Source organism: Halorubrum laminariae (assembly GCF_024494655.1).
Classification (GTDB): Archaea; Halobacteriota; Halobacteria; order Halobacteriales; family Haloferacaceae; genus Halorubrum; species Halorubrum laminariae.
Map to the genome: position 1 here is coordinate 395531 of NZ_JANHDL010000001.1, position 56605 is coordinate 452135.

Sequence of the window (56605 nt, forward strand, 5' to 3'; positions counted from 1 at the left end):
CGCTGCGCGAGAGACGGCGCACGCCGTGGCCGCAGAGCCCGTGACCGCGCCACCGGACGCCGGCGCTGCGAGAACGGCGGTACGCGACGGATCAGCGTTCGAGGACGCGTTTCGGGTCCGGCTCGCGCTCGCCGGGACAGCCGCGCTCTCGGAGGTCACGGCAGAGGTCGGCCCCGTCACCGCGAACGCGTCGCTCCCGGCGGTCGACGAGGCGAGCGAACTCGCCAACGCTCGCGACCGCGTGCGGATCGCTCCGGCGGCGAACGGGACGGCAGTGCGCGTGACGTTCGAGGCGGTGACGACGACAGCGACGCGAAACGGGCGCACGGTCGTCAAGGAGACCGTAGATCGGACCGTGGTCGTAGCGGTTCCGACCCTCTCGGCGCACGAGCGGACTGAGCAGTTCGAAGCGCGACTCGACCGGGGACCGGTCGAGGGGCCGGGGCTCGGACGACAGGTCACAGCGAGCCTCTACGCGATGACGTGGGCCCGCGGATACGGCCAGTACGCCGGGGCTCCAGTCGAGAACATCCTCGCGAACAGACACGTCGAACTGTCGACGAACGCCGGGATCGTCCGGATACAACGGGACGTCTTCGGCGCGAGTGATCCGGCGGCGCGCGGCGGCGTCACTCGCGCAACCGCGCGGACGGGGATCACGGACCTGCTCGAACCGACGGGCGTGCACGAGGCGTCGTGGACCGATACCGTGCTCTCGGCACCCACGCCGGAGACCGGACGCGCGTCCGACGGCGAGCGGACGGTGTACGAACCGGGTCGCGACTCCGAAGCCGAGAAGACCTCCGTTTCCGTGGGGCACGCCGCCGACGTCGCAGCGGTCGCGGTCCACGACGACGCCGCGGCGATCGCCGACCGATCCTACCGCGTGACGGCGTCCGTCCGCACGTCGACGACCAAGACCGTCGACGGCGGGCGACTCGACCCGCCCCGTCCGGACCACGGCGACGACTGGGTCCTCGACGATATCGACCGCGACGAGCGGACGCCGGTCGTCCACGGGAGCGGCGTTCCTCGGGAGACGCCGACCGGAACGGTCGAGCCGGGAGAGCCACGCTCGTTCGGAAGTTCGACGCGGGCCGTGTCGGTCGACCGGACGGCGAAGGCCCGATGGGAGCGGACCGTCGTCCACGAGGGAGCTGACGGCACGATAACGGGCGTCAGCACCCGCAAGACGACGACGTACGATCGGACGACTGACCGGTATCGCGTCCGCGTCGACGTCACGGGACGGCACGCGCCGACCGACATCGCCCCCTACCGACCCGCGGCGACGTTCGGAGCGGGGGAGCGGACCGACGGACCGGACCTGCGTGACACGCCGGACGCCGCCCGCTCTGAACTGGACATCGACACCGACGACAGCGTCGATCGGATAGCGCGTGAGGCGATCGAAGACGGAGGAGTCAGGCGCTCGGCCACCGTCCACGGCGAGCGGTCGAACGCCGACCGCGCGCTGATCGCGAACGACGTATCCGCGCTGTCGGCGACCGTGCGGGACATCGAGACATCGGCCTCGATGGAAGCGGCCGCGGTGGGTGAGGCCGAACCGTACGCCGACCTCGCAGACGCGGTCCGCGACCGCCGCGGCGATCTGATCGACGCACCTCGCCGGTACGACGGCGCGGCCGATCGGGCTCGGACGGCCGCGCGGGCCGCGTTCGTCGACGCTGTCGTCGAGGAACTGGAGGCGGCCGCCGCCGATCGGGAGGCGGCGACGACGGGGTTCCTCGACCGCGTGAACGGCGCGTTTGACGGCCCGCCGGTCGGCGACGTGATCGCGAGCCGCGAGGCCGCGCGAGATCCGGGGAACTACGTCGTCGCCGAGGGCGGCCCGGGCGGTGCGGTGACGTTTGCGCCGACCGGCAGTCCGGGGTACCTTCCCCGCACCGCGGTGGACGGGGCAGATGTCGCGGGGTTGAACGGCACGACGATGCGGCCGCTCGCCGTCCGGAACGTCAACTACGTTACCGTCCCGTACGGCGACGTGTCGAGCGGCATCGTCGACCGACTGCTCGGAACCGAGGACACAGTTCGGATCGGGACTGCAGGCCGGGCTCTGCGCATGGCCGACGACGTGCTCGACGAGGGAGACGATCCGGATCTGCGAGCGGACCGAGACGCGCTCGCCGGACAGGTCTCCGGGTCGCTGCGAGCCGTCGATCGAGACCTCTCGGGAGCGCTCCGCTCGCAGACATCGCTGACGGCGACTCAGCGGCGCGACGTACTCGCTCGCGTGACAAGTCGATACGAGTCGGTCGGAGACCGGGCTGTTGCGGTGGGCGACGGGACGTACCCGGATCGGGTCGCCGCCGAGGCCGCGGCGGTCGGATCGCTGTCGGAAGCGGCGGAAGCGGGGCTCGCGGCGCGGCTCCGAGTCGAGACGCGAACCGCCGCCGGCCGCGACGCGGTTCGGATTCCGGTGCGGTTCGTCGAGGGCCCGACGGACGGCGCTCGACTGCTGATCCGGGACCGGATGGAGAAGTCCATCGAGTCCGAGATGGCGGCAGCCGGCGACCGCGCCGCGGAGGCGGCGAGAGAGAAGGCGGTCGAGGAGTACGGCGAGGAGGCGGTCGAAAAGTGGGATCCGAAGCCGGTCCGGCGCGTCGGCGCGGGACTGCCGGTCGCGCCGGTGCCGGGGTACTGGGTGGCGACGGTGAATGCGTGGCGGGTCCAGATCCGCGGCGAGTACCCACGGTTCGCGTTACGAGCCGACGTGGGAACGCCGGACGACCGGTTCGAATACGTCCGTGAGGCGGGGACCGTCACGGTGGACGTGGGCGGCACACCGGTCACATTGGGGGAGACGGAGCCGGTGCGCTTCGAGACGTCGACCGTCGTCGTGGTGGCCGTCCCGGCCGGGCCGCCGGGCGTCGGCGACGTGGACGGGGTCCGCGACGAAACGTCGAGCGGGTGGCCGTGTCCCGGTCCGATGGACACCGCGGCGACGGCAGACGACTGCGCGGCGTCGTGATCGCGGGGCGTCCACCTCGCCAGCCGCGCGTCGGTGGTCGGTCGCCGCTCCGATCCGGACGACCGCAGACGTTTTGCGATCCGGCCGCCGAGGGTAATTATGTTTCACGAGGTCGTCGACGATGCGGTGGGAGACGGTGGAGGAACGACGACGGCGGACGAGGAGCACTCAGACGTGACAGCGACCGAGCTTCGATCGGCCTTCGCTCGGGCCCTGAGTGAGACGGCGACCGACATTGGGCGGTCGAGGATCCGAGACGAGATCGGCTTGGACGCTGGGAGCGCGGATGCGGCGCTCAACGGCGATGTCGACGGGCTGACCGTGGCCGACGGGGCGGCGGTGCTGGCGCTGTCCGCCGACCGCGACGCCGACGCCGTGGTGGCCGAACTCAGAGACCACCTGCTGATGGGTATGACGACCGCGGTGCTCGATGTCGACACGATCGCCGCCGGAATCGACGCGGATCTGACCGGACAGGAGGTCCAGCAGGCACTGGAGGGACGCGCTGCGATGACAGTCGGCGAGCTGGCGGAGATCGCGTCGCTCATCGAACGGCGGAAGCGATGAGAGTCGTCATCGTCGGCTGCGGGTACGTCGGTATCGAACTCGCGCGACAGCTCGCCGAGCGCGGAGACAACGTGTCGGGCGTGCGGCGGTCCGACGACGGGCTCGCCGCGATTCGGGAGCTCGACGACCGCATCGACGGATCGGACGGGAGGATCGCGGCAGTCCGGGCGGACGCGACGGACCCGTCGTCGCTCGAAGCGCTTCCCGACGCCGACGCGATCGTGTTCGCGGCGAGTTCCGGTGGCCGCGACGCCGACGCCGCCCGGTCGGTGTACGTCGACGGCCTGCGGAACGTGATCGACGAGTACGGGTCGCGATCGACGACGCCAGACCGGCTGGTGTACACCTCATCGACCGGCGTGTACGGCGACCACGACGGCGCGTGGGTCGACGAGGCGACGCCGATCGACCCCACGACGGAGAAGACTCGCGTCCTCGCGGAGGCAGAACACGTCGCGGTCGAAGGGACCGCCGAGGCCGGCATCGACGGGACCGTCGCGCGCTTTGCGGGGCTATACGGTCCGGAGCGGTACCGGATCGATCGCTACCTCGACGGTCCGGTCACGGCGGGATATCTGAACATGGTGCATCGTGACGACGCCGCCGGGGCGGTCCGGTTCGTCCTCGACGCCGACGCGGCCCGGGGCGAGTCCGTGCTGGTCGTCGACGACGAGCCGGTGGACAAGCACGCGTTCGCCGACTGGCTCGCTGACGCGTGCGGCGTTCCCCGTCCGACCAAGCGATCGAAGGCGGAGCGGATCATCGACGGCGACCTCTCGACGGCCGCCGAGCGACGGATCCGAACGAGCAAGCGATGCTCAAACGCGCGGCTCCGGGATCTCGGGTACGCGTTCGCGTATCCGACGTTCCGCGAGGGGTACCGCGACGCAATCCGAGACGTTCGCCGTCAAAGCGGGTGAGGTCCGTGATCGGGTTCGACCGCCCCGATCGCGTCGAGCCGGAACGGTGACCAAACTTCATGTAGCGGGAGTGAGTCGCGGAGAGACATGTGGGCTCAGAGCGTGACCGACGGGCAGGTCTCACGGGTGGCCACGCTCGCGCGTGAGAACCCGGAGCTGACCATGGCAGCACTTCTCGCCGTCGGCGTGGGTGTCGTCGTCGCGTATACGCTGTTCCGTGCCCATCGATCGACCGGCGTCACGTTCCGTCGGCTGCTCGCCGAACAGGACGAGATCGCCGTGTTGATGCATCCGAACCCCGATCCCGACGCGATGTCCGCCGCGCTCGGTGTCGCGTCCCTTGCGAGCCAAGTCGGCGTCGGTGCTACCGTTCAATACCCGGGACAGATCCGACATCAAGAGAACCGAGCGTTTCGGACCGTCCTTGACCTAGATCTGGATCCCATCGAACACGTGAGCGATCTCGCCGCCGAGTCCGTGGTGCTCGTCGATCACAACGAACCGCGAGGGTTCGCGGGAGCCGACGGGGTGCTCCCGATGGCGGTGGTCGATCACCATCCGGGTGACGGTTCCGGAGAGCGGTTCACCGACGTGCGGACCGACTACGGAGCGACCGCGTCGGTCGTCGCCGAGTATTTCGAGGAGAACGGCGCGACCCCAGTCCCGCCGGACAAGCACGCGAGCGAGACAAAAAGCGATCTCACGCTGCCCACGGACACGGCAACCGGACTGTTGTACGGGATCTTAGCCGACACGAAACACCTCACAGTCGGAGCGAGCGAGCCGGACTTCGCGGCGGCCGCCTACCTGTATCCGGGCGTCGATCAGGACCGTCTCGATCGGATCGCCAACCCGGCCGTCGACGCGGAGGTGCTCGAAGTGAAGGCGCGGGCGATCGCGGGCCGCCGGATCGAGGGCTCGTTCGCGGTCGCGGACGTCGGTGGCGTGAACAACGTCGACGCGATCCCGCAAGCCGCGGACGAACTGATCCAACTGGAGGGCGTGAGCGCCGTCGTCATCATCGGCGAGCGCGACGGGACCGTCCACCTCTCGGGCCGATCCCGTGATGACCGTGTCCACATGGGCAACGCGATCGATGCAGTGCTCGCGGACGTCGACAACGGCGATGGCGGCGGTCACTCGCGGATGGGCGGCGGGACGATCACGCCGACGATCGACCCCACCGGTGACGAGGAAGGGTCGACGGTGGACCGCGACGAGTTGACTGACGCGCTGTTCCGCGCGATGGCCGGGGACGTGTGACTGTGGACGCCGATCGATCGATCAACGATGGATGGCTTGCGCTCGCGGGCGTCGGAGTCGGGTACGTGATCGCAGTCGGGGTAGTCTTCGTGCTCGTGTTCGCGGTTCCGTACCTCGTCCTCGTCGCGTGAACGATCGTTCGGGAAGTCGGTGAAAAATTCGGGCGGTCGGAGATCGTGACGATTCGATACGATTCGGGAGCGGCCGGTGCATCCGGCGCAATCAGGCGAACGCCAGCGAGTCGTCGGCCCCGCCGTCGTCGTCCTGTCGGAGCTTCTCGTGTGCGTCGAGGAAGTCGTCGAGCGTGACCTCCGTGCGGTCGTCGCGGATCGCGAACATCCCGGCTTCGGTACAGATCGCCTTGATGTCGGCACCGGAGGCGTCGGGCGTCATCTTGGCGAGTTCCGTGAAGTCAATGTCGCTCGCGAGGTTCATCTTTCTGGTGTGGATCTTGAAGATGATCTCTCGGCCCTCGGTCTCCGGCTTGGGGACCTCGATGAGCCGGTCGAAGCGGCCCGGCCGGAGGATGGCGGGATCGAGCATGTCGAAGCGGTTGGTCGCGGCGATGATCCGCACCTCGCCGCGCTCGTCGAAGCCGTCCATCTCACTGAGCAGTTGCATCATCGTCCGTTGGACCTCGGCGTCGCCGGAGGTCTTCGAGTCCGTCCGCTTCGAGGCGATCGCGTCGATTTCGTCGATGAAGAGGACGGCCGGCTGGTTCTCGCGGGCGACCTCAAACAGGTCCCGGACGAGCTTCGCACCCTCGCCGATGAACTTGTGGACGAGCTCGGAGCCGGCCATCTTGATGAACGTCGCGTCCGTCTCGTTGGCGACGGCCTTCGCCAGCATCGTCTTCCCGGTGCCCGGCGGGCCGTACAGCAGCACGCCGCTCGGAGGGGTGATTCCGACATCCTCGAACATGTCGGGATGTTCGAGTGGCATCTCGACGGTTTCGCGGACCTCCTGCATCTGGTCGTCGAGCCCACCGATGTCGGCGTAGGTGACATCCGGCGAGTGCTCGACCTGCATCACGCGAGCCCTGACATCGGTCTCTTTCTCAAGTTTCTTCACGACCGACAGCGAGTTGTTGACGGCGACGCGGTCGTCCGGATCGAGCGTCTCGCGCATCTCGTCCGTGATCTCGGTGAGCGCCTCTTGATTGTTGCCGTGCTGTTTGATCACCGCGCCGTCCGGCGTGATCTCTTGGACCGTCGCGACGAACAGCGGAGACTGTTTCAGCTTCTTGTTCTCGTGGGTGAGCCGTTCGAGCTTCTGCTGGTACTTGTTGTTCTCGGCGTTCGCGTCGAGAAGCTTGTCGCGCATCTCCTCGTTTTGCGACTCGAGCACGTCGAGCTCCTCTTGGAGCGACTCGATCTTCTCCTGTCTCGACGCCGACCCATCGTAGGGCATCTCGACGTCGTCGACGGTGTCTGTCATTGGGTGTAATAAAGCGTCTCGCGCGTAAGAGGTTTCGGGTGGAAGAGGATCTACCGGGTACATCCCGCGTATAATGCCCTACAGTAATTAAATAAGATAGTAAATATTATTATGCGGTATGAATAAGGAGACAGTACGCATGAGTACCACCGATACCGTCATCGCCGAGGAGAGCGCCACAGACCGCTGGAGCGACGTCCGAGATCTTCCGCCGAGCGCGAAGCTCGTCGCGAAAGTGCTCGATTACAACGACACCCTGACTCAGAGCGAACTCGCGGAGGAGACGCTCCTCCCGTCACGGACCGTCAGATACGCGCTCTCGCGGCTGGAAGACGAGGGGGTCGTGGACGCCCGGTTCTCGTTCACCGACGCTCGCAAGCGGTTGTACACGCTCGCCGTGTGAAGTGTGCGCTCCCCCGAATCCTTACCAGTGATAGCGACGCAGAGGGTGTTGTGGTCTCCACTACCGCTGTCAAACGCGCGCTCGCCGCGCTCGCGACACGCACCAACACCGCGACGCGTCCAGCCGTCGCCGTGATAGACGAGGCGGACGCGGCGCGCGCCGACCTCCGGCGGGCCGCCGGGTTCGTCGATATCGGCGGACTCGATCGGCTGCGCGACGCGATCGCGTCCGCAGAACGCGACGGCGACGACGCGGTCGCCGAGCGGGGCCGCGAGGCGCTCGACGCGTACCGCCGGTTTCGGGCAGCGGCCGCCGGGTGATTACGGCCGGCGGGTGACGACGGACGCGGTCGTGTCGCGCGATCGATGCCACGCCCCCGGAACCCCTAAACCCGATACCGGCCAAGACGCGGACAGATGACACGGGTGATACACACCGGCGACACCCACATCGGGTACGCGCAGTACCACTCGCCGGTCCGACGACAGGACTTCCTCGACGCGTTCGCCGCCGTGATCGACGACGCGGTCGACGGCGATGTCGACGCCGTCGTCCACGCGGGCGACCTCTTTCACGACCGACGGCCGGAGCTCTCCGACCTGATGGGGACGATATCCATCCTCCGGCGGCTCGACGACGCCGATATCCCCTTCCTCGCGGTCGTCGGCAACCACGAGTCGACGCGGGACGGCCAGTGGCTCGACCTGTTCGAGCGGCTCGGGCTCGCGACCCGGCTCGGCGACGAACCGACGACCGTCGGCGACACCGCATTCTACGGGCTCGATCACGTTCCCGTTTCTCGGCGTGACGACCTCGACTACGCGTTCGCCGTCCACGACGCCGACTACGCCGCCCTCGTCGCTCACGGCCTCTTCGAGCCGTTCGGCTACGCCGACTGGGACACGGAGGAAGTGCTCGACGAAAGCACGGTCGCGTTCGACGCGATGCTCCTCGGCGACAACCACACGCCCGATGTCGCTGAGGTCGACGGCACGTGGGTCACCTATCCGGGGTCGACAGAGCGCGCGAGCGCGAGCGAGCGCGAGGGGCGCGGGTACAATCTCGTGACCTTCGACGCTGACGCCACCGGGGGCGACGACCGCGCCGAGATTCGGCGGCGCGCGCTCGATACGCGCCGGTTTGTCTTCGTCGAGGTCGAACTCCGCGAGGGCGAAGGCGAGGCGAGCGTGCGCGAGCAGGTGCGCCAGCACGACCTTGACGACGCGGTCGTCATCGTCGACGTGACGGGCGACGGCGACCCGGTCACGCCGGCCGCAGTCGAGGAGTTCGCGAACGACGAGGGGGCGCTCATCGCCCGCGTGACCGACCGACGGGAGATCGAGACGGACGACGAGGTGGACGTGAGCTTCGCCGACCCCGAGGACGCGGTCCGCGAGCGGCTCGACGAAATGTCGCTTTCTGCGGCCGCGGACGATGTCGAAGAAGCGATCCGAGCCGACACGGTTCCCGACAGCAACGTCAGGGAGACCGTGAAACGTCGCGTCGAGGAACGGCTGGAAGACCCCGACGCGTTCGATCGGAAATCAGGGGACATCGAGACCTCGACCGACGGTGACGACGCAGACGGGGCTGGGCCTGACGAGACAGACCTGAGCAACACCGACGAGGCCGACCCTGATGACGCAGACCTGAGCGACACCGACGAGGCCGACCCTGATGACACAGACCTGAGCGACACCGAAGACGCGGATTCGGACGACACCGACGACGCGGATACCGATGGCTCGTCTGCGATCGACGGACAGGTCTCCATGGAGGACTATCTGTGAACTTCGACCGCGTTCGCCTCTCCAACTTCAAACCGTATGGCGACGCCGACCTCCGGCTGACGGAGGGCGTCACCGTCATCCACGGGCTCAACGGCAGCGGCAAGTCGTCGCTGCTGGAGGCGTGTTTCTTCGCGCTGTACGGCTCGACGGCGCTCGACGGGACGCTCGACGACGTGATCACGAACGGCGAGGAAGAAACCGAAGTCGAGTTGTGGTTCACGCACGACGGCGCGTCCTATCACGTCGAGCGGCGGCTCAAGACGTACGACGGCCGGATCGACCACCAGTGTGCCCTCGAATCGATAGACAGGAGCGACGTGACCCGCGACGGCGCGCACGCGGTTCGTGAGTACATCACCGAATTGCTCCGGATGGACGCCGAGGCGTTCGTTAACTGCGCGTACGTCCGGCAGGGCGAGGTGAACAAGCTGATCAACGCCACGCCCCGAGAGCGACAGGATACGATCGACGACCTGCTCCAGCTCGGAAAGTTGGAAGAGTACCGCGATCGCGCCGGCGACGCCCGGCTCGGCGTCGAGGACGTGCTGGAGAACCGCCGCGGGCGACTCGATCAGATCGGCGATCAGATCGCACAGAAAGAAGCGAAGGGACTCCACGACCGTCTCAACGAACTCGAAAGTGACCTCGCGGCGGTCACAGACGAGATCGACCGGTACGAGACCCAGCGTGAACAGGCCGAAGAGACGCGAGAGACGGCGGCAGAGACGCTGTCGACGCACGCGGAGAAGCGCGAGAAGTTGGAGTCGGTCGCGGAGACGATCGGCGAGATCGAAGAAGCGATCCGCGAGGCGGAGCGCGAACGAGACGCGCACCGCGACGCGATCGCCGAGGCCCGCGAGCGGATCGCGGAGATCGAGACCGCGATCGACGACCGGATCGGCGACGACAGACTCGACGCGGCGACCGACGAGGCAATCGCCGAGCGCCGCGAAGAACTCGACGATCGGGAGACCGAGCTTCGCGAGGATCTCGACGACGAGCGAGTGAGCGCCGAGGCGTTTCGCAATCAGGCGGCGAACCTCGCCGAGAAGGCCGACGACCGCGCCGAGCGCGCAGCCGAGGCCGAATCGACGGCAACCGACCTCGACGACGAGGCCGAGGCGGCGGCCGACGAGGCCGACGAACGCGAGTCGTCGATCGCGGAGCTCCGCGAGGAGGCGGAGACGCTCCGCGATCGGTTCGCGACCGCCGACGCCGACGTTTCCCCCGACGAGACGGCCGACGAACGCGAGGCGCTTCGAGAGCGGCGCGGCGAGGTTCGCGAGCGGATCGCGGAGCTGTCGGCGGAGCTGAAGAACGCCCGCGAGCGCGTCGAGGAGGCCGAGGAGCTGCTCGCGGCGGGGAAGTGTCCGGAGTGCGGGCAGCCGGTCGACGAGTCGCCGCACGCGAGCGGAATCGAGGAGGACCGCGAGCGCGTCGACGAGCTTGAGGCGAAGCTTGAGGCGGCCCGCGAGCGCGAGGACGACCTCGACGACCGGATCGCGGAGCTGAACGAACTCGCGACCGCGGCGGATCGACTCGACGAGATCGACGAGACGGTCGCGATGCTCGAAGAGCGCGTCGACGAGAAGCGCGCGGAGGCGGAACGAAAGCGGAAGTCGGCGGCCGAAAAGCACGAGCGCGCGGCCGAGCTTCGCGAGGAGGCCGAAGGGACCCGCGAGGTCGCCGCGGAGAAGCGCGAGGAGGCCGAGGCGGCCGCGGCGCGCGTGTCGGAGCTCGAAGACGCGCTCGCCGCGGTCGACGAGGCCAGAGAGGCGGTGGCTGCGATCGAGGAGCGCCGCTCGACGATCGCCGACGCGGAAGCAGAGATCGAGCGTCGCCGGGAGAAGCGGGAGAGTCTGGAGGAGGTGAACGACGAGCGGCGGGACCGGCTCGCAGACGAGCGGGAGCGTCGCGACGAACTCGCGGCGGCCGTCGACGAGGACGCGGTCGAGGAGGCGAAAGCGAAGAAGGAGCGGGCAGAGGAGTACCTCGACGAGGTCGACGAGGAGCTCGACCGGCTCGCGGAGCGTCGAACCGAATTGGAGAACGCGATCGGCGGGGTCAACGGCGAGATCCGGGAACTTGAGGCCCTCCGCGACGAGCGCGACGAGGTGGCCGAAACGGTCGAAGCGCTAGAGGGGCTCCACGAGGAGACAAGCGATCTGGAGGCGATGTACGGCGACCTGCGCGCGGAACTGCGCCAGCGTAACGTCGCCGAGCTAGAGCGCACCCTCAACGAGACGTTCGAACTCGTCTACGGCAACGACGCCTACTCGCACATCGAACTCGACGGCGAGTACGTCCTCACCGTCTATCAGAAGGACGGCGAGGCGCTGGACCCGGAACAGCTCTCCGGCGGCGAGCGCGCGCTGTTCAACCTCTCGCTACGCTGTGCGATCTACCGGCTGCTCTCGGAGGGGATCGAGGGCGCAGCGCCCACGCCGCCGCTCATCCTCGACGAACCTACGGTCTTTCTCGACTCCGGGCACGTCTCCCGGCTCGTCCGCCTCGTCGAGGAGATGCGCGGGTTCGGCGTGCGGCAGATTCTCATCGTCAGCCACGACGACGAGTTGGTAGGAGCCGCAGATGAACTCGTCACCGTCGAGAAAGATCCCCGATCGAACCGGTCGACGGTCCGGAGAGAAGACGTGGGGGAACTCGATGTCGCGTCGCTCGCGGACGATTGAATCGGATCGCAGAGTCGAACGGTCCCGGTCGGAGAGCTGGGACCGACGACAGGACGACTCCTCTACGCGGCGCGGCGCTCTTTCGCCTTCGGGCGGAGATTCGTGTAGCCGCACTTGCGGCAGCGGTCGGCGTCGGGGGAGTTGCGGGCGTTACAGCGCATGCAGATGTGTCGATCGAGGTTGCGGCGTTCCGCGGCGTCGAAACTGGCCATACGGCTACTGTCGTGGCGACGCTGTAAAAGCTTGCGAGACGCGTCGGATCGCGGTCGTCGACGACTGGCCAGCTACGCGCCAGCCTCGGAGAGCGCCGATTCGATGTCCTCGCGCTGTGTGACGCCCACGAACCGGTCGACGACGCCGTCGTCGTTCTCGACGATCAGCGTCGGCAGCGATCGGACCTGATACTGGTTGGCGACGTCCTGTTCCTCGTCGACGTTCACCTTCTGTAGCTCGAAGGCGTCGCCGAGGTCCTCCTGAATCTCCTCGAGGATCGGGTCCTGCGTCTTACACGGGCCACACCAGTCTGCGTGAAAATCCAGCAGTCGAACAGTCATTATCCGCCCAAATCTACCGTCGCACCGCGCATAAGGGTTTCCCACTCGTGCGTGATGGAACACAAAACCGCCGGCTCTGCCGAACCCGTCGGCCGCGACGTGTCGGTCCCCGACCGACGGAATGGGGTGGGTTCGCCCCGACTTGACGGTGGGATGGGAGACGTGTGACGCGACGCGTTGCGTGGCGCGAACGAAACGTTTAGGACGTAGAGAGACGCATCGGAGAGTATGAGCAGTGGTTCCAACTCCGGCGGCCTGATGTCGAGTGCGGGACTGGTCCGCTACTTCGACAACCAAGGCCGGGACGCGATCACGATGAATCCGAAGACCGTCCTCGCGTTCTGCGTCCTCTTCGGCGTGTTCGTCCAAATCCTCTCGCTGACGGTCGCGTAGATCAGCCGAGTAGTCTCTGGTCGACGTTCGTCCGCGTAGCGCGCCCTTTTTGCCCGTCCCCGTCGGATAGATGGCCATGCAAGCAGGCGTCATCGCCGTGCAGGGCGACGTGGCCGAACACGCCGCAGCCGTCCGGAACGCCGCGGCCGCCCACGACGAGCCCGTGGATGTCGTCGAAATACGCGAGGCTGGCCTCGTGCCCGACTGCAACGTGCTCCTCGTGCCGGGCGGCGAGTCGACAACGATTTCCCGACTGCTCCACCGGGAGGGAATCGCCGCCGAGATACGGGATCACGTCGCGGCGGACAAGCCCGTCCTCGCGACCTGTGCGGGGCTCATCGTCTGCGCACGCGACGCGAAAGACGACCGCGTGGACCCGCTCGGGCTCGTCGACATCTCCGTCGACCGGAACGCGTTCGGGCGACAGAAGGACTCCTTCGAGGCGGGGCTGTCGGTGAACGGACTCGTGGACCCCTTCCATGCCGTGTTCATCCGCGCACCCCTCATCGACGACATCGGCCCGGACGTCGAGACGCTCGCCACCGTCGACGGCCGGCCGGTCGCCGTTCGGGACGGTCCCGTCCTCGCGACCGCGTTCCATCCGGAACTCACCGACGATCCGCGGATCCACGACCTCGCGTTCTTCCCCAAGCGGGAGGTGGTGGCGTGAGCGACCCCGACGGAGCAGACACAGAAAGTGCAGACGTCGAGGACCCCGACGCACCATCCGAGGCGGTCCTCGACGAGCTGTTCGATACCATCGAATCGCGGAAGGCGGAGCTTCCGGAAGGGTCGTACACGGCGTCGCTGTTTACCCACGAGAAAGGCGAGAACGCGGTGTTAGAGAAGATCGGCGAGGAGTCGACGGAGACGATCCTCGCCGCGAAAGACGACGACCTCGACGAACTCACCTACGAGAGCGCCGACCTCGTCTACCACCTGCTCGTGTTGCTCGCGATGAAGGACCTCGACCTCGACGATCTGCGCGCAGAACTCCGGGATCGTTTTTAGCTTGACCGGTCGCGTTCGAGTTCGCGATCGATGTCGTCGAACTCCGCCGTCTCCAATTCGCTTGCGATCCGGTTCTCGAACTCGTCTTCGCTGATCTGTCCCTCGACGTACTGCCGGCGGAGTCGGTCCTGGCGGGTCTCCGACGTGTCGTCAGCCGCGGACGCGGATGTCGACCACGATTCGCCGATCGAGTCCGTGTCGACTGACGCGTCGTCACTCCCGAAGAACCACGATCCGGCCTTGTACGCGGCGTACGCGATTCCGGCGAGGATGATGATCGAGACGATTCCCGATATCACCGCCCACACGAGGCTCAGGAACCACCAGACGACGGAGACGAGGACGCTGACGCCGATCAGGACCGCGAGCGCGGTCACGCCGTAGTAGAGGGCCTTCTTTCCGTCCATGTGGAGGATGTCGCGCGTCCGATCGCAAATACCTTCGGCCGCGTTGGGTCGAATCCCTCTCGCCGTCAGAAGACTTATTCGCCGCTGCAGTCGTGAACGATGGGATGACCGACCGCATCGACGCCGGCGTGGACCGTCGGTCCGTTCTCGGCTCGCTCGCCGGTGCGGGGACGATAGTCGTCTCCGGCTGTGCGGGCGATCAAGCCGAGCGGGCGGGGGCCGACGAGCCAAGTGATCCGGCAGAGGGATCGACCGGCAGGGTGGCAGAATCGACTGATTCGGACACGGTCGCAATGGACGCCGATACACTCGACGAGCTTGCCGCACGGTTCGCGCCGACACTGTATTTCGACGCCGCGGAGTCGTGGTATCCGACCGACCCCCGCCCGTACATCACCGAGGAAGGAGGCGAGACGGTGGTCGACGGGTTCAATGCGTTCGACGGCTATCACGAGCGCTACGATGAGGATGGTGCGCCTCCGGACCCGACCGTTTTCTATCACGGCGTCCGCTACGCTGAGTCGCCGCTCGCGGTCGTCCAGTTCTGGTTGTACTCCGCGTTCGACCAGTTCACCGCGAACTTCCACTGGCACGACTGGGAAGTCCTCCACGTGTTCGTGGATCTCGACACGGGGGAGCCGCAGCTGTACGTCGCCAGTTCGCACTCTCGAAGCGTGCCGAACAACGAGTTTCTCGACCCCGATCCCGACCGCGTACCGCGGATCCTCACCGAACTCGGTTCGCACTCCAGTACGCTCTCGGTCAACGAGATACCGGACGGGTTCCAGCGCGTCGGCGGCGACGGCCTGCTCGCCGACATCACGAACGCGACGATCGACACGGTCGAGGACCTCCTCGGCGTCCCGATCGCGTACGGGCTCCCGCGAGACGAGGGGATGCGGCTCCCGTTCGTCGTCCCCGAGTACGAGGGCGCGCCGGTGTACGACCACCCCGACCTCCCGTCGGTGACCGCCGAGTCGCTCGTCGACGAGACGCTCACCGTCCGGTCGCTCGACGCGCTGTCGTCGCCGCCGACCGACCTCCCACTCCGAGAGACCGGCGTCGCGTTCCGCCACCGAGAACGGGAGGACCCGGAAGCGGCCGACACCGCAGAGACGGTCGTCGAGTACGACCTCGTCGAGACGACCGAGTTGGAGGATATCACCGCGTTCACCGGCCCGCAGCTCAGCTTCGAGTTCGCGGTGCCGGAGGCCGTCGAGGACGCTGTCGCGAGCCACATCACGACGACGGGCGTGCCGTGGGAACAGCCCCGGTACGAGGATCCGGCGGTCGACGTCAGCGCCGGGAACCACCGCGCAGATCTCGCCGATCGGTACGAGGCGGTGGGTGACAGGGCGGGGATCGGAGACGGGGCCGCCGACGCGTTCGACGGGCTGGTCGCCCGGGTCACGGCGGCCGACGAGAGCGACGAGGCCCCGGACGGCGAGGGGCTGTCGGTGACCGAGTCGGCCGTCGAGTCGGTCGTGCTGATCGAGAGCGATCCCAAAATGGTTCCGACGTTCGGCGGCGTCGCCGTCGCCGCTGGCGTCCCGGAGGGCGAGCACCGAATCACGGTCAACGGCGCGGGACGGACGCCGCACAGCGAGCGGCTCCGCGTCGAGAACGGCGAGGCCACGGTCGCCGGCGTCGACGGCGATATCCCGCTCGTCGCACGCGAGGACGCGACGAGAGTCGAGATCGGCGAGGCGGCCGGCGAGGCCGAACTGGAGCGCACCGCGCTCGAAGACGACTTCGCTGGCCGGATCTACGACTCCGCGGTCGACGGGAGCGACGCGGTGTACGTCCACGCGAGCGGGGCGTACACGGCCGAGGTGCGCGACGCGGCGGCGGAGGTCGGTGCCTACCGGGTCAACCCGGCGGTCGAAGACGCGGGGGCGGGGACCGGCTCACCGATCCGGATCGAGCGTCCCGAGACGGGCGCGACCTCGCTGGCGGGGTTCGTCGCTGACATCGCCGAGGAGACCCGCGCCGAGGTGGCCGCGGCCGCGGCGGGCGATGGTGATGAGAACGGGGACGACGACGACAGCGAAACCGCGAGCGGCGGTGACGCCGGCGGGCCGTCGAACGCCGTCACCGGGCTTGAACGGGCGCTCGCGGCCGCGGTCGATGCCGCAGAACGCGCGGAGGCGCGGGCTCGTGAAGGAGACGCACCGGGAGTAAACCAGCAGTTGGACGCGGTCGCAGACCGGATCGCTCGGATCGAAGAGCGGCTCGCGGCGGCTCGCAACGGGCTGCCGCCGGGACTCGCGGCGGCGACGGAAAACCGGATGGCGCAGGCGACACGTCGGGTCGAACAGGCGCGGACCGGGTCGCTGTAGGCGGGCGACGAGTCACCTACGGCTGCGAGAAGAGTCGTCTGATCGGTTTCCGACTACAGCGGCTCGATCAGCTCGACGGCGTGCCCGTCGGGGTCTTTGACGAACGCCGTCCGCGCGCCGGCGGCCGGCTGGTCGCCCGGCTCTTTCACGACGCCGTGGTGGTCGATCTCCTCGAAGGTCGCGTCGACATCGTCGACGCCGACGGCGACGTGGTCGTAGCGGTCGCCGTCGTCGCTCGGAGTCTCGCCGTCGGTGTCGGAGAGCTGGAACTCCACGCCCGAATCGCCGGCGACGTACAGGTTCCGGGTCTCGCCGTCCTCGGTCGTGAACTCCCACGAGCGCTCGAATCCGAGCTGTTCGACGTACCAGTCGGCCGTTCGGTCCGCGTCTTCGACGTTGAGACACGTGTGGAGTATCTCCATGGCTCGCCGTCTCGCGGGGAGGACAATAAATCCCGACGAACCGCGTCGCGCGGACGCGACCGCGTGGGAATTCGATCACGATCGATAACGAAAGTCAATGATCCCGATCACGAAAGGGCGCGATCGGCCGACGTATCGACCGACGGCGACGAGAGGTGCGGCTTGGCACTATATTGATTTTTAACAAAGGATTTATTCGCTCCTCGCCGTCCAGTAGTAACATGGCAACTGAGCCCACGCGGGGAAGTGACATAACCGACCTCGATACGTCGTCTGCCGCGCTCGGTCACGACAGACCGGACGTAGACGCCTTCAGGGAGCTCGCGTCCGACCTCCGGGCACGCGTCGAGGGCGACGTCCAGTTCGACGAGTACGCGCAGGTCCTGTACGCGACCGACGGCAGCATCTATCAGGCGCGGCCGGCGGGGGTCGTGACGCCGCGGTCGGTCGAGGACGTACAGGAGACGATGCGGGTCGCCGAAGACCACGGCGTCCCGGTCATTCCGCGAGGCGCTGGCTCGTCGCTCGGCGGCCAGACCGTCGGACCGGGCTGCGTCGTGCTCGATTTTACCCCGAACATGGACGATATCGTCGAGGTCCGTCCCGACGACCGCCGCGCGGTGGTCCAGCCCGGCGTGGTCCAAGACCACCTCGACGACCGGCTCGCGGAGGACGGGCTGAAGTTCGCGCCCGACCCGGCCTCGTCGGCGCGCGCGACGGTCGTCGGCGGCATCGGCAACAACTCCACGGGCGCGCACTCGGTCCGCTACGGGATCACCGACGCGTACACCGAGGAACTGAAGGTCGTGCTCGCGGACGGCTCGCTGATCCACACCCGCGAGGTCGTCCTCGACTCGCCGGAGTACGAGGAGCTGGTCGACAAAGACGATCAGGAGGCCGCGCTCTACGAGACGACCCGACAGCTGGTGGAGGACAACCAGGCCGAGATCGACGACAAGTACCCGAACCTCAAGCGCTCGGTGTCGGGATACAACCTCCACAAAGTGATCTACGAAAACGACGACGGCGAGGAGGTCATCAACCTCTCGAAGCTGTTCGTCGGCGCGGAGGGTACGCTCGGCACGATCGTCGAGGCTGAGGTGTCACTCGTCACCCGACCGGAGGAGACGGCGCTCGCGCTGTACACCTTCGACTCGCTCGTCGACGCGATGGAGGCCGTCCCGGAAGCGCTCGACTTCCCGGTGAGTGCGGTCGAGCTGATGGACGACGAGGTGTTCGCGCTCGCCGCGGGCTCACAGGAGTTCGCGCAGTACGCAGAACCGATCCCCGATCGAGCCGCGGCGGCGCTCATGCTTGAGTGGGACTCGGAACTCGTCGACGACTTCGAGTCGGCGATCGCCGACACGAACGCGCACTTCGTCGATGAGGGCGACGCATTCGACGTGATCGAGGCGTACACCGAGGAGGACCAAGCGGACATCTGGAAGCTCCGAAAGGCGGCGATCCCGCTGCTGATGGGCATGCAAGGCGACCCCAAACCGTACCCGTTCATCGAGGACGCGACGGTGCCGCCCGAAGAGCTGGCGGAGTACGTCGGGCAGTTCGAGGAGGTGCTGACGGACCACGACACCTCCGCCGCCTACTTCGCGCACGCCGGCTCCGGAACGCTCCACATCCGTCCGATCCTCTCGCTGAAAGAGGAGGAGGGCGTCGAGAAGATGCACTCCATCTCCGAGGACGTCACCGACCTCGTGTTGGAGCACCACGGCTCGTTCTCGGGCGAGCACGGCGACGGGCTCGCGCGGACCGAGTTCAATCCGAAGATGTACGGTGAGGATCTGTGGGCGGCGTTCCAAGAACTCAAGTCGGCGTTCGACCCCGAGTGGCGGATGAACCCCGGGAAGGTCGTCTACGTCGACGGCGACACCGCCGAGGAGCGCGGCTATCCCGACACCGCGGCCGACACCGACATGCGAGAGAACCTCCGGTACGGGCCGGAGTACCAGTCGATCGAGCCGCAGACCTCGCTCGACTTCGACGACGAGGGCGGGTTCTCGCATCTCGTCGAGCTGTGTAACGGCTGCGGCACCTGTCGCGAGACCGACTCCGGCGTGATGTGTCCGACCTACCGCGCCTCCGAGGAGGAGATCCAAGCCACGCGCGGCCGCGCCAACATGCTTCGGGCCGCCATCAGCGGAGAGTTGGACGAAGACGAGATCCACTCCGACCGCTTCCAAGAGGAGGTTCTCGGACTCTGCGTCGGCTGTAAGGGCTGTAAGAGCGACTGTCCGACCGGCGTCGACCTCGCGAAGCTGAAAGCCGAGGTGAAACACGAACACCACGAGAAGGAGGGGTCGGGACTCCGCGAGCGGATCTTCCGAGACATCGACCGGTTCTCGGCGCTCGGGAGCACGCTCGCGCCCATCTCGAACGCGGCGAGCAAAATCCCCGGAGCCCGGACAGTCATGGACGCGGTCGCGGGGATCGCGCCCGACCGCGAGCTGCCGACATTCCGCTCCGAGAGCTTCGAGGAGTGGTTCGACTCGCGCGGGGGATCGACGATCGCCGCCACGGAGGCCGACGAGACGGTCGTGTTGTTCCCGGACACGTATACCAACTACAGCTACCCGGCGGCCGGGAAAGCCGCCGTGGAGGTGCTGGAAGCGGCCGGCGTCCGCGTCGAGGTGCCGGGCGACCTCGCGCCTTCGGGCCGGGCGGCGTTCTCGACCGGCTTCCTCGACGACGCCCGCGAGCGCGCGGCGACAAACGTCGAGAAGCTCGCGCCGCGGGTCCGCGAGGGGCAATCGGTCGTCTTCGTCGAGCCCTCCGATGCGGTGATGTTCCAAGACGAGTACCTCGACCTGCTCGACGGCGACGACGTCGAGGCCGTCTCGGCCGCGGCGTACGGCGTGTTGGAGTACCTCGACGCCGGCCGCGTCGACGAACGACTGGCGTTCGACGCGCCAGCCGAGTCGCTCACGTACCACGGCCACTGCAACCAGAAGGCGACGAACAAGGACCACCACGCGGTCGGCGTGCTCCGGCGGAGCGGTTACGAGGTCGACCCGCTCGACTCCTCGTGTTGCGGGATGGCCGGATCCTTCGGCTACGAGTCGGAACACTACGACATCTCGAAGGCGATCGGCCGGATCCTCTTCGATCAGGTCGACGAGAGCCCCGGCGAGACCGTGACCGCGCCGGGCGCGTCCTGTCGGTCGCAGCTCGGCGACCGCGACGAGGCCGCCGAGAACCCGCCGCACCCGATCGAGAAGGTCGCCGAGGCGGTGACTGGTCCGGCGTCGGGAGCCGCACAGACCGGGTCGGCCGGCGCAGCACCCGCGGACGACTGAGCGTCAACGACGCTCGGTCCGTCACGAGGGGTGTGATCGGACGGTAAGAGGTGGGTATTCGATCGAACCGGTGCGTTTTCGCGAGTCTTCTGTGGGTTCAAGTGGAACTCTGCGTCGAATGCCTTCGAGTGGAGGTCCGGCTCCGTCGGTTTCGTGTGGAGATTCGTCCCTTGTCGGTTCAAGTGGAGGTCCGACCCTCGTCGGTTTCGTGTGGAGATCCGCGTCTGCCCCGCTCCGGGGTGCGGCCTCCGCGCGTCTCCGGACGGCGAGCCGGTCCGTCCGGATGGAAAGCTATACGACGCCGACCCGACCACGAGTATATAAGCAGATGTCTCACGAGGGTTACGATCACACCGCGGTCGAAGAACGGTGGCAGACGGCCTGGGCGGAGGCCGACGCGTATCGGACGCCGGACGAGGTGGACGACCCCACCTACGTGCTCGGGATGTACCCGTACCCGTCCGGGAAGCTCCATATGGGCCACGTCCGCAACTACACGATCACGGACGCGTACGCCCGGTACCGCCGCATGCGCGGCGACGACGTGCTCCACCCGATGGGGTGGGACGCGTTCGGACTCCCGGCCGAAAACGCCGCGAAGGAGCGCGACACCAACCCCCGCGACTGGACGTTCGACTGTATCGACACGATGAAAGGCCAGATGCGGTCGATGGGGTTCGGCTACGACTGGGACCGCGAGATCACCACCTGCGTCCCTGAGTACTACGAGTGGAACCAGTGGCTGTTCTCCCGGTTTTCCGAGGCCGGACTCGTCGAGCGCCGCGACGCCGAGGTGAACTGGTGTCCCTCCTGCGAGACCGTTCTCGCCGACGAGCAAGTCGAGGGCGACGCCGAGCTGTGCTGGCGGTGTGACACGCCGGTCGAGACCCGCGACCTCGACCAGTGGTTCCTTTCGATTACCGAGTACGCCGACGAGCTGCTGGAATCTATCGACGATCTGGAGGGGTGGCCCAACTCCGTGCGCCAGATGCAGCGCAACTGGATCGGCCGGCAGTACGGGACGACGCTCCATTTCCATATCGGCGGTCAGGGTCCCGTCGAGGCGTTCACGACCCGCGTGGACACGATCCACGGCGCGACGTTCTTCGCGCTCGCGCCCGACCACCCGATCAGCGAGGAGTTGGCCGCCAAGGACGACGCGGTCCGCGAGTTCATCGAGGAGGAGGCCGACCCCGACGGCGACGAGCCGAACGGCGTCGAGACGGACCTCACCGCAACCAACCCCGCTACGGGCGAGGAGATTCCCGTCTTCGTCGCCGACTTCGTCCTCTCTGACGTCGGGACCGGCGCACTGATGGCAGTGCCCGGCCACGACGAGCGCGACCACGCCTTCGCCGAAAAGATGGGTGTCGACATCGAACCGGTCGTCGCCCCGGAGCCCGACGACTGGGACGGCGAGACGGTCCCCGACGCGCCGGACGTGAGTGACGAGCCGTTCACCGAGGACGGCGTGCTCGTCAACTCCGGCGCGTACAGCGGCCTCGACAGCGAGACGGCCCGCGAGCGGCTGACCGCGGATATCGAAAGCGCAACCGAGAGCACGCAGTACCAGCTTCGCGACTGGGGGATCTCCCGACAGCGTTACTGGGGGACGCCGATCCCGGTCGTCCACTGCGACGACTGCGGCCCGGTGTTGGTCCCTGACGAGGACTTGCCGGTCGAACTTCCCGAGTTCATCAACACGACCGGGAACCCCCTCGACGCGGCCGAAGAGTGGAAGCGGACGACCTGTCCGGAGTGCGGCGCGCCAGCGACGCGCGAGACGGACACGATGGACACGTTCGTCGACTCCTCGTGGTACTTCCTGCGGTACGTCTCGCCGGATCTGGCGGACGCCCCCTTCGACCTCGACCGCGCCAACGACTGGATGCCGGTCGACCAGTACGTCGGCGGCATCGAACACGCCGTGATGCACCTGCTGTACTCGCGATTTTTCACCAAGGTACTCGCCGACGAGGAGGGGTTAGATCAGCGAGAACCGTTCACGAACCTGCTGGCGCAGGGGATGGTCCAGCTGGACGGCGAGAAGATGTCCAAGTCGAAGGGGAACACGGTCTCGCCGCAGCGCATCGTCGAGGAGTACGGCGCGGACACGGCGCGGCTGTTCATGATGCAGGCGGCACAGCCCGAGCGCGACTTCGACTGGAGCGAGGAGGGCGTCAAGTCGACGCACCGCTTCCTGTCTCGGCTGAGCGACCTCGTCGAGGAGTACGCCGCCGGCGACGTCGAGACGGGAGACACCGAGAGCGGCCGCGAGACGATCGACGACTACGTCGCGGCCGAGACCGACGCCGCCGTCGCGATCGCGGGCACCGAGTACGACGACCTGACGTTCAACGTCGCGTTACGCGAGGCACAAGACTTGGTGGGGACCCTTCGGAGCTACCGCGAGCACGCGGAGCCGCACCCGGCCGTCTACGAGCGCGGGCTGGACGTGGCCGTCCGGCTGCTCGCGCCGGTCGCGCCGCACCTCGCCGAGGAACTGTGGGAGACGCTCGGCCGCGACGGGCTCGTCGTCGACGCCGACTGGCCGACCGCGACCGCGGACCGCGAGACGGTCGAACGCCGCCGCCGGCTGGTGACGAACACCCGCGAGGACGTTCGCGACATCGTCGAGGTCGCCGGGATCGACGATCCCGAGCGGATCGACGTCGTCGTCGCGCCCGAGTGGAAGTACGACGCCCTCGAAATCGCCATCGACAGCGACGCCGACAACCTCATCTCGGAGCTGATGGGCGAGTCGCACATCCGCGAGCGGGGCGACGCCGCCGCCGACTACGGACAAGATCTACAGGCGAACCGCGAGGCGCTTCAGGAGACGCTCGGCGACGACGACGAGTACGACGCGCTCCGAGCAGCCGCGTGGCTGATCGAGCGTGAGTTCGACGCTCCCGTCCGGGTCGAGCGCGCGGACGACGCGGACGAGAGCGTGGTACGGAAGGCGGAGCCCGGTCGCCCCGCGATCGATATCGTCGAGTAAGCGAGCGCACCGCCGCGCTCCTCGCGCCATCAGCTTCCGGAACGGACCCCGTCACACTTACCGCGGCGTCGGATCTATCCCCGGACGAATGGAGTTCGTCGAGAAGTACCAGAGCGTGCTCGTTCTCGTCGCGATCCTCGTTGGGTTGGCGCTCGGTCAGGTGTCCGGCGTGCCAGCGGTCGCAGACGCGCTCATCCTCCCGTTTCTGATGGTGATGCTGTTCGCCGCGTTCGCGGGGATCCCGCTGTCGCGGCTCCGCGCCGCGTTCGGGAACCGGCGCGTCCTCGGGTCGAGTCTCCTCGTCAACTTCCTCTGGAGCCCGCTTCTGGCCGTCGGACTCGGTGCCGTCTTCCTCCGCGAACAGCCGGCGCTTTGGGTCGGGCTCATCATGCTGATGGTCACGCCGTGTACCGACTGGTATCTGATCTTCACCGACATCGCCGGCGGCGACGTGCCTCTCGCGACCTCGCTTCTCCCGTACAACCTCGTGTTGCAGCTCCTGTTTTTGCCCGTGTACCTGTACGTCTTCGCGGGGACGCTCGTCGAGCTGCCGGCGTCGCTGCTCGTGGAGAGCGTCGTGCTCGTGTTGGTCGTGCCGCTGGCGCTCGGTGGCGCGGCGCGGTGGGGACTGATCCGGTGGCGGGGCCGGCAGTGGTTCGACCGACAGGTCCTCCCGAGGCTGAGTCCGCTCCAGATCGTCTTTTTGAGCCTCGCGATCGGCGCGATGTTCGCATCGCAGGGCGGCGTCGTCGTCGAGAATCCGCGGCTGCTCGCGCTGATGGCGGTTCCGGTCGTCGCCTTCTACGCGATCAATCTCGGCGTGGGCTTCGCCGTCGGCCGCGTGCTCGACTTCTCGTACGGGGAGCTCGTGTGTTTCAACAACGCAATCCTGTCGCGGAACTCCCCGACCGCGCTCGCGATCGCCGTCGTCGCGTTCCCGAACGAGCCGCTCATTCCGCTGGCGCTCGTGATCGGTCCGCTGCTGGAGCTTCCCCTGTTGGGGCTCATCGCGCAGGCGCATCTGGCGGTCAGCGACCGCGGGTGGTGGACGTAGCTCGGTATGAACCGGGAGAAGATCAGATCGGACACGCGGACGATCGAGCGCGGAGGAAAGCGAGCGAGACGGACGGTTCCACTTCCCGTATTTTTACCATCCCGTCGGTACTCGACGGCGTATGGTACGTTCGTACGACCCCTCGGAGATTCCGTCCGTGTACAACCTCAAAGACGTGCCCCTTGCCAAGGAGGGCAAGGGCTTCGAGCAGGCCGTCTTCCGCGGGGTCGACCAGATGATCGGGATGACGACGATCGGACCGGAGCGGGAGGACAAGCCACCGCACTCGCATCCGTGGGAGCAGATGAACCTCGTTGTGGAGGGCGAGGTGGACTTCCTCGTCGACGGCGAGCGGATCTCGCTGTCGACGTACGACGCCGTGGAGATTCCGCCGGACGTGCCGCACGCGTCCCGGGCCGTCTCCGACGAGCCGGCCACGCTGCTCGCCTTCTGGCCGCTCCGCGAAGACCGCCTCGACGCGACCGACTACCAGACCGAGTTCGAGATCTAAACCGAGTTCGAGATCTGAGCCCCCGGCCGTTCGCCCGGCGACGGGCTTAATCGGTCGAGCGCCCAATTCGGAGTGATGCCAGAACGGGCGGGGATGGACGCGTTCGCACACCTCGGGAGCGACCTCCGAGACGCGCTCTCGGACCGGGGCTTTTCGACGCCGACGGAGCCGCAGCGAGCGGCCATCCCGCCGCTGGCCGACGGGAAGAACGCGCTCGTCCTCGCTCCCACCGGAACCGGAAAGACCGAGACCGCGATGTTGCCCGTCTTCGACGCACTCGTCGCGGCCCGCGACGCGCCGGGCGATCCGCCCCGAGAGGGGATTTCGGCGCTGTACATTACGCCGCTGCGCGCGCTCAACCGCGACATGATGGACCGGCTGGAGTGGTGGGGCGACCGACTCGACATCGAAGTCGCGGTGCGCCACGGCGACACCACGCAGTACGAGCGCAGCAAACAGGCCGACGACCCGCCGGACGTGTTGATCACGACGCCGGAGAGCCTCCAAGCGATCTTGACGGGCTCGAAGATGCGGGTCGCACTCGAATCGGTCGCCCACGTCGTGATCGACGAGGTCCACGAACTCGCCGCCGCGAAACGCGGCGCGCAGCTCACGATCGGACTGGAGCGGCTGCGTCGCGTGGCGGGACCGTTCCAGCGGATCGGGCTCTCCGCGACGGTCGGCGACCCAGACGAGGTCGGGAAGTTCCTCGTCGGGTGCGGCCGGCGCGACCCCGACCGCGAGGGCGATCGCGCGTTCGAGACGGTCGAGGTCGCGGCCGGGAGCCGGACCGACGTGCGCGTGCTCGACCCGGAGATCACCGACCGCGACACGACGCTCGCCGGCGAGTTGGCGACCGACGAGACGACGGCGAGCCACGTCCGGACGATCCGCGACATCGTCGCCGAGCACGACTCGACGCTGATCTTCGTCAACACGCGACAGACCGCGGAGGCGCTCGGCTCGCGGTTCAAGACGCTCGCAGAGCGGGACCGAGAGAACGCGGGCGGCGGCGCGGACGCCGACGAAGGCGTCGCCGACCCGACCGAGATCGAACTCCACCACGGCTCACTCTCGAAGGAGGTCCGGATCGACGTGGAAGACCGGTTCAAGTCTGGCGACCTCGACGGACTGGTCTGCACCTCCTCGATGGAACTCGGCATCGACGTGGGTCGCGTCGATCACGTGGTCCAGTACGGGAGCCCCCGCGAGGTCGCCCGCCTGCTCCAGCGGGTCGGGCGAGCGGGCCACCGCCGCGACCTCGTGTCTGAGGGGACCGTCGTGACGCAGGGTGGCGACGACACCCTCGAAGCGCTGGCGATCGCCCGGCGCGCCGACGCCGAACTCGTCGAGCCCGCGAACATCCACCACGGAAGTCTGGACACGGTCGCCAACCAGATCGTCGGCCTCGTGATGGACGACGGCGAGATCCACGCCCGCGAGGCCTACGAGACGGTGACGAACGCCTATCCGTTTAGGGATCTCTCGGAGCCGCAGTTCCAAGAGATCGTCCGCGAGTTGGACGGGAACCGGCTGCTGTGGCTGGACGAGGAGACGGACATCCTCGAAAAATCCGGGGGGACGTGGCAGTACTTCTACGCGAACCTCTCAATGATCCCCGACGAGTCCACCTACGAGGTGTACGACATGTCCTCTCGGCGGCAGATCGGCACCCTCGACGAGCGGTTCGTCGTCAACTTCGCGGGCCCGGGCGAGACGTTCGTCCAGCGCGGCGAGATGTGGCGGATCACCGAGGTCGACGAGGAGGAAGAGCGCGTGAACGTGACGCCCATCCCCGACCCGGCGGGCGAGGTTCCCTCGTGGGTCGGCCAAGAGATCCCCGTCCCGAAGCCGGTCGCCGCGGAGGTCGGGCGGATTCGGGGTGAGGTGGCAGCGGCGCTTTCGGCGGGATCAACGCCCGCGGCCGTCGCCGGCGACCTCGCCGAGCGGTACCCCGCGGACCCGGAGACGATCGCGACCGCCCTCCAGCCGGTCGTCGATCACGTCGAGGCGGGTCATCCGGTGCCGACCGACGAGCGGATCGTTATCGAGGGGTACGGCCGGACGATGGCGGTCAACGCCGCGTTCGGCCACGAGGTCAACGAGACGCTCGCGCGGCTGCTCGCGGCGCTCGTCGGCCAGCGCGCCGGATCGTCGGTCGGGATGGACGTGGACCCGTACCGGATCGAGTTCGAGGTGCCCAGCGAGGTCGACGCGGGCGACTTCCGCGAGGTGCTGGAGTCGACCGACCCGGAGAAGCTGACGGCGTACCTCGAACTCGCCCTGAAGAAATCGGACGCACTGAAGTTCACGCTCGCGCAGGTCGCCGCGAAGTTCGGCGCGGTGAAACGCTACCGCGAGGGGCGCGGGAAGTTCGGCGGCGATCGCCTGCTCGCCGCCTTGGAGGGGACGCCCGTCTACGAGGAGGCGCTGCGGGAGGTGTTCCACGTCGACCTCGCGGTCGACGAGACCGCGGAGGTGCTCGCGGCCGTGCAGTCAGACGGGACGACCCGCGACGATGGGATCGAACTCGCGACCGCCCGCGAGCGGACCCCCCTCGGCACCGCCGGCCGGTCGTCCGGAACCGAGTTCCTCGTGCCCGAAAACGCCGATGCCGACGTGATCGAGACGGTCCGCGAACGGATTCAGAACGACCGAGTGATCCAGTTTTGCCTCCACTGCACCGACTGGACCCAGACGACGAAGGTACGCCGCGTCCGCGACCAACCGGAGTGTCCCGAGTGCGGGTCGACCCGGATCGCCGCCCTCAATCCGTGGGACGAGGAGACCGTCGCCGCGGTCCGGGCGGAAGAGAAAGACGACGAACAGGAGCGACGGACGGAGCGGGCGCACCGCTCCGCGAGTCTCGTGCAGACCCACGGGAAGCGCGCGGTGATCGCGCTGGCGGCGCGCGGCGTGGGACCACACAACGCGGCACGGATCATCAACAAACTGCGCGAAGACGAATCCGAGTTCTATCGCGACGTGCTCCGGCAAGAGCGAGAGTACGCGCGGACGCAGTCGTTCTGGGATTAGTCGCCTACGCTATCCCACCAGCGCGATCGCGAGGAGCATCCCGCCGGCCGCAGCGGGCGGGATTGTGAGGTTGTCGTCGACGGGAATTCCTCGAATAATTGGCGGGATACCGTCGGCGACCGCGGCGGGAACCGCACCGGCGACCGCGACCACGACGCCGGCGTTCGGGCCGAACGCGGGGATCGTAAAGGGGACCGCGAGCCCGAAACAGACGAGGGCCATCGCGATCCACGCGGCCGGTCGTTTGGCCTCCGTGGCCTCGTTGTCCGCGAGCGCGCCGCTGACGGGGTCGCCGACCGACAGCATCCACATCGCGGGGATCGCGAGCGTGGGGTCGAAGAGGAGGACCGCACCGGTCATGCTCACCTGGTACAGCGCGTAGCCCGCCAGCGCGTCTGCCTCGTACTCGCGCGTCAGCGCCCGGTAGACGGCGTGGTCGAGGCCGACCACGAGCCGGAGGAACTCCAGCGCGAAGACGACGGCGAGCGCAATCCCAAGGAAGACGCGCGTCTCCCCCCACGTGAGCCAGCCGAGCAGGTACGGAACCGGGTACAGCGTTCCGCCCGCGTGGACCAGCCGACGCTCGAACTCCACGCGTTCGCGCCACGCCGCCGCCGGGAGAGACACGAGCTTAGGTCTCGGTGGTCGTCTCGACGTTCGTCTCCACGGCGCCGTACCGGTCCGTCAGCGACTCGAACTCGCCGCCGGCCCGGAGCGCGGCCAGCTCCGCGGCTAGCTCCGCGGCGGGTACCCGAACCTGCGCCGCGGAGTCGCGCTCGCGGACCGTGACGGTGTCGGGGCCGTCGCCTTCGACGCCGTCGCGGTCGACGGTGACGCAGAACGGCGTGCCGACCTCGTCCTGTCTGCGGTAGCGCCGACCGATCGAACCGGAGTCGTCGTACGCGACCGCGAGCCCGGCCGCGCGGAGGTCGGCTGCGATCTCGTCGGCGAGGGGCGTCAGCCGGTCGTCGTTGGTGACGAGCGGGAAGACCGCGGCGTCCTGCGGCGCGATCTCCGGTTCCAGCGAGAGATACGTCCGCGCTTCGCCGTCGACCTCATCCACCTCGTAGGCGTGCGCGAGCAGCGTCTGGACTGTCCGTCCGACCCCGAAGGAGGGTTCGACGACGTGCGGCGTGATGTGCTCGCCGCTTTCCGTCACCTCCTCGACGGCGAAGTTCGCCACGTCGGCGTCGACCTCGTGTGTCTCGGCCGCGTCACCCTCGCCGACGGTCACTTGGACCGCCTCGCCGTCGAAGGCGTCGGGGTCGCGCTCGGCGAGGGTTTCGAGCGCGTCGGCGACCGCGGCGGCGTCGCCGCCGAACTCGGGACCGAGCACGGACATGTCGGGGTCGACCGTCGCGCGCTCGACCGTCTTCGGCTCGTCGTACCGTTTGAAAACGGTGAACGAATCGTCGCCGTGCGCGTCGTGTTTCGAGAGGTCGTAGTCGCCGCGGTACGCGAAGCCGGCGATCTCGATCCAGTCGCCGTCGACCTCGCTTTCGGCGTCCCAGCAGTCGGCCGCGTAGTGGGCGCGCTCGCCCGCGAGGTGCTGGCGGAACCGGAATCGATCGGTGTCGACGCCGATGCGCTCGTACCACTCCTGTGCGACGCCGAGGTAGTAGCCGACCCACGGAGAGCCGATGACGCCCTCGTCGACAGCCTCGCCGATCGTCGTCTCCAAGTAGTCGCCGTCGTCGGCCTCTTGTGCCGTGGCGGGGTAGAGCCGGACCGCGACATCTTCGACGCTCCCGAGCGGGGGCTCGTCCTCTTCTGGATCGATGAACTGCTCCAACTCGGCCTGCGTGAACTCGCGGAGCCGGAGGAGGCCGCCGCGCGGCGAGATCTCGTTGCGGTAGGCGGGGCCGATCTGGGTGATCCCGAACGGGAGGTTTCCGCGGGCGTACTCCTTTAGCCGCGGGAACTCGACAAATATCCCCTGCGCGGTCTCGGGTCGGAGGTAGCCGGGCTGGGCGTCGCCCGGCCCGATGTCGGTCGCGAACATGAGGTTGAACGCCTCGACCGGCTCGCCGGCGAGTGGGGTGCCACAGGAGGGGCACGCGATCTCGTTGTCAGCGATGAGGTCTTCGACTTCCGCGCCGGGAAGCGCCTCGGCGTCTTCGATGTCGGTGACGGCCTCGACGAGGTGGTCTGCGCGGTGCGACTCGCCGCACTCGGGGCACTCGACGAGCATGTCGTCGAATCCCTCCAAGTGGCCGGAGGCCTCGAAGACGGCCTCGGGCATGATCGTCGGGGCCTCGATCTCGCGGTTCCCCTCGCGGATGGTGAACCGGTCGCGCCACGCGTCCTCAACGTTCCGCTTCAGCGCAGCACCCTGCGGCCCGAAGGTGTAGAAGCCGGCCGTCCCGCCGTACGCGCCGTTGGAGCCGAAAAAGAACCCCCGCCGCTTCGCCAGTTCGGTGAGCCCGTCGGCCATCTACAGCCCCTCCAGCAGGTCGACATCCCGGACGATCCCGTCGAGGTCCGTGCCGTTGACCAATGGGACCTGCTCGATGTCGTTGCTGATGAGTTCCTGTGCGACTTCTTTCGCCGTTCGCGTGCCGGAGACGGTGACCAGATCCGCGGTCATGAAGTGGCGCGTCGCGCCGACGGGAAGCTCCACGTTCCGGGTCGGCAGGTAGCGCGCGCCGGTCGCTTTGATCCCTTCCCACGACCACTCGGAGTCCTGTTCGGCGATGGAGTCGCCCGTGCTCGCCTCTCCCTCGACGACGCGGGCGACCTCCAAGATGTCGACCTCGGTGAGTATCCCCGCGATGGCGGCGTCGTCGTCGAGCACGACCGCGTAGGGGACGTTCGCGAGACCGATCTCGCGTTCTGCGACCGGCAGCGGCGTCTCGGTGTGGGTCGCGTTGACCGCGCGGGTCGCGAGGTCGCCGACCGGGGTGTCGCCGTCGATCTCCCCGCGAGCGATCGCCCGGATCACGTCGGTGACGGTGCAGATCCCGACGAGGGCGTCGCCGTCGACGACCGGGAGGCGGCGGGACGACTCGGCGACCATCGTCTCCGCCGCCGAGACGATGTCGTCGTCAACCCCGATCGTTGGCACGTCGCGCATCAGCAGTGCGAGCTGGTCTTCGTCCGGCTGCTCGATGAGGTCGTCACGGGAGACGAGCCCGCGGTACACCTCGTCGCCGTCGACGTCTTTCACGACGGGGACCGACGAGAAGCCGTGCTCTTGGATGTACTCCAGCACGTCGTTCCGGCTTCCGGGAATCTCGACGACGACGAGATCCGCTCGCGGCGTCATGGCGTCAGATACGTTCATGCACCGCCTTTCAGCGTCGCACCTCTTGTATACTGCGAAGGTGGCCGCAGGCCTTGATGATTCACGGGCGAAGCGACCCGGCCGGTACAGTCGGTACACGCTCCGGTGTGTCAGGGACATGTGTCGGGGACACGCGATCCGTGAGATCGACGGCGAGACCGGCGGTTCGGCGGCCTATCGTCGTCGTTCGTCGAACGCGGGCGACGATCCACTGCAATCCGAGCTGATTCCCTGACTGCACCGGTCTCTGGTTCGGAACCCTTATACGTACTGTGAACTATTGACAACCATGTCACGGAGTTCCACTCCATGGGACGACCCGGACCCCGATCACCGTCGGACGGCGCTGCCGACGGATCCAGCCCTCGACGCGGCGGACTCGCAGGATATTATGGCCTCAGTGGATTCGTCTGCGTCGCGGCCGGAGTTCGTGATCGCGGATGTCTCGCGAGAGAACGCGTGGGTCTCGGTCGACGAGAGCGACGCGACCGTCCTCGAAGAGTGGTGTTGAGCTAGCGTCTGAGGCGGCGCGACCGCGACACCGACCCGGTCACTTTTCGCCGCGGAGCCCCGCTCCGCGTTCCCACGCTCGAAGCAGCGACGCCAGCGTCCGACAGGTTGGCACGGCCGCATCGTGTCGCGCGGCTCGATCTGTTACCGCGCCGTAGATGGCGTCGACCTCGGTCCGCCGGCCGGCCGCGACATCTTCGCACATCGACGAGCGGTTCGCGGCGGTGTCCGCCGCCACCCGTTCGAGCGCGGCGACCGCCGCCTCGTCCGTGAGGTCGACGCCGTCGACGCGAGCGACGCGCGCCGTCTCGCGGGCGGCCGAGCGGGCGATGCCGCCGGCCGGGCCGTCGAGCGTCGCACCGTTCTGGAGCCGAGCGAGCGCGGACGGCCCGTTGATTCCTGCGTTGACCGCGAGCTTCTCGTACCGACGACGCGGCATATCCGAGGCGACGGTCGCGTCGATCCCCGCCGCGTCGAAGGCGGCACCGGCGCGGTCCGCGAGCGGGTCGGGGCCGCCGGCGAGCGACCCGACGGCGACCTCGCCGATCCCGGTACAGGTCACGCGTCCCGGCTCGGCGAGACGCGCGCCGTAGCTCGCGGTGCCCGCGAGGACGGTCGCGTCGAGCGCGGCGACGAGCCGCTCCTCCGTGAGTCCGTTCTGGAGCGAGCACACCGCGTCGTACTCGCCCGTCGCGAGCGCCCGCGCCGCCGCGTCCGTGTCGTACGCCTTCGTCGTGACCAGCGCGAGGTCCGCCGAGCGGTGGGTCCCGTCGGTGAGCGCTCGGAGACGGACGCGGGCGTCGACCGCGCCGTCGATCCGGAGCCCGTCCTCGCGAATCCGGCGCATGTGCGGGTCCCGGCCGACGAGGGTCACGTCGTGTGCGCGCGCCAGCAGCCCGCCCACGAGGCTCCCGAGCGCGCCCGCGCCGTAGACGAGGATCTCCATACGCGGACGCCACGGTCCGCGGTGAAAAAGGCGTGACGGTGAGACGAGAGGCGGTGAGGCGAGTCGCTCACGTCTTCAGGCCGCTGCCGGTGAGCGGGACGACCACGTCGTCGTCGGGCGCGATCGCGTTGCGATCGCGGAGCGCGCGAAGCGCCGCGGGCGCGACCGCACAGGTCGGCTCCGTGTAGAAGCCGGCAGCGTGGAGTCGGTCGAGTTCGCTCGCCGTGTCGGTCTCGGTGACCGCGATCGCGTCGCCGCCCGTCCCGTCGAGCGCGGCGTGGATCGCCTCGCTCCGAACCGGCTCCGCGATCTGGATCCCGTCGGCCGCTGCGTTGACGCGGCCGTCGGGGTCGGCGGCGTCCGGCCCGTGACGCTCGCGGACGATCGGCGCGACGCCGGCCGCCTGCGCCCCGTAGAGCCGCGGGATCTCGGTTATCCATCCCGCGCGTTCGAGCCGGCGGAAGCCGCGGTACGCGCCGAGGAACAGAGTGCCGTGGCCGAGCGGAGTCACGATCGCGTCCGGCGCGGTCCAGTCGCGCTGTGCGGCGATCTCGTAGGCGATCGTGGCGGTCCCCTCGAAGAAGGCCGGGTTCCACGCGTGGCTGGCGTACCAAGCGCTCTGGTCGGTGTCAGCGCCCTCTTCGTCGTCACCAAGCGCGGCGAGACAGGCGTCGGTCACGTCCGCGCGGCTCCCCTCGACGCGGACCGGCTCGGCCCCCGCTCGTCGGATCGCGCGGAGCTTGGCCTCTTTGACATCGGCTGGGACGTAGATTTCGGCCGCGATCCCGGCGCGCGCGGCGTACGTCGCGATCGCCGCGCCGGCGTTTCCGGAGGAGTCCTCGACGACGCGCTCGACGCCGAGTTCCCGCGCGCGGGTGAGTGTCGTCGTCGCGCCCCGGTCTTTGAACGACCCCGTCGGGAAGACGTACTCCAGTTTGAACGCGGCGTTCCACGGGCCTGCGCCGGCACCGGTCTCGTCGTCGCCTGTCTCGTCAGGGGCGGGGCTGTCGGCGACCGAGCGTCCGTCGGCGTCGACGAGCGGCGTCATCCCCTCACCGAGCGTCACGCGGTCGGCGGGGTCGTCGCCGACCGCGAGGAGGTCATCGAACCCCCACAGTCCGCCCCGAGCGTCGACTGCGGCCGGGGGCGGCGGACCCTCGGTCGGCACCGGCGGGTCGGAAAACGACAGTGGCGCGCCGCACGCACAGCGCCATCGGTCGGAATACGTCGCGCCGCACGCAGGACACGCGAGCCGTCGCGGCGACATCAGTATCGGTCGACGTTGGTGCCGACAGAGCAGACGTACTCGCCCGCGGCCACCTGCGGGAGCCGGCGCGTGCGCCAGAAGACCCCGTCGGCGTCGGCGGTCACCCGGGCCTCCAGTCCGCCGAACACGTCGGTCACCTCAAAGAGGACATCGCCGGCCGAGACACGCTCGCCGAGGTCGCGCTCGAACCGGACGAGCCCGCCAGCTGGCGATCCGTACTGGTCGAAGCCGCGCGCGCGGACCTGCTGTTCGAGGTCGACATCGCCGTCGAGAAAGCCGTAGTGACGGAGCACGTTGAACACGCCCTCGACGCCGTAGCGGATCGACTCCTCGTCCCAGCCGACGCAGCCGCCGAGCTCGGGGTCGATCGTCGGGATCCCGTGTTCGGGACCGGCGCGAGCGAGTTGGCCGTCGGGACCCTTGATATCGAGGACGTGTCCGCATCCGAACACCTTCGCGAGCTCCAAGCAGTCGCCGTGAAGGTGATGGCGGACGCCGCAGCGGACCCGCGTCTCGTTTATCATCCGGCTCGTCGATCCCTGATGGAGGTCCAAGATGAGGTCGGCGCGCGTCGCGGCCTCGAACGTCGCGTGGGCGATCCGTTCGCTCGTCGTTCCGTCCTCGTCGCCGGGATACCCGCGGTTCATCTTCCGGTCGTCGATCGGGTTCCGGTGTTCGGCCACCTGAAACGCGAAGTAGTTAACGACGCCGACGACGAGGACGCAACCCGACAGCTCCGTCGGGTCGATCCGGGGAACGACGCGGTTGACGACACCGAGACCGTTGAGTTCGTCGCCGTCGCTGACCGCTTGGAGGTAGAGGGTCTGCCCGTCCGCGGCACCGTTGATCACCGCGACCGGCAACCGGACCGGACTCCCGTCGCGCGTCTCGCCGACCTCGAGACGACCCGTGTCCGTCTCGCCCGGCGGAGCGCGGGCCGTTCCGAGTGAGATCATTACCAGACGGTGGGACGGCGTCCCCTTTATCCGTTCGGTTCGCGCCGATTCGCCGCCGTCTGCGCCTCGTTCGGCCGCCGTCTGCACCTCGTTGGGCAGTCACTCGATCCTCGCTGGCCGTCGTCCGATCGCAGGTCGATGGCCGCGAATCCGTGTCTAGCGCCCCGCTGTTTTTTCACCTCGCGTGGTCCATACGAAGGCATGACTGACATACACGACGCGATCCGCGACGCGTTCGAGCACACCGAGTACGACCTCGGCGACATCGCCGTCAACCGGCGGCAGGTGCGGGTTCCGGTCCTCCAGAAGGGCGCAGATCCCGACGCGCTTCGGGCCGTGATCGAGGAGGCGCTCGGTACCGACGCAGTGGCCGCCGTGACGGTGACGACGGAGGCGATCGACGGCGAGGACACCATCGGGACCGTCGTGTCGTTCCGTCACCGCTCGTGATCGGCACCGGAGACCTCACATCGGCTGATCAGTGCGACGCGATACCGTTAACTCACCGGTGGTCGTACGCACGGATCTCACGATGACGGGCGACGACGGACACGACGGCGCGGCGTACCTCGCCGGATCGCCGGTTCGAGTCGAAATCCTGCGAGCCCTCCGGTGTGAACCCCGACGGCCCGCGGACCTGACGACGGCTATCGACGCGACGCGAACGACGGTCCAGCGAATCTTAGCCGGCTTCCGCGAGCGCGACTGGGTCGTCAAACGCGAGGCCGCGTATCACGTGACGCCGACCGGAAGGAGAGTCCACGACGCGTACGAGGAGCTGCTCGACGAGGTCGAACGCGCCGAGCGGTTCGGACAGTTCGCGGCCGACCTCGAACGTGTTGGCGCGGATGTCCCGCCGAAGGCCCTCGACACGGGTGACCTGACGGTCGCCCCTGATCGGAATCCGTTGGCGGCGGTCGACCGAATCACCGAACTGCTCCGGGAGGGACGTGGGTCCGAGATCCGCGCGGTCTCGCCGGTCGTCATCCAGCAGTTCAACGACGCTGCCACGGAGGCGCTCGACGCCGGTGCCGAGATAACGCTCGTGGTCGACCGGGACGTGGTCGAAACGTCGATCGATTCGTTCGAATCCGCCACGAACCGAGCGCTCGACGACGACGCCGCCACGGTGTACGTCTCGTCGAGTCGGATCGAGTACGGGCTGTTTCGGTACGACGGCCTCACCTGCGTGACCGCGTACGACCGGCGGAACAACCCGCGATGCGTGCTCGAATCACAGGATCAGGCGGTCAGCGAGTGGGCGGACGACCGGTTCGACTCGTTCCTGAACGACGCACGGCCGCTGTCGACCGTCCTCGAAGACGCCTAGCCGACGATCGCGTGGCGCTCCGTGTCGCCGCCATTCGTCGCCGGCGATCGCGTGGCGCTCCGTGTCGCCGCCATTCGTCGCCGGCGATCGCGTGGCGCTCCGTGTCGCCGCCATTCGTCGCCGGCGATCGCGATGTCCCTCGGTCGCGGCGCTCTCCAGTCGCGCTCGCGATCAATCGCGGCGCTCCGCAGCGCCGTCGTCCGACCGATCCTCGGGATCGAAGTTTGCGGGGACGACCGTGGGGTGGTCGATACCGACAGCGGTGGTGTTCGCGCTCATGGCACTGGGTGTAGCTACGTCCTCCGACGGCTAAAAATTACCCATGTGCATAACGCATCGGAGCGGTGACGGCAGATACACTGCGGTTATGTCCCCGGAAGAATATCCGACCGTCGGCGGACGCCTCTGTTCTGGCTCCCGTCGATTCGGACCCCGTCGCTACTGGAACTCTTCGGCGTAAAGATCCTGTGCGTGTTCGATCGCGTCCTTGGCGGCCGCCTTGTCCTCCCAGCCGAGCGTCTCGACTTCCTTTCCGGCTTCGAGGTTCTTGTACGTCGAGAAGAACTCGTCAATCTCGTCGCGGATCTGCTGGGGGATGTCTTCGAGGTCGTCGATGTGGTCGAAGCGGGGGTCCTCGGTCGGCACCGCGATGACCTTGTCGTCCTGCTCGCCGTCGTCGTCCATTTTCATCAGCGCGACGGGGCGGGCCTCGACGACGCAGCCGGGGAACGTCTGGTCTTCCACGAGCACCATCACGTCGAACGGATCCTCATCGTCGTAGTACGACTGCGGGATGAACCCGTAGTCGTACGGGTAGTGGACGTTCGAGTGGAGCACGCGGTCGAGCACCACGCCGGGGATGTCCTTGTCGTACTCGTACTTGTTGCGCTCGCCTTTGAGACACTCAACGACCGCGTAGATCTCGTCTGGCGCGTTCGGTCCCGTCTCGAGATCTTCCCAGAGGTTGACCATGTGAACGGTAGTGCGTCCAAAGCCCGCAAAGTCCTTTCGGGTTCCGACGACGCACGGCGATTTCGCCCCCGTTGCGTCCCCGATATCGGCTATTTCAGCCGCTTGTTTCGGTGAGACATTCGGTCCGAACGGCCGGAGATATTCGACGAATTCTCGCCGATCATCCCGATCGACGGTCGATCAGTCGAGTGCACTCGATCAGGTGGGGACCCAAGTCTCTGGCCGCTAGCCCACCGTTCACGTGGGTTTCACACAAATTTTACGGGTGATGTATTCGAATATTCACGAACCTTGAGAAAGGTTATAAGTTCGGCTTCCCTTCATATACCCATGTCAGAGGCACAATCGGTCACTGATGGAGATGTACCGCGATCGGCGTCAGACCTTACCGCGTTCCAACAGAACATCCTCACGATCCTCGCGGAAGAGCCCATGTACGGTCTCGCGATCAAACGCGAGCTCGAATCGTACTACGGCTCGGAGGTCAATCACGGACGGCTCTATCCGAACTTGGACGACCTCGTCGACGACGGGCTCGTCGAGAAGAGCGAACTCGACAAGCGGACGAACCAGTACGAGCTGACGGAGGCCGGACACGACGTCGTCCTCGGCCAGCTTGAGTGGGTTCTCGACCGGTTCGTCACCGACGAGACGCGCGGCGACGAGGTCCGCGCGCTCCTCGGAGAGTGATCGCCGGCGACGTCGCGCACTGACGCGACCGGCGTCTGGGTGTCAGAACCGGCTACGACTGCTCGCGGCTCCTCGTTTTGGCACACGAGCGCGGTGAAAACCGCGACCCACACGGAGAGCGACGCCCCCGTCGAATCCGCCGATCACACGGAGAAAGCGTCACGCGTCGGGACCGTCGACGTCGGCCGCGACCGCTTCGATCACCGACAGGGACTCGTCGGCGACGGCCAGCTGTTCCTCGCTCGGCCAGCCGTTACGAACGAGGTACTCCTCCCGGAACTCCGCGCGCATGTCGGGCGTGGCGTCGTCGATCGGGCGGACGTAGTGGTTGCTCATGAACGCCGCGAACGTCCGAGCGGTGTCGGCGTGTACGTTTGACTCGCGCTCTGCGACCGCGGTCGCGACGGCGTCGTTGTACGCCGCGATCTCCTGAAAGCGGTCGGCGTCGCCCGGCCCCGACAGCGACACCTCGACCGCGCGCTCCGTGGTCTCGATCCGATCGAGTTGGACGGTGCCGTCGGCCATCCACTCGTCGGGATACATCACGAGGGTGTCGTCGTCCCCCCGAAGGCGCGGGACGTAGTCGTGGTCCGTGACGAGTTCGTCGCGACGGTCGCGGTAGAACTCCGCCGCCGCGTCGTCGTCCGTCTCGCGCGCCAGCCGAGTGAGACGTTCCGCCTCGTCGACGACATCGGCCGGGAGGTCGGGGACGCGGTCCTCCGTCGCGTCCCGCTCGTCGTCGGCGTTGGCCGCGGTTTCCTGATCGCCGTCGTCATCGCCGGCCTCGGCCGCCGCGTCAGTGTCATCAGCGTCGGCCGCCATCAGTTCTCGTGCCCGTTCTCGCGCCCACTCCGGGGGCTCGTCGTCAGTTCCGGTCATCGAGTGCCTCGTTGGCCAGATCGTCGGCGCGCGCGTTTATCTCCCGCGGAACGTGGCCGATCGACCACCGGCCGAACCGGTCCAACAGCTCCCGGACCCGAACCCGCTTCTCGCGGAGTTCAGGGTCGTTGGCGTTCCACTCGCCGCGGACCTGTTTGACGATCAGTTCCGAGTCGCCCCTCACGTCGGTCTCGTCGAACCCGTACTCCTCGGCGGCTTCGAGCGCCCGGATAAGCGCAGCATACTCCGCCTGGTTGTTGGTGACCCTGCCGATCCGCTCGCCTCCCTCGGCGACGATCCCGTCCGACGTGACGAGACACCAGCCGACCGCGCCCGGTCCGGGGTTCCCGCGCGAGGCACCGTCGAAGTAGACGTGTGCGCGGCCGCCGCCGTCCGCAAGCAGATTCGTGAGCCGCGTCGGGTCGCCCCCCTGAACCACGACCTTGTCGTCGTACGCGACCGCGACCGCCCCGTCCCGTTCGGCGCGCCACCGCTCATGAGCGGTGTTTCCCTCGTCGATCCGGACGCCCGCGTCGGACAGGCGGTCCCGAGCCGTCGCCGGGTCGCAGTCGATTGTCGGCATATGTCTGCGTTCCGTGTCTGCGGGACAAATGGCTGTCCGTCCGGCTCTGGCGTGAGGCGCGGAGCCGATCCGTCACATGAAGTCCGCGATACCCGACTGCTTGTTGGTGTCGTCCTCGAAGATCGACTCCAGCGAGTCGTCTAACACCTGCAGCCGCTGTTTGGTGTAGGGACGGCAGCCGAACCGGTCGGCCACCTCGATGGCCGTGTCTACGTACTTGCTCACCGAGCCCTCGTGGACGGTGAGGTTCACCCGGCCGCCGCACTCCCGACAGTCCCCGCTCAGGGGCATCCGGCGGTACTTCTCCCCGCAGTCGAGACACCGCGTCTCCTGTCGCGAGAAGGCGCGAAGGTTTCCGATGATGTCCGGCAGGAAGTGGTACTCGATGACCCGCTCGGCCACGTCGGTCTCGTCGACGGCGCGGAGCTTCCGCGCGAGTTCCAACTGCGCGTCCATCTTCTCCATCATGTCGCCGAGCGTCTTGTACGCCGAGAGATCCGGTCCCATCGCGATGTCCGTCGTGTCGTGCGTGTGGTCGAACCCGTGATACTCGTCGTCGGTCCCGAGCGTGTCCTCACCGATCTGTATCAGCTCCTCGACCGACTCCGGATCGGCCATCTCAAGCGTCGCCTCGTACAGCTCTACGGGGTACTCCCGAACGATGTCGACGTTGTGCGCCTCGTCGTCGATCTCGGCGGGATCGATCCGCGATGACATCACGAGGGGCGCGTCCATTCTTCCACCTCTTTGATCTGGCAAAAAGGTCTTAGAGAAATTGAGAAGTCCGTCCATAAGAAGCATAACGCAATCCTCGTCACCGTCGCAGTTGCGGCGCTTTGCGGCGTGGAAGTACGGATGCGCGTATCCCACCGCCGCCGACGTGAAACCCACCACTCTTCCGACAGTTGCCGCGCTCGTGTGCGGGGCCATCCCGAAGACCAGCTCGCCGACGAGGTCGTCGCGCTCGTTTACCTCGTAGAAGCGGTCGAGCCCGTAGAACTGCGCTAAGAGGTCGTCGACGAAGTCCGCGGTCTTCAGCATGTGCTCTGCCGCGCCGTCGGAGAGCACGATGTCTTGCACCTTCAGCTCGACCAGCTGGTCGTCGTGGCGCAGCGGCTCGCCGTCGATATCCGTCTCGTAGCCGAGTTCTCGGAAGTGGTCGGCGGTGACGTCGAGCTCCTCCGGGCGGACCGCCGTGACCGGGAGATCGGTCATGTCGTACCTGACCGTTCCGTCTTTGAACGACGTGACGCCGTTTTTCGCCCGGAGGACGCCCTTCTCTATCGGCTCCGGCGTCTTGTTCCGCGAGGTGAGCCCCTGAACCCCCTTGAGGATCTCGAACGCCGACTCGCGTTCGCCGACCGCCTCCATCGCCGAGTGGTAGGCGTCGTGCACGTCGATCTCGCGGCGATTCGCGGCGGTCACCTCCCACTCGCAGCGCGGGCAGACGACGCGTCCCGCCTCGTCTGGCTCGCAGACGGTCCCGCACTGGCCGCACTCGTAGTGGAGGTCGGTGTGCGTCTCGCAGTCGGGACACAGCGCCCGATAGGTGTGTTCACCGCAGTCGGGACAGACGCGGTCTGCGACCTCTACCTCCAGCCGGCCGCGACGGCCCGTGTCGTCCATCACGTTCGCGGCCTCCGCGACGTCGCGCTGGGGACCGCCAGCCTCGGTTATCGGGAACAGCGTGTGGACCGCCGGGGAGAGGTCGCGGCTCTCCGACTTCTCCGGGCGGCCCATTCGGTTTCCGATCCGGGTCGGCGCGCGTTCGCGGATTTCGAACGGAGCGACCTCGGCGACCGCCCGCACCGCGTTGTCGCCGCCGTCCCACTCACGGGCGTCCGCCGAGAGGTCATCCGCGGCCCACGTCTTCCGGAGGCCGTCGTCGACGCCGAGCGACCGCGCCAGCGGCCGCCAGGTGGGGATCCGCAGCGCGTCCGGCGTGGCGGCGTGCTCGACCAACAGCGCCTCCAACGCCTCTCGGGTCGTCTCCGTGCGCTCGATCGCGAGGACGCCCTCGACCACGTCGCCGTCGGCGACCGCGTCGGCGAGCGTCTCGAACGCTTGGACAGAGATGTCGTGCCAGAGGTAGGTGTACTCGGGGTGAAGCGGGCAGTCGTACGCCTCGGCCCACTCCAGCGCCGCCTCGACGCTCGGATGTTCGAGGTCGACGCCGGGGTCGTCCGAGAGCGCTTGAACGTCCGCACCGGCCGCCTCGAACTCCTGCACCCACCACTCGTACACGTACGACGCGGGGGCGAGCGCGTGATTGTTCTCGATGAACTCCCCGTAGTTGACCAGATACTCGCCCAGATCGAGCACCTTCTCGATCCCGTTGCGAATCGCCTTCGCCTCCTCGGGATCGTCGATTTGACGGACCTCACCGTTCGCGAGGCGGACGGTCGGCCCGTCGATGGAATCGACGGGGACGACGCCGTGGGCCTTTCCCGGGCGTTCGGTCTTGATCTGGGTGCCGGCCGCGAGGAAGTCGTCGACGATGTGCATCGTCGCGGGGTGGACGCCGCCGGTTGCGAACCCGTGGTTCCGCGCACGGCCGTACCGGAGCCGGAAGCCGCCCGCTTCGCTCGGGTGGGTGAACACCGGGCGGCCGGCGATGAGGTCGCGCAGGAACTTCTGAGCGGACTCCGCTCTGGGAGGCCCGGCAGGCTCGGTGTGCTGCTCGTCGACCGCGGAGACATCCGGGTCCGCGGCCTCGGCTGGATCACCGTCGTCGCCAGCGGCGGCGGCGTCGTCGTCCGCGTCGCTAGCGTCGTCGCCGTCGCCCACGCCGTCCCTCCCGATCGTCCCGTCGATCAGGTCTTGGAGCCACGGCCAGTCGACCTCGTCGAGGTTGCGGGTGTACCGCTGAATCTTGGGGGCCTTGAGCGCGATTCCCTCCGCGGCAACGAGACACATCCCGCCGCGGGCGGAGTTGGTGTCGACGCGCTCCAAGTCGCGAAATCCCGAGACCTCCTCGTCGCTCGTCGCCTCCCCGTCCAGCATGATGGGTATGTGCTTGGCGATGAACTTCGACTCCTTGTCCTTCGGCGTGTACTGGAGCCCGGTCTCCGTGTCGTACAGCGCGATCTCCTCGGCGTATCGCTCGACCTCCACGTCGCGCGGTTTGTACTCGTCGATACCCAGAAGCGCCCGGGCGTAGTCCGCGACGAGCACCGACAGCGCCTGCGCCGTACCGCCGGCGGAGCGTATCGGGCCGGCGTAGTAGACGTTGATGAACTCCGTACCGTCGTCGTTCTCCAACAGCTCGACGCGGTCGATCCCCTCGATCGGCGCGGCGACGACGCCCTCGGTGAGCAGTGCAACCGCGGTTCGGACCGCCCCCTCGACTTTCCCCTCGCGGGAGTCGTAGTCGCCGACGCTGCCGTCGACGAAGTCTTTTACAAGCTCCAGAGCCGCCTCTTCGCGAGACATCTGCCCTTCCAGCTCGCGGACCCGCACTGCGACGCCGTCGATGCCCAAGATGTTCTCGACGCGGTCGGCCATGTCGCGGGCGACCGGAATCTCGATTTCGGGCTCCGGATCACGTCCCTGCTCTTTCGCGGCCTCCGCGACCGCCCACGCCTCATCGAGTCGGTCTTCAATCCGGGCGAAGTAGCGCTTGTCGTCGGGCCTCATCGCGGTAGCTCGGGTCGTCCTCGCCGCCTCACAGCCACAGGTCGAGGTCGGTGGTCGGGTCGTGTTCGCGCTCCAACGGCTCGTCGAACGCGCGGAGGTGACACTCGCCCGCCCAGACGGTCGCCGAGTCGAGATGGCCGGCCAGCGCCTGTCCGCTCGGCCGCGAGAGCACGGCGTGGGTGTGCGCGAACACGTCGCCCTCAAGCAGCGAGACATTGCCGACGCAGGCCGCGACCTCCAGCGGTTCGTCGAACGTCACCGACTGGTACTCCGTGTCCTCTTGGTCGTAGAACCAGACGTCGGCGTCTTGGACGGCCCCGAGCGCCGTGAACCAGCCAGCCTCGACATCTTCGGCGCGGGCGAGGTCTTCGATCTCCTCGCGCCAGTCGGCACCGGTCTCGAACCGCGCGACGTACTCCGCAGTCGTCTCGACTTCTCGGTGATGCATGCACGCGCCAACGACCGCCGGGGGCAAAAACCCTGTCGACGACCAGCCGGCGACGAAACGCGCCTGCACCCCGCCAGATGAGAATTGATATAGCAGTTTGTGGTTTACTTCAACAGTTCGGCGTCAGTGGAGATGTCGAACGCAGATGGAACTCCAAGCGTTGAAAACCCGCAAATCGAGAACGTCGGAACGTGTCCGCTTAGAACGGGGCCTGCGGCCCTTCGTCGTCGCCGCCGTCGTCGGTCGTCTCACCGGGGAAGGAGGGAGATGTACCGCCACCGGTGCCGCCGAGGTCACCGTCCGCGCCGGCATCCATGCCGGTGTCGGCGTGGACCGTCTCGATCTCGGGAATCTCTTTGACCATCCGGGACTTGATGGCTTGGATCGTCATGGGCGAGATGCCGCAGCCGGAACACGCGCCGCCGAGCTGGACCGTCACCTCGCCGTTCTCACGGTCGAGGTGGCTTATTGCGGCGCTTCCGCCGTGCATCTGAATCTGCGGGAAGTTGCGCCGCAGGAAGTTCGTGATCCGCTCGCGGAGGTCGTTGTCCGCGTCAGTCGTTTCCGTGCTCATGCCAACGAGTTGGCGGTCGGCGGGCTTATGCCTTTGGTTCGAACGAACGCGAAGCACGAAAATCGACGCGTCGAGCGGTGAACCGAGGGAACGCGCTTATTTGGGGCGGTCGACGCCGAGCGTCCGATACAGTTCCGTCTCGATCCGGCCGACGTACTCCTCAAGCGTCTCCTCGAATTTCTCGTCGTCGACGGCGACGGCACCGCTGATGCGTTTGCGGGGATTTTCGGGGAGTTCGACTCGGAACTCGCCGTTCTCGTAGAACGGTTCGGACTCGTTGAGTACCGTCTGGTCGATCCCGTGGATCAGCTCCGAGTCGTGCCGGTCGTTCATCTGCTCGAACGCATTCTTGTACGCCCGCTGGAGTTCGTTGAAGTAGTGAGCGTACTTGTCCTCGAACTTCTCGGGGTCGAACTCGTCGGCCATACCCGATCCGACGCGCGGGCGATGAAAAAGTCAGGCGATCGGTGACGACCGCACGGATCCGCGGCGTATCAACGTCTCTGGGAAAGAACTCCGAATCGCGTGTGTATGTAATATATCTCATACTGCTATACAAAATTTCTAGGAGTCCGTCACCGCAGCCGACCGAGCAGCCGGTAGTCGCGGTCCGGTTCGTACCGACGGAAGAGGAGGCTGTTGGTGAGCACGCTCACGCTGGAGAAGGCCATCGCGGCGGCGGCGAGCGCGGGTTGGAGCAGTCCGAGTGACGCCAGCGGAATCATCGCCGTGTTGTAGCCGAGCGCCCACACGAGGTTCTGTTTGATCTTCTGAAGCGTCGCGTCCGAGATCCGGATCGCCCGAACCACGTCGAGCGGGTCGTCGCGCATCAGCGTCACGTCCGCGGCCTCGATCGCCACGTCGGTGCCGCTCCCGATGGCGGTGCCGACGGCCGCGACCGCGAGAGCCGGCGCGTCGTTGACGCCGTCACCGACCATCATCGCCTGTCGGCCGTCGGACTGGATCGACTCCACCGCGTCGGATTTGTCCTCGGGAAGGACCTCGGCGCGGACGTTGCCGGAATCGATCCCGACCCGTTCGGCGACGGCGCGAGCGGTGCGCTTGTTGTCGCCCGTGATCATCATCACGTCGAGGCCGCGGTCGCGGAGAGCGGTGACGGCGTCGGCAGCGCTGTCTTTCACCGTGTCCGCGTCGGCGACGACACCGACGAGTACTCCTTGGTACGCGACGAGCATCGCCGTCTTGCCCTCGCTTTCGAGCCGTTCCATCGTCTCCGCGGCGGGATTGGGATCGACTCCGTTGTCTCGGAGCAGCTTCCGGTTGCCGACGAGCACCTCTCCCCCACCGTCGGACGAATCCGACGCGACCGTCGCGCGGACGCCCTGGCCGGGGACGTTCTCGAAGGAGTCCGGGTCCGCGACATCGAGACCGCGCGCCTCGGCTCCCTCGACAATGGCGCGCGCGAGAGGGTGCTCGCTGCCGCGTTCGGCGATCGCGGCGATCCGAAGCACCTCGTCGGCGGTGAGTGCGTTGGAGTCTCGATCGGACGGGGATCCCCCGTCCTCGTCTTCGGCCGATCCGACCGCCGAGGCGGTTCCGCCGTCGGGACGTGGCTCGCCGTCGGGTCCGAACGCGACCACGTCTGTCAGTTCCATCTCGCCTTCGGTGAGCGTCCCCGTCTTGTCGAAGACGATCGTGTCGACATCGCGGGCGCGTTCGAGCACGTCGCCGCCCTTGAACAGGACGCCGTTGCGCGCGCCGATCGAGGTCCCGACCATCGTGGCCGCGGGCGTCGCCAGACCGAGCGCACAGGGACACGCGATGAGCACCGCGGAGGCGAACACGACGACCGCAAACTCGAAGACCGAGACGCCGCCGCCCGCGACTGCGGGGCCTCCGGCGACGAGTCCCCACAGCGGGAGCGCGTCGACGAATCCGGCGAGCACCTCGGGGAACAGGAACCAGACGGTCCCCCAGATCAGGGCGTTGACGATGACCGCCGGGACGAAGTACGCGGAGATGCGGTCGGCGAGGTTCTGGATGTCGGGCTGGCGCGACTGCGCTCGTTTCACCGTCTGGACGATCTGCTGAAGTGCGGTGTCCGCACCCACCTTCGTCGCCTCGACGACGAGCACGCCGTTCTCGTTGATCGTGGAGCCGACTACCTCGTCGCCCTCGCGTTTCTCGACCGGGACCGACTCGCCGGTCACCATCGATTCGTCGACGGCGCTCTGTCCGTCGACGACGATGCCGTCGGTCGGGATCTTCTCGCCGGGGCGGACCTTCATGCGGTCGCCGGGTTCGACCGCGTCGAGGGGGACTTCCTCCTCGGTCCCGTCCTCGTCGACGAGCGTCGCCGTCTCGGCTTCCATCTCCAGCAGCTTCCGGAGGGCTTCGCCGGCCCGGCCCTTCGAGCGGGCTTCGAGGTAGTTGCCGAGCGTGATGAACACGAGGATGAGCGCGGCCGTGTCGAAGTAGAGGCTCCCCGCGATCACCTCGGCGAGGACCGCGACCGAGTAGAGGTACGCGGTGCTGGAGCCGAGCGCGATCAGCACGTCCATGTTGGCGCGGCGGTTCCTGACGAGCGCCGTGTAGGAGTTCTCGTAGAAGGGACGACCGAGCGCGATCTGCACCGGCGTCGCGAGCAGGAACTGCACCCAGCCGACGCCGACCCCGAACACCGTCGCCGGGAGGAGCGCACCGTCGAACGCGAGGTGGTCGACCATGAATGCGAGAAGCGGTGTCGCGAGCGCGGCCCCGAACAGCGTCAGGCGGAGCTGTCTGCGGATCTCGTCCTCGCGCGCGGCGTCGCGCGCGCTCTGGTCTGCGTCCCCGTCGGCGGTGCTTGAATCCCCGGAACCGGCGGCCGCGTCGTCGCCGTCGGCGGCGCTATCGCCGCGGCCTCCGCTCCCGTCCTCGCGAACCGGCGAGTAGCCGGCCGACTCGATCGCGTCGTAGAGATCGGCGAGGGAGGCGTCCGCGGGGTTGTAGGTGACCTGCGCCTCGTCGGTGGCGTAGTTCACGTCGGCGTCGACGACGCCCGGCGTGTCTTCTAACGCCTCCGCGTTCGTCTCGGCGCAGTTCGCACACGACATGTCCGTGATCGCGATCGTTACCGTCTCCGAGACCGCGCCGTAGCCCGCCGACTCGACCGCGTCGTGTATCTCGCGGAGCGATACCGCCTCGGGATCGTACTCGACCGTCGCCTCGTCGGTGGCGTAGTTCGCCGTCGCCGACGCCACGCCGTCGAGGGCTTCTAGGGCGTCCTGTATCGTCGCCGAGCAGTTGGCACAGGACATCCCCGTGATGTCGAGGTGAGCGGTTCTGTCTGGCATGTCTACTACTAGGGGCTCCTCTCTTAGCTGGTTTACTGCTTGGATAGTCGGTGTGAGATCGGGTGAAAACCTTCGATTCCAAAGCGTTCTGTCATCCCCGGCCTGACAGGCGGACAACGGACCCGTCCTCGCCGAGGGCGACCGGCCGTCGATGCGGCCGTCGTCAGTCTCGGCGTGGTCGGTCAGTCCCAGCGTGCTCGGTCAGTCGCGTTCGGCCCGAGCGACGAGATCGTGTGCGGCGTCGGCCGCGCGCGCTTGTATCTCGTCGGCGTCGAGCGTCAGCACGTCGCGGTCGCGCATGAGGACCGTGCCGTCGCAGACGGTGTGTCGCACGTCGCTCCCGCGCGCCGCGTACGCGAGGTGCGACACCGGATCGTGCACCGGCGTCAGGTGCGGCACGTCGAGGTCGACGATAGCGAGGTCGGCGGCCGCGCCGGGCTCGATCCGACCGCCCGGGAGCCCGAGCGCGGCCGCGCCGGCCGCGGTCGCCATCTCGACGACGGCCTCCGCGGGGACCGCGCTCGCGTCGTCCGCGGCGAGTTTTCCGAGCATGGCCGCGTCGCGCATCTCGTCGAAGAGGTCGAGGTCGTTGTTCGAGGCCGCGCCGTCGGTGCCGAGCGCGACCGTGACGCCCGCGTCGCGCAGCCGCTGGACCGGAGCCATCCCGCTGGCGAGCTTCATGTTCGAGGCCGGACAGTGAACGATCGCGGTCCCCGTCTGGGCGAGCCGGTCGATCTCCCCGCCGTCGAGGTGGACGCCGTGTGCGAAGAAGTTGTCCGGGCCGAGCGCGTCGGCGTCTGCGGCGTAGTCGATCGGCCGCTCGCCGCGCTCCTCGACGATCGGGTCGACCTCGTCGATCGTCTCGTTCGCGTGGAGGTGGATCGGGACGCCCGCCTCGCGGGCCTCGGCCACGCCTTCGCGGAGGAGGACCTCGTCGACCGTCGTCAGCGAGTGGGGCATGAAGGCGGTCCGGATCCGACCGTCCGCGGCCCCGTCGAGGTCGCGGGCAACCGCGAGTCCCTCCTCGACGTCCTCGCGCGCGTCGGCCTCGTCTTTCCCGACCGTCACGACGCCGTGGCCGAGGCGCGCGCGAAGCCCCGCGCGGTCGACCACGTCCGCGACCCGGTCCATCGCGAAGTACATGTCGGCGAAGGCGGTCGTGCCCGACCGGATCAGTTCGAGGACGCCGAGTTCGGCACCGGCCTCGATGTCGTCGGGCGTGAGCTCCGCCTCGACCGGCCAGATGTCCTCGCGCAGCCACGGGTCGAGCGGCTTGTCGTCGGCGTACCCGCGCAGCAGCGTCATCGAGACGTGGGTGTGCGCGTTGACGAGCCCCGGAATGACGAGCGATCCGGACGCGTCGAGGGTCTCGGCGGCTTCGCCGTTCGCTTCCGTTTCGTCGCTCTCCCCCACGGTCTCCTCGCCCACGGCGACGATCGTCCCCGCGTCGCGGTCGATCGTCACGTCGGACTCGGTCACGCGGCCGTCCGGGCGGAGCACCCGTCCACCGGTCACGCGAAGCGCGTTCATACCCACGGGTTCCGGCCGCCGGACCTAACTCCTTCCGTTCGATGTCGGCGTACCACCGCCGACGTGGGAGCACGCTTCGCCGACGGCAACGCGCGCCCTCCGAACGCCTTTCCCTGCCGCCGCCGGAGGACCGCCATGGCAACCGACGCCCAGCAGGCGTGTTTCGAGGCGGGGATCAAGTTCGGCTCGCTGTACCACCAGTTCGCGGGGACGCCCGTCAGCCCGTCGAGCATCCGGAGCTTGGAGACCGCGATGGCAGAAGCGATCGAGAAACAGCCGTTCTGTGAGTCCGTCACCGTCGAAATCCACGGCGACCGCGTCGCCGACGCGATCGACCACGAGAACGACTACACGGAACTCACGGGGTCGCTGATGGACGTGGAAATGCGGATCGACTACGAGGGGGTCCGCGTCCGCACCCGGATGACGATGACCGATGGCTACCCGCTGATGGAACTCGTCGGAGTCGACGAGCCCTGATACTTCTCACCCGGCTCAGTCCGGATTCACCGCGCGGATCGTCCCGACCCCCTTGCTCGACCCCTCGCGGAAGACGAACCGCTGCCCCTCTTCGACGAGATACGGTCGGAACTTGAACCGAACGCGCGTCTTCCCGGTGTCTCCGGGGAGCAGCTGGCCGCCCTCGGGCGAGAAGACGGCCGCCTCCGAGACGGTCTCGACGTGGACAACGGGCTCGTAGCCCTCTTGGATCCGCGTCGGGTGGTTGAGTACCATCGCCTCGGCCTCGAACTCTCGGACCGGTTCCGGGTCGCTGTCACGGGGGACCAAGGCCATTCCGCGTTCGATCTCCGCCTCGTCGACGCCTTTGAGCGCGATTCCCACGATCCGGCCGGCGGTCGCCTTGTCGACGCGGTGGTAGTGCATCTCGATGGAGCGGACCTCGACCTCGCGGAAGGACCCGTCGGCCATCGGCCCCAAGAGGAGTTCGTCGCCGGCCTCGACGGTCCCGGAGTTGACCGTGCCGGACGCGACCGCGCCGACGCCGGTCACCTTGTAGCTCCGGTCGACGTACAGGCGGAACTCCTCGCGCTCGGGGGTCGCGCGCTTCGGGAGCGACTCGAAGAGCCGGTCGAGCGTCTCGACGCCCGCCTTCGTCACCGCGCTCGTCGACAGCAGGGGAACGACGCCGTCGCCGACCTCCGTGACCGCCGCGTCGATCCCGTGACGGTCGACGAGGAGGGGCGTCTGATCCGCGTCCCGCAGCATCGACTCGACCTCGCGTTCGACCGCGGCGAGCCGTTCGTCACTCACGGCGTCCGCCTTCGTGATCGCAACGATGGTGGGCAACTCCGTCGCCAGCAGGATGCCGAGGTGCTCGCGGGTGGTCTTCGTCGGCCCGTCGTCGGCGGCGACGACGAGGAGTCCGTAGTCGAGCTTCTGGCCGACGAGCCCGCGGATCGTCGTCCGGAGCCACGGCTCGTGGCCCACGGTGTCGACGAACGAGACGAGCCGGTCGGCCTCCTCGACGATCCGCGCGCGGTCGGACTTCCGATGGGGGTTGTCCATCCGGATCGGCTCGCCGTTGCCGTCGGCGAAGCCGTACACAGCGTACGACAGGTCCGCCGACAGCCCGCGCTCGACCTCGTGCGGCTGCACGTCGAGGAAGCCGCGCGTGCCGCCCTGACCGTCGTCCGCGCGGCCCGTGACGAGCGTGCCGACGAGCGTCGACTTCCCGTGGTCGACGTGGCCCGCCGTCCCGATCACGAGGTGGTCGTCGTCGGTCTCGAACATCCCGCCGTCGCGGAGGGTCGCGAGCCCGACGAGCCCGTCGGTGTTCCCGCTCCCGGACGACCCGGCGCTCCACGTCTCGACGTCGGCGATGTGCGCGTCCGCCTCGCTCACGAGCAGCGAGAGCACGTCCATCGTCTCGGAGAAGGTCTCGGGGTCGACGCCTGCGAGCCCGCCGTCGTCGGTGACGCCGAGCACGTAGGTGGCCTCGCCGTCGCCGGAGAGCACGCGGTGACGGAGCTGAGCCACGAGCGATTCCATCCGGCCGTCGGCCAGGTGGATCTCGCGGGAGAGCCGCTCTTTGAACTCGATAGCGCCGCCGTCCCGTTCGCCGCGCTCGATGGCCCGCAACAGGGCGGACCGGTCAGCGCTCATGACCCTCCGTACGCGACAGCCGGGCTTAACGGTTTTCGTGCTATCCGTCCCCACGTGTCGTGATCGGTCCCGAGGGCTCACAATCTCTCACGACCGCTCGGGACCGCTCCGGAGCGACGCACCTTTTTCGACCGATGCGAAGGATCGACGCATGGACACGACGGTCCCCCGCGTGACCGAACGGCGCGTCCACGTCGCGCCGCTCGGCCACGAGCACGACCGCATCGTCGAGCCCCTCCGCCGCCACGGCGCGGACGTGGTCTACCTGCTCGCGGACGCTCCCGATCGCGAGGGCGACCGCGGAGCCGTCGACTTCGCGGCAGCAGACGCGGACGACCCCGCCGACACCCGCGTCGACCTCGACGGGCTCACCGACTACCAGCACGACGCGTGGGCGGACGCGGCCGCGTTCGCCGACGTCCGCGCGCTCCCGGTCGCGCTCGCGGACGTGTACGACGTGCTCGGCGTCACCACGACCGTCGCCGCCCGCCACGGCGCGAGTACCGCGGACGGGGATCGCCTGTTCGCGAACGTCTCGACTGGGCCGCGGATCGCCGCCGTCGGCGTCGCGATCGCCTGCATGATCGTCGGCGCGCGACCGTACAGCGTCGAGCCCGAGACACACTACCACGACGTGGACGAGGGACCGCTCACGGCCGGGGTCGCGGAGACGGTCGACCTCCCGATATATCCGATGGACGCGCCCACACGCGATCAGGTCGCCGTGCTCGGTCGGCTCCACGACCGGACCGACGAGAACCTGACCACCGACAAGTGGAACCTGATCGAGTGGGCTCGCCAGCGCGACTTGGCGTTCCTGCGCGAGGCTGGCGAGAGCCGGACGGCGAAGTACCGCGCGCTGGAGACGCACGTGCTCTCGCCGCTTCGCGACCGCGGGTACGTCGAACTGGAGGACGTGGGGCGCTCGGACACCGTCCGGCTCACGGAGACCGGCCGGCGCGTCTACTTCGCGTTCCAGCACAAACTCGACGAGACGTGAAAGCGGTGCAAACGGTGCGAACGACTGTGATCCGTTCGACATGAACCGATTGTACGGTTCATCCGGATTGTCGACTGCCAACGTAGAATACGTGACCGGGCTTCGATTCAAACGCGTGACGCCGCGAGCGGTTGCGGGTTCGTCCCCCTCCCTCGCCGCCCTCCCCACCGCTTCGGCTCATTGGTTCCCTGCGGTCTCCCGCGGTCCCCGCTGACGCGGCCGCGACCGTCCGGGGCGTCACGGACGGCGGTGTCCACCGCCGTTTCTCTTGCGCGAAGGCGTTTCGTGCACCGGTTCGGCGCATCGACCGGTTCGCAGAAGCGACCCGTCGCAGGCGGTCGGTTCGTCTCTCCGAAGTCGCCGCTCACTCGGCGGTCAGTTCGACGTACGTCCGCCGGACGGTCACGGGCGTGACGCCGGCGGCGTCGGCGGCGTCCTGCTGCGTGCAGTCGGCGTCGGCCTCGCGGGCCGCGGTGTAGAGGCAGGCGGCGGCGACGCCGACCGGGTTGCGGCCGTTCGCGATCCCCTCTGTGACGGCGCGCTCGACCAACTCACCGGCGCGGCGCTCGACGCCGGCCCCGATATCGAGGTCGCTCGCGAACCGCGGCAGGTACTCCGCGGGGCCGGCCGGGCCGATCGGGAGCCCGAGTTCGCGGTTCATCGCGTCGAAGGCGGCGCGGTGTTCGGCCTCCGTCGCCTTCGCCTCGGCGCAGACCTCGTCGACGGTCCGGGCGACGTTCGCGGTGCGGCAGGCGACGTAGACGCACGCGGCCGCGAAGCCTTCGAGCGAGCGGCCGCGGAGCAGGCTCTCGTCCTGTGCGGAGTCGAACAGGGTGCAGGCGGTGTCGCGGATGGTCGTCGGCAGCTCCAGCGCACCGGTCAGCCGCCGGATCTCGGTGTAGGCGTACACCTTGTTGCGGTCGCGCTTCGTCGAGATCCGCGCGCGGTTGTGCTGGGTCCGCATCCGGGCGAGCCGCCGGCGCTTGCGACCCTTCACGCGGGTCGACCGGCCGATCTCGGTCGAGAGCCCGCGGTCGTGTCGGGAGCGGGTCAGCGGCGCACCCGTGCGCTTCGGGTTCGTCTCGTCATCGGCGAAGGAGCGCCACTCGGGGCCGTGGTCGATCCGGTCCGCCTCGACCACGAGCCCGCAGTCGCCGCAGACGCACTCGGCCGCGTCGACCTGCGTCCGACCGCCGCACTCGGGGCACTCGTCGGCCGAGACTCGGGCCGGTTCCTCGACGCCGTCGGTGGTTTCGGTGCGGTGCGAACGGACGCGGGTCGGACGTGCCTGACTCATCACATATCGAACTCCGGCCCGATCCCTTACTTAAACCCGGGTGGATCGGAGGGTGATCAGCCCGATCCGAGGGTTCGAACCGACCGGTAACCGGTCGGTGGGTCACGTCTCGTCCCGCCGCAGTACGGGGGTTTTAAAACCCCATCCGGCACATCAATTGCCATGACGCTCTCGGAGATCGCGGCCGATCTCGAAGTGACGGCGCGCCAACGCGACCGCGGGGTCGCCGTCGCGGACGACACCGAGACGCCGCTCGTCGACCGGCTCGCGGCCCACGTGGACACCCTCCCGTGTACGCCGGCCGCGACCGCGACGCTCGTCGATACCTACTCGGCCGGACGAAGCGTGGGCGACGCCGCAGGCGAGGCCGGCGTGACGCCGATGATCGCCGCGAAGACGCTCCACCGCTGCGGGGTCTCGGGCGTCTGTCCGCTCGCGCCGACCCGCCGCGGCGTCGTTCGCGACTGGCTCGACGGGCGGATCGCCCGCAGCGACGCCGTCGCGCTCACCGGCGGCGACGAGGCGGACTTCGCGCTCGCGACCTACGTCGAGACGCACGGCCCGGTGTCCGCGGTCGCCGACGCCGTCGACGCCCACCTCGCCGGATCGGCTCCGCTCGGCGGCGCGCTCGGTGACCCCGACGGGCTCCGCTGAGCGGACCGGAGCGCAGCGAGAAGGGCGGATTATCTCGACGACCGCAGCCGACCGATCAGGCCGGGCTCGGCGACGCTGAGGTCGGGTGACGTGTCGAACGTCCGCTCGTACACCTCAGCGAGAGCCCGCGCGTACGCACCGTCTCCGCTCGCTGCGGTCGGAGCGACCGCGACCGCCGAATCGATCGCCGGAAGAACGGTGTCGGTGTCGGCCGCCGCGTCGGCGTGCGTGCCGAGCCCGTCTCGCATCTCCACCGCGATCGAGCCGTCGACGGTCGCGCCCACGTCGGCTATCCGCCCGCGGAGGCGCTGGAGCGCGTCGCGCCCGTGAGCCGACGCCGGGTGAACCGTCTCGACGCGGTCGGCGGCGGCGACCGCGGCGACGGCCTCGTTCGAGCCGACAGGAGCGACGTCGACGACCACCGCGTCGTACGCCGACGCCGCCTCCCCGATCCGGCGCTCTAGCTTCCGCGCGGCCGCTGCCGTCTTCGCCCGCGCCAGTCGCTCGAACGGCGCTCGTGCGGGGAGTATGTCGACGTGACCCGGGGCGTCCGTGCCGTCCGTGCCGTCCGAGTTCGGCACCGGTCCGGGGCTGTGTTCGTCGCCGCCGACGAGCGGGTACGCGGCCGCCGACAGCGACGCCTCCGTCTCGTCGGTGACGAGCGCCGTGAGATCGGTTCCGATCCGCCCCGCGACGTACTCCGAGAGTCCCTGCGTCGTGAACGCGGCGTCGACGACGGCGACGTCGCGGCCGCCTCGCGCCCCGACCGCCGCCAGTTCGACGGCAGTTCGCGTCGTTCCCGCGCCGCCGGTCGCCCCGACCAGCGCGAGCGTCGTGGTATGCATGACTCCGGTCTCGGGGGTCGGAGGTTAAGCGTCGCGAATCGTGCGCGTCACAGTGGATGGTTCCCCCGGTCGGCGCTCACCCGTCAATCGCGGCCGCCACGTCGTCGGCTATCGCGTCCAGTTCGCCGTCGGAGAGGTCGGGACGCTCGCCGCCGACCGCGTGGATCGGCGCGCCGCCGTCGCCGTCGAACCGCGGGACTGCGTGGATGTGGACGTGCGGTACTTCCTGACCGGCCGCCTCGCCGTCGTTGAGTCCGACGTTCGCGCCGTCGGCGTCGACCGCGGCCTCGATTTCCGGGGTGATCGCCGCGACCGTGTCGAAGACGGCGCTCGCGAGGTCGGCGTCGAGGTCGCCGACGCGCGCGGCGTGGGCTTTGGGGATCACGAGCGTGTGTCCCGGCGCGAGCGGGTTCGCGTCGAGGAACGCCAGCACGTCGTCGGTCTCGTGGACGGTCCGCGCCGGGATCTCGCCGTCGACGATCGAACAGAAGATGCAGTCGTCGGACATACGCGAGGGGTTGTGACCGCGGCCCATCAAGGTTTCCCGGCGGTCCGATCCGGCGTCAAGATGGACAGACTCTCGGCATCAAGACGGACAGACTCTCGGCGTCCCGACAGTCCTACTCCCCGGCGTCCGGGAACGGCACCTCTATCAGCGTCCCGTCGTCGGGCAGGATGCACTCTCCGTCGAACTCGTCGCGAGCGTCCCGCCGGATGGGCGAGGCGTCCGCGGCGTACCGTGAGGAGATGTGGACGAGCGCTAGCCGCGCCGCGTTCGCGCGGGCCGCGATCGACCCGGCCTCGCGGCCGGTCGAGTGGGCGGTGTCGCGGGCGCGGTCGGCCATGTCGTCGGCGAAGGTGGCGTCGTGGACCAACAGGTCGGCGTCCCGAGCGACCTCGACGGACCGCTCGCGCGGCCGGGTATCCGCGGTGTACACCAACTTACGGCCGGGTCGCGGCGGACCGACCACCTGATCGGGTTCCACGACGGTCCCGTCCTCGGCCTCGACGGACTCGCCCGCGTGGAGTCGTCCGAATTTCGGTCCGACCGGCACGCCGAGTTCCTCCGCCTTCGGGCGGTCGAACCGGCCGGGGCGGTCATCTTCTTGGAGGACGTACCCCTGCGATTTCGTGCGGTGTTCCGTCTCGAAGGCGCGGACCGCGTAGCCGTCGGCGTCGAGCGCGACCTCGTCGGGCGCGACGGGCTCGATCCGGACCGGGAACGCGGGGTCGTGGCCGACTGCGTGGACGAGATCTCGGAGGTCGCCGTCCGTCTTCGGAGGACAGTGGATCGTCAGCGGCTCGGTTCGGTCGTTGAACCCGAGCGTCTGGACCAGCCCGGGGATGCCGAGCACGTGGTCGCCGTGGAGGTGCGAGACGAACAGGTGGTCGATCCCGAAGCCGGTGCCGAACCGCATCATGCCGCGCTGGGTTCCCTCGCCGCAGTCGAAAAGCAGGCGGTCGCCCTCGCGGTTGACGAACAGGGCGCTCGGCGCGCGCTCGGTGGTCGGGACGGCACCGCCCGTCCCGAGGAAGGTGACGCGAAGGGACATACCCGCCCTGCGGCCGGCGGGGGTAAACTCCTTTCGAGGCGCGGACGGCGGGCGATCGCGCCGGCGGCACGGTCGGCTGCGCCCCGCGACATCGACCGCGGTCGAAGCCGACATGAGGCTCCCGCTCCGAT

General features: G+C 68.3%; 51 protein-coding genes (1 of these 51 only partly in view). 26 read left to right on the forward strand and 25 right to left on the reverse strand.

Annotation, left to right across the window (positions count from 1 at the left end):
• From NO887_RS01940 to NO887_RS01960, 5 genes are all read left to right on the forward strand, one after another.
• Positions 1 to 2992 carry the 3' portion of a DUF7286 family protein gene (locus tag NO887_RS01940; RefSeq protein ID WP_379812038.1) on the forward strand. 248 nt of this gene lie to the left of the window's left edge, so 2992 of the gene's 3240 nt are visible here — the last part of the coding sequence; the start codon falls outside the window, past its left edge; it ends in the stop codon at positions 2990 to 2992.
• A gap of 99 nt (positions 2993 to 3091) precedes the next feature.
• Positions 3092 to 3559, forward strand: a complete 468-nt coding sequence (locus NO887_RS01945; protein WP_256416822.1) for a DUF5791 family protein — start codon at positions 3092 to 3094, stop codon at positions 3557 to 3559.
• Positions 3556 to 4479 carry an NAD-dependent epimerase/dehydratase family protein gene (locus NO887_RS01950; RefSeq protein WP_256416823.1) on the forward strand — a complete coding sequence of 308 codons (924 nt, stop codon included), beginning with the start codon at positions 3556 to 3558 and terminating at the stop codon, positions 4477 to 4479. Before NO887_RS01945 ends, NO887_RS01950 begins: the two co-directional genes overlap by 4 nt.
• 87 nt (positions 4480 to 4566) lie before the next feature.
• Positions 4567 to 5742 (forward strand): DHH family phosphoesterase, encoded by a 1176-nt coding sequence (locus NO887_RS01955; RefSeq protein WP_256416824.1) that lies wholly within the window; start codon positions 4567 to 4569, stop codon positions 5740 to 5742.
• 2 nt (positions 5743 to 5744) lie between these two features.
• Complete coding sequence (locus NO887_RS01960) at positions 5745 to 5873, forward strand: hypothetical protein (protein ID WP_256416825.1); 129 nt, start codon at positions 5745 to 5747, stop codon at positions 5871 to 5873.
• A gap of 91 nt (positions 5874 to 5964) precedes the next feature.
• On the opposite strand, the gene pan1 is transcribed toward NO887_RS01960, so the two are convergent.
• Entirely contained in the window at positions 5965 to 7179 is a 1215-nt protein-coding gene (gene pan1, locus NO887_RS01965; protein WP_256416826.1) for a proteasome-activating nucleotidase Pan1, read from the reverse strand.
• Positions 7180 to 7318: 139 nt separating this feature from the next.
• Between pan1 and NO887_RS01970 the strand changes: the two genes are divergently transcribed.
• The 4 genes from NO887_RS01970 (at position 7319) to rad50 (ending at position 12062) form a co-directional block, all read left to right on the forward strand.
• A complete protein-coding gene (locus NO887_RS01970) occupies positions 7319 to 7582 on the forward strand; it encodes a MarR family transcriptional regulator (RefSeq protein ID WP_256416827.1) in 264 nt (87 codons plus the stop codon).
• A gap of 50 nt (positions 7583 to 7632) precedes the next feature.
• Positions 7633 to 7902: a DUF7966 family protein gene (locus NO887_RS01975; RefSeq protein ID WP_256416828.1), complete on the forward strand. Its 270-nt coding sequence runs from the start codon at positions 7633 to 7635 to the stop codon at positions 7900 to 7902.
• A 96-nt stretch (positions 7903 to 7998) separates the two neighbouring features.
• Positions 7999 to 9372, forward strand: coding sequence for a DNA double-strand break repair protein Mre11 (mre11, locus tag NO887_RS01980; RefSeq protein ID WP_256416829.1), 1374 nt, complete (start codon positions 7999 to 8001; stop codon positions 9370 to 9372).
• Positions 9369 to 12062, forward strand: coding sequence for a DNA double-strand break repair ATPase Rad50 (gene rad50 / locus NO887_RS01985; protein WP_256416830.1), 2694 nt, complete (start codon positions 9369 to 9371; stop codon positions 12060 to 12062). The genes mre11 and rad50 overlap by 4 nt, the downstream gene beginning before the upstream one ends.
• A gap of 62 nt (positions 12063 to 12124) precedes the next feature.
• On the opposite strand, the gene NO887_RS01990 is transcribed toward rad50, so the two are convergent.
• Entirely contained in the window at positions 12125 to 12274 is a 150-nt protein-coding gene (locus NO887_RS01990) for a 50S ribosomal protein L40e (protein WP_008848891.1), read from the reverse strand.
• A gap of 72 nt (positions 12275 to 12346) precedes the next feature.
• Positions 12347 to 12616, reverse strand: a complete 270-nt coding sequence (locus NO887_RS01995) for a thioredoxin family protein (RefSeq protein WP_144924704.1) — start codon at positions 12614 to 12616, stop codon at positions 12347 to 12349.
• 228 nt (positions 12617 to 12844) lie between these two features.
• Between NO887_RS01995 and NO887_RS02000 the strand changes: the two genes are divergently transcribed.
• The 3 genes from NO887_RS02000 (at position 12845) to hisE (ending at position 14020) form a co-directional block, all read left to right on the forward strand.
• On the forward strand, positions 12845 to 13009 hold the full coding sequence (locus tag NO887_RS02000; protein WP_049984357.1) for a preprotein translocase subunit Sec61beta: 165 nt from the start codon (positions 12845 to 12847) through the stop codon (positions 13007 to 13009).
• A gap of 76 nt (positions 13010 to 13085) precedes the next feature.
• Entirely contained in the window at positions 13086 to 13679 is a 594-nt protein-coding gene (pdxT, locus tag NO887_RS02005) for a pyridoxal 5'-phosphate synthase glutaminase subunit PdxT (protein ID WP_256416831.1), read from the forward strand.
• Complete coding sequence (gene hisE / locus NO887_RS02010) at positions 13676 to 14020, forward strand: phosphoribosyl-ATP diphosphatase (RefSeq protein WP_321169349.1); 345 nt, start codon at positions 13676 to 13678, stop codon at positions 14018 to 14020. The genes pdxT and hisE overlap by 4 nt, the downstream gene beginning before the upstream one ends.
• On the opposite strand, the gene NO887_RS02015 is transcribed toward hisE, so the two are convergent.
• A complete protein-coding gene (locus NO887_RS02015) occupies positions 14017 to 14427 on the reverse strand; it encodes a hypothetical protein (protein ID WP_256416832.1) in 411 nt (136 codons plus the stop codon). The genes hisE and NO887_RS02015 overlap by 4 nt on opposite strands.
• Positions 14428 to 14531: 104 nt before the next feature.
• On the opposite strand from NO887_RS02015, the gene NO887_RS02020 reads away from it, so the two are divergent.
• A complete protein-coding gene (locus NO887_RS02020; RefSeq protein ID WP_256416833.1) occupies positions 14532 to 16766 on the forward strand; it encodes a hypothetical protein in 2235 nt (744 codons plus the stop codon).
• 53 nt (positions 16767 to 16819) lie between these two features.
• Here NO887_RS02020 and NO887_RS02025 read toward each other — a convergent pair whose 3' ends face one another.
• A complete protein-coding gene (locus tag NO887_RS02025) occupies positions 16820 to 17188 on the reverse strand; it encodes a VOC family protein (RefSeq protein WP_256416834.1) in 369 nt (122 codons plus the stop codon).
• A 221-nt stretch (positions 17189 to 17409) separates the two neighbouring features.
• On the opposite strand from NO887_RS02025, the gene NO887_RS02030 reads away from it, so the two are divergent.
• From NO887_RS02030 to NO887_RS02050, 5 genes are all read left to right on the forward strand, one after another.
• Entirely contained in the window at positions 17410 to 20499 is a 3090-nt protein-coding gene (locus NO887_RS02030; protein WP_256416835.1) for an FAD-binding and (Fe-S)-binding domain-containing protein, read from the forward strand.
• A gap of 328 nt (positions 20500 to 20827) precedes the next feature.
• Positions 20828 to 23500, forward strand: a complete 2673-nt coding sequence (gene leuS / locus NO887_RS02035; protein WP_256416836.1) for a leucine--tRNA ligase — start codon at positions 20828 to 20830, stop codon at positions 23498 to 23500.
• Positions 23501 to 23588: 88 nt separating this feature from the next.
• Positions 23589 to 24554 (forward strand): arsenic resistance protein, encoded by a 966-nt coding sequence (locus NO887_RS02040; RefSeq protein ID WP_256416837.1) that lies wholly within the window; start codon positions 23589 to 23591, stop codon positions 24552 to 24554.
• Positions 24555 to 24675: 121 nt separating this feature from the next.
• Complete coding sequence (locus tag NO887_RS02045; RefSeq protein ID WP_256416838.1) at positions 24676 to 25065, forward strand: cupin domain-containing protein; 390 nt, start codon at positions 24676 to 24678, stop codon at positions 25063 to 25065.
• Between the two features lie 75 nt (positions 25066 to 25140).
• Positions 25141 to 28101, forward strand: a complete 2961-nt coding sequence (locus NO887_RS02050) for a DEAD/DEAH box helicase (RefSeq protein WP_256416839.1) — start codon at positions 25141 to 25143, stop codon at positions 28099 to 28101.
• Positions 28102 to 28110: 9 nt separating this feature from the next.
• On the opposite strand, the gene NO887_RS02055 is transcribed toward NO887_RS02050, so the two are convergent.
• From NO887_RS02055 to NO887_RS02065, 3 genes are read right to left on the reverse strand one after another with little or no spacing between them, the layout of a single operon-like run.
• The gene (locus NO887_RS02055; RefSeq protein WP_256416840.1) at positions 28111 to 28728 is read right to left on the reverse strand and encodes a dolichol kinase; all 618 of its coding nucleotides are present in this window, start codon (positions 28726 to 28728) and stop codon (positions 28111 to 28113) included.
• Positions 28729 to 28732: 4 nt separating this feature from the next.
• Positions 28733 to 30535, reverse strand: a complete 1803-nt coding sequence (gene glyS, locus NO887_RS02060) for a glycine--tRNA ligase (RefSeq protein ID WP_256416841.1) — start codon at positions 30533 to 30535, stop codon at positions 28733 to 28735.
• A complete protein-coding gene (locus tag NO887_RS02065) occupies positions 30536 to 31384 on the reverse strand; it encodes a CBS domain-containing protein (protein ID WP_256416842.1) in 849 nt (282 codons plus the stop codon).
• On the opposite strand from NO887_RS02065, the gene NO887_RS02070 reads away from it, so the two are divergent.
• A complete protein-coding gene (locus NO887_RS02070; RefSeq protein ID WP_256416843.1) occupies positions 31383 to 31619 on the forward strand; it encodes a hypothetical protein in 237 nt (78 codons plus the stop codon). The genes NO887_RS02065 and NO887_RS02070 overlap by 2 nt on opposite strands.
• A 54-nt stretch (positions 31620 to 31673) precedes the next feature.
• Positions 31674 to 31895, forward strand: coding sequence for a DUF7556 family protein (locus tag NO887_RS02075; RefSeq protein ID WP_256416844.1), 222 nt, complete (start codon positions 31674 to 31676; stop codon positions 31893 to 31895).
• A 39-nt stretch (positions 31896 to 31934) separates the two neighbouring features.
• On the opposite strand, the gene NO887_RS02080 is transcribed toward NO887_RS02075, so the two are convergent.
• From NO887_RS02080 to NO887_RS02090, 3 genes are all read right to left on the reverse strand, one after another.
• Complete coding sequence (locus tag NO887_RS02080) at positions 31935 to 32840, reverse strand: ketopantoate reductase family protein (RefSeq protein ID WP_256416845.1); 906 nt, start codon at positions 32838 to 32840, stop codon at positions 31935 to 31937.
• Between the two features lie 67 nt (positions 32841 to 32907).
• Positions 32908 to 34107, reverse strand: a complete 1200-nt coding sequence (locus tag NO887_RS02085; protein WP_256416846.1) for a pyridoxal-phosphate dependent enzyme — start codon at positions 34105 to 34107, stop codon at positions 32908 to 32910.
• Positions 34107 to 35063, reverse strand: a complete 957-nt coding sequence (locus tag NO887_RS02090) for a succinylglutamate desuccinylase/aspartoacylase family protein (protein WP_256416847.1) — start codon at positions 35061 to 35063, stop codon at positions 34107 to 34109. Before NO887_RS02090 ends, NO887_RS02085 begins: the two co-directional genes overlap by 1 nt.
• A 201-nt stretch (positions 35064 to 35264) precedes the next feature.
• Between NO887_RS02090 and NO887_RS02095 the strand changes: the two genes are divergently transcribed.
• Positions 35265 to 35513 (forward strand): hypothetical protein, encoded by a 249-nt coding sequence (locus NO887_RS02095; RefSeq protein WP_256416848.1) that lies wholly within the window; start codon positions 35265 to 35267, stop codon positions 35511 to 35513.
• 82 nt (positions 35514 to 35595) lie between these two features.
• Positions 35596 to 36393: a helix-turn-helix transcriptional regulator gene (locus NO887_RS02100; protein ID WP_256416849.1), complete on the forward strand. Its 798-nt coding sequence runs from the start codon at positions 35596 to 35598 to the stop codon at positions 36391 to 36393.
• Positions 36394 to 36831: 438 nt separating this feature from the next.
• Here the strand turns inward: NO887_RS02100 and NO887_RS02105 are convergent, their stop codons facing one another.
• Positions 36832 to 37365 carry an inorganic diphosphatase gene (locus NO887_RS02105; protein ID WP_256416850.1) on the reverse strand — a complete coding sequence of 178 codons (534 nt, stop codon included), beginning with the start codon at positions 37363 to 37365 and terminating at the stop codon, positions 36832 to 36834.
• Between the two features lie 330 nt (positions 37366 to 37695).
• Between NO887_RS02105 and NO887_RS02110 the strand changes: the two genes are divergently transcribed.
• Positions 37696 to 38055 (forward strand): PadR family transcriptional regulator, encoded by a 360-nt coding sequence (locus tag NO887_RS02110; RefSeq protein ID WP_256416851.1) that lies wholly within the window; start codon positions 37696 to 37698, stop codon positions 38053 to 38055.
• Between the two features lie 159 nt (positions 38056 to 38214).
• Here NO887_RS02110 and NO887_RS02115 read toward each other — a convergent pair whose 3' ends face one another.
• The 8 genes from NO887_RS02115 to NO887_RS02150 all read right to left on the reverse strand — a co-directional run bounded on the left by NO887_RS02115 (position 38215) and on the right by NO887_RS02150 (position 49001).
• Positions 38215 to 38934 carry a DUF7108 domain-containing protein gene (locus NO887_RS02115; RefSeq protein ID WP_256416852.1) on the reverse strand — a complete coding sequence of 240 codons (720 nt, stop codon included), beginning with the start codon at positions 38932 to 38934 and terminating at the stop codon, positions 38215 to 38217.
• On the reverse strand, positions 38921 to 39517 hold the full coding sequence (gene rnhA, locus NO887_RS02120; RefSeq protein ID WP_256416853.1) for a ribonuclease HI: 597 nt from the start codon (positions 39515 to 39517) through the stop codon (positions 38921 to 38923). Before rnhA ends, NO887_RS02115 begins: the two co-directional genes overlap by 14 nt.
• Positions 39518 to 39589: 72 nt before the next feature.
• Positions 39590 to 43153: a DNA polymerase II large subunit gene (locus NO887_RS02125; RefSeq protein WP_256416854.1), complete on the reverse strand. Its 3564-nt coding sequence runs from the start codon at positions 43151 to 43153 to the stop codon at positions 39590 to 39592.
• 28 nt (positions 43154 to 43181) lie between these two features.
• Positions 43182 to 43601, reverse strand: coding sequence for a PPC domain-containing DNA-binding protein (locus NO887_RS02130; protein WP_049984456.1), 420 nt, complete (start codon positions 43599 to 43601; stop codon positions 43182 to 43184).
• 199 nt (positions 43602 to 43800) lie between these two features.
• A complete protein-coding gene (locus tag NO887_RS02135; RefSeq protein ID WP_256416855.1) occupies positions 43801 to 44175 on the reverse strand; it encodes a NifU family protein in 375 nt (124 codons plus the stop codon).
• Positions 44176 to 44271: 96 nt separating this feature from the next.
• A complete protein-coding gene (locus tag NO887_RS02140) occupies positions 44272 to 44601 on the reverse strand; it encodes a DUF5783 family protein (RefSeq protein ID WP_256416856.1) in 330 nt (109 codons plus the stop codon).
• Between the two features lie 149 nt (positions 44602 to 44750).
• Positions 44751 to 47471, reverse strand: coding sequence for a heavy metal translocating P-type ATPase (locus NO887_RS02145; RefSeq protein WP_256416857.1), 2721 nt, complete (start codon positions 47469 to 47471; stop codon positions 44751 to 44753).
• Between the two features lie 201 nt (positions 47472 to 47672).
• Entirely contained in the window at positions 47673 to 49001 is a 1329-nt protein-coding gene (locus NO887_RS02150; protein WP_256416858.1) for an amidohydrolase, read from the reverse strand.
• 135 nt (positions 49002 to 49136) lie between these two features.
• Here NO887_RS02150 and NO887_RS02155 point away from each other — a divergent pair, with 135 nt between their 5' ends.
• A complete protein-coding gene (locus NO887_RS02155) occupies positions 49137 to 49481 on the forward strand; it encodes a dihydroneopterin aldolase family protein (RefSeq protein WP_256416859.1) in 345 nt (114 codons plus the stop codon).
• 15 nt (positions 49482 to 49496) lie between these two features.
• Here the strand turns inward: NO887_RS02155 and NO887_RS02160 are convergent, their stop codons facing one another.
• On the reverse strand, positions 49497 to 51125 hold the full coding sequence (locus tag NO887_RS02160; RefSeq protein WP_256416860.1) for a GTPBP1 family GTP-binding protein: 1629 nt from the start codon (positions 51123 to 51125) through the stop codon (positions 49497 to 49499).
• A 151-nt stretch (positions 51126 to 51276) separates the two neighbouring features.
• Here NO887_RS02160 and NO887_RS02165 point away from each other — a divergent pair, with 151 nt between their 5' ends.
• Positions 51277 to 52125 carry an HFX_2341 family transcriptional regulator domain-containing protein gene (locus NO887_RS02165; RefSeq protein ID WP_256416861.1) on the forward strand — a complete coding sequence of 283 codons (849 nt, stop codon included), beginning with the start codon at positions 51277 to 51279 and terminating at the stop codon, positions 52123 to 52125.
• Positions 52126 to 52489: 364 nt separating this feature from the next.
• Here the strand turns inward: NO887_RS02165 and NO887_RS02170 are convergent, their stop codons facing one another.
• Entirely contained in the window at positions 52490 to 53422 is a 933-nt protein-coding gene (locus NO887_RS02170; RefSeq protein WP_256416862.1) for a transcription initiation factor IIB, read from the reverse strand.
• A gap of 162 nt (positions 53423 to 53584) precedes the next feature.
• Here NO887_RS02170 and NO887_RS02175 point away from each other — a divergent pair, with 162 nt between their 5' ends.
• Positions 53585 to 54076, forward strand: coding sequence for a DUF7858 family protein (locus NO887_RS02175; protein ID WP_256416863.1), 492 nt, complete (start codon positions 53585 to 53587; stop codon positions 54074 to 54076).
• Positions 54077 to 54105: 29 nt separating this feature from the next.
• Here the strand turns inward: NO887_RS02175 and NO887_RS02180 are convergent, their stop codons facing one another.
• The 3 genes from NO887_RS02180 to rnz all read right to left on the reverse strand — a co-directional run bounded on the left by NO887_RS02180 (position 54106) and on the right by rnz (position 56474).
• Positions 54106 to 54921: a ParA family protein gene (locus tag NO887_RS02180; RefSeq protein ID WP_256416864.1), complete on the reverse strand. Its 816-nt coding sequence runs from the start codon at positions 54919 to 54921 to the stop codon at positions 54106 to 54108.
• Positions 54922 to 54997: 76 nt separating this feature from the next.
• Positions 54998 to 55429, reverse strand: a complete 432-nt coding sequence (locus NO887_RS02185; RefSeq protein ID WP_256416865.1) for an HIT family protein — start codon at positions 55427 to 55429, stop codon at positions 54998 to 55000.
• A 112-nt stretch (positions 55430 to 55541) separates the two neighbouring features.
• Positions 55542 to 56474 carry a ribonuclease Z gene (rnz, locus tag NO887_RS02190; RefSeq protein WP_256416866.1) on the reverse strand — a complete coding sequence of 311 codons (933 nt, stop codon included), beginning with the start codon at positions 56472 to 56474 and terminating at the stop codon, positions 55542 to 55544.
• Positions 56475 to 56605 lie beyond the last annotated feature (131 nt).

Bases quoted from the DNA above. Each gene is read 5' to 3' on its own strand.
- NO887_RS01945 (WP_256416822.1), top strand. From the start codon at position 3,092: ATGTTTCACGAGGTCGTCGACGATGCGGTGGGAGACGGTGGAGGAACG.
- NO887_RS01950 (WP_256416823.1), top strand. From the start codon at position 3,556: ATGAGAGTCGTCATCGTCGGCTGCGGGTACGTCGGTATCGAACTCGCG.
- NO887_RS01955 (WP_256416824.1), top strand. From the start codon at position 4,567: ATGTGGGCTCAGAGCGTGACCGACGGGCAGGTCTCACGGGTGGCCACG.
- pan1 (WP_256416826.1), bottom strand. From the start codon at position 7,179: ATGACAGACACCGTCGACGACGTCGAGATGCCCTACGATGGGTCGGCG.
- NO887_RS01970 (WP_256416827.1), top strand. From the start codon at position 7,319: ATGAGTACCACCGATACCGTCATCGCCGAGGAGAGCGCCACAGACCGC.
- mre11 (WP_256416829.1), top strand. From the start codon at position 7,999: ATGACACGGGTGATACACACCGGCGACACCCACATCGGGTACGCGCAG.
- NO887_RS01990 (WP_008848891.1), bottom strand. From the start codon at position 12,274: ATGGCCAGTTTCGACGCCGCGGAACGCCGCAACCTCGATCGACACATC.
- NO887_RS01995 (WP_144924704.1), bottom strand. From the start codon at position 12,616: ATGACTGTTCGACTGCTGGATTTTCACGCAGACTGGTGTGGCCCGTGT.
- NO887_RS02000 (WP_049984357.1), top strand. From the start codon at position 12,845: ATGAGCAGTGGTTCCAACTCCGGCGGCCTGATGTCGAGTGCGGGACTG.
- pdxT (WP_256416831.1), top strand. From the start codon at position 13,086: ATGCAAGCAGGCGTCATCGCCGTGCAGGGCGACGTGGCCGAACACGCC.
- NO887_RS02015 (WP_256416832.1), bottom strand. From the start codon at position 14,427: ATGGACGGAAAGAAGGCCCTCTACTACGGCGTGACCGCGCTCGCGGTC.
- NO887_RS02020 (WP_256416833.1), top strand. From the start codon at position 14,532: ATGACCGACCGCATCGACGCCGGCGTGGACCGTCGGTCCGTTCTCGGC.
- NO887_RS02025 (WP_256416834.1), bottom strand. From the start codon at position 17,188: ATGGAGATACTCCACACGTGTCTCAACGTCGAAGACGCGGACCGAACG.
- NO887_RS02030 (WP_256416835.1), top strand. From the start codon at position 17,410: ATGGCAACTGAGCCCACGCGGGGAAGTGACATAACCGACCTCGATACG.
- leuS (WP_256416836.1), top strand. From the start codon at position 20,828: ATGTCTCACGAGGGTTACGATCACACCGCGGTCGAAGAACGGTGGCAG.
- NO887_RS02040 (WP_256416837.1), top strand. From the start codon at position 23,589: ATGGAGTTCGTCGAGAAGTACCAGAGCGTGCTCGTTCTCGTCGCGATC.
- NO887_RS02045 (WP_256416838.1), top strand. From the start codon at position 24,676: ATGGTACGTTCGTACGACCCCTCGGAGATTCCGTCCGTGTACAACCTC.
- NO887_RS02050 (WP_256416839.1), top strand. From the start codon at position 25,141: ATGCCAGAACGGGCGGGGATGGACGCGTTCGCACACCTCGGGAGCGAC.
- glyS (WP_256416841.1), bottom strand. From the start codon at position 30,535: ATGGCCGACGGGCTCACCGAACTGGCGAAGCGGCGGGGGTTCTTTTTC.
- NO887_RS02070 (WP_256416843.1), top strand. From the start codon at position 31,383: ATGCACCGCCTTTCAGCGTCGCACCTCTTGTATACTGCGAAGGTGGCC.
- NO887_RS02065 (WP_256416842.1), bottom strand. From the start codon at position 31,384: ATGAACGTATCTGACGCCATGACGCCGCGAGCGGATCTCGTCGTCGTC.
- NO887_RS02075 (WP_256416844.1), top strand. From the start codon at position 31,674: ATGTCACGGAGTTCCACTCCATGGGACGACCCGGACCCCGATCACCGT.
- NO887_RS02080 (WP_256416845.1), bottom strand. From the start codon at position 32,840: ATGGAGATCCTCGTCTACGGCGCGGGCGCGCTCGGGAGCCTCGTGGGC.
- NO887_RS02085 (WP_256416846.1), bottom strand. From the start codon at position 34,107: ATGTCGCCGCGACGGCTCGCGTGTCCTGCGTGCGGCGCGACGTATTCC.
- NO887_RS02090 (WP_256416847.1), bottom strand. From the start codon at position 35,063: ATGATCTCACTCGGAACGGCCCGCGCTCCGCCGGGCGAGACGGACACG.
- NO887_RS02095 (WP_256416848.1), top strand. From the start codon at position 35,265: ATGACTGACATACACGACGCGATCCGCGACGCGTTCGAGCACACCGAG.
- NO887_RS02100 (WP_256416849.1), top strand. From the start codon at position 35,596: ATGACGGGCGACGACGGACACGACGGCGCGGCGTACCTCGCCGGATCG.
- NO887_RS02105 (WP_256416850.1), bottom strand. From the start codon at position 37,365: ATGGTCAACCTCTGGGAAGATCTCGAGACGGGACCGAACGCGCCAGAC.
- NO887_RS02110 (WP_256416851.1), top strand. From the start codon at position 37,696: ATGTCAGAGGCACAATCGGTCACTGATGGAGATGTACCGCGATCGGCG.
- NO887_RS02115 (WP_256416852.1), bottom strand. From the start codon at position 38,934: ATGACCGGAACTGACGACGAGCCCCCGGAGTGGGCGCGAGAACGGGCA.
- rnhA (WP_256416853.1), bottom strand. From the start codon at position 39,517: ATGCCGACAATCGACTGCGACCCGGCGACGGCTCGGGACCGCCTGTCC.
- NO887_RS02125 (WP_256416854.1), bottom strand. From the start codon at position 43,153: ATGAGGCCCGACGACAAGCGCTACTTCGCCCGGATTGAAGACCGACTC.
- NO887_RS02130 (WP_049984456.1), bottom strand. From the start codon at position 43,601: ATGCATCACCGAGAAGTCGAGACGACTGCGGAGTACGTCGCGCGGTTC.
- NO887_RS02135 (WP_256416855.1), bottom strand. From the start codon at position 44,175: ATGAGCACGGAAACGACTGACGCGGACAACGACCTCCGCGAGCGGATC.
- NO887_RS02140 (WP_256416856.1), bottom strand. From the start codon at position 44,601: ATGGCCGACGAGTTCGACCCCGAGAAGTTCGAGGACAAGTACGCTCAC.
- NO887_RS02145 (WP_256416857.1), bottom strand. From the start codon at position 47,471: ATGCCAGACAGAACCGCTCACCTCGACATCACGGGGATGTCCTGTGCC.
- NO887_RS02150 (WP_256416858.1), bottom strand. From the start codon at position 49,001: ATGAACGCGCTTCGCGTGACCGGTGGACGGGTGCTCCGCCCGGACGGC.
- NO887_RS02155 (WP_256416859.1), top strand. From the start codon at position 49,137: ATGGCAACCGACGCCCAGCAGGCGTGTTTCGAGGCGGGGATCAAGTTC.
- NO887_RS02160 (WP_256416860.1), bottom strand. From the start codon at position 51,125: ATGAGCGCTGACCGGTCCGCCCTGTTGCGGGCCATCGAGCGCGGCGAA.
- NO887_RS02165 (WP_256416861.1), top strand. From the start codon at position 51,277: ATGGACACGACGGTCCCCCGCGTGACCGAACGGCGCGTCCACGTCGCG.
- NO887_RS02170 (WP_256416862.1), bottom strand. From the start codon at position 53,422: ATGAGTCAGGCACGTCCGACCCGCGTCCGTTCGCACCGCACCGAAACC.
- NO887_RS02175 (WP_256416863.1), top strand. From the start codon at position 53,585: ATGACGCTCTCGGAGATCGCGGCCGATCTCGAAGTGACGGCGCGCCAA.
- NO887_RS02180 (WP_256416864.1), bottom strand. From the start codon at position 54,921: ATGCATACCACGACGCTCGCGCTGGTCGGGGCGACCGGCGGCGCGGGA.
- NO887_RS02185 (WP_256416865.1), bottom strand. From the start codon at position 55,429: ATGTCCGACGACTGCATCTTCTGTTCGATCGTCGACGGCGAGATCCCG.
- rnz (WP_256416866.1), bottom strand. From the start codon at position 56,474: ATGTCCCTTCGCGTCACCTTCCTCGGGACGGGCGGTGCCGTCCCGACC.